Source organism: Streptosporangium saharense (genome assembly GCF_014203715.1).
Classification (GTDB): domain Bacteria; phylum Actinomycetota; class Actinomycetes; order Streptosporangiales; family Streptosporangiaceae; genus Streptosporangium; species Streptosporangium saharense.
Map to the genome: position 1 here is coordinate 1,606,625 of NZ_JACHJP010000001.1, position 57,399 is coordinate 1,664,023.

Annotated in this window: 51 protein-coding genes (2 of these 51 only partly in view); 36 read left to right on the forward strand and 15 right to left on the reverse strand. The window is 70.4% G+C overall.

The annotated features are described in order from the left end of the window. On the forward strand, positions 1–377 hold the 3' portion of the coding sequence (locus tag FHS44_RS07730; RefSeq protein WP_184713147.1) for an FtsX-like permease family protein. The gene continues 1,903 nt to the left of window position 1, outside the view; the window shows 377 of its 2,280 coding nt (coding positions 1,904–2,280); its start codon lies beyond the left edge, outside the window; the stop codon is at positions 375–377. Between the two features lie 51 nt (positions 378–428). On the opposite strand, the gene FHS44_RS07735 is transcribed toward FHS44_RS07730, so the two are convergent. The 4 genes from FHS44_RS07735 to FHS44_RS07750 form a co-directional block, all read right to left on the reverse strand. Continuing rightward, a complete protein-coding gene (locus FHS44_RS07735) occupies positions 429–1,619 on the reverse strand; it encodes a methyltransferase domain-containing protein (protein ID WP_221460374.1) in 1,191 nt (396 codons plus the stop codon). Continuing rightward, entirely contained in the window at positions 1,616–1,891 is a 276-nt protein-coding gene (locus FHS44_RS07740; RefSeq protein ID WP_184713148.1) for a hypothetical protein, read from the reverse strand. The genes FHS44_RS07735 and FHS44_RS07740 overlap by 4 nt, the downstream gene beginning before the upstream one ends. Positions 1,892–1,969: 78 nt before the next feature. Continuing rightward, the gene (gene treS, locus FHS44_RS07745) at positions 1,970–3,655 is read right to left on the reverse strand and encodes a maltose alpha-D-glucosyltransferase (RefSeq protein WP_184713149.1); all 1,686 of its coding nucleotides are present in this window, start codon (positions 3,653–3,655) and stop codon (positions 1,970–1,972) included. 570 nt (positions 3,656–4,225) lie between these two features. Next, a complete protein-coding gene (locus tag FHS44_RS07750) occupies positions 4,226–5,884 on the reverse strand; it encodes an adenine nucleotide alpha hydrolase family protein (RefSeq protein ID WP_184713150.1) in 1,659 nt (552 codons plus the stop codon). 70 nt (positions 5,885–5,954) lie between these two features. Between FHS44_RS07750 and FHS44_RS07755 the strand changes: the two genes are divergently transcribed. The 9 genes from FHS44_RS07755 (at position 5,955) to FHS44_RS07795 (ending at position 15,301) form a co-directional block, all read left to right on the forward strand. Next, positions 5,955–7,922: a glycosyltransferase gene (locus FHS44_RS07755; protein WP_312863560.1), complete on the forward strand. Its 1,968-nt coding sequence runs from the start codon at positions 5,955–5,957 to the stop codon at positions 7,920–7,922. Between the two features lie 112 nt (positions 7,923–8,034). Then, on the forward strand, positions 8,035–8,391 hold the full coding sequence (locus FHS44_RS07760; protein ID WP_184713151.1) for a type II toxin-antitoxin system RelE/ParE family toxin: 357 nt from the start codon (positions 8,035–8,037) through the stop codon (positions 8,389–8,391). Between the two features lie 62 nt (positions 8,392–8,453). Further along, positions 8,454–8,699: a helix-turn-helix domain-containing protein gene (locus FHS44_RS07765; protein WP_246435113.1), complete on the forward strand. Its 246-nt coding sequence runs from the start codon at positions 8,454–8,456 to the stop codon at positions 8,697–8,699. Positions 8,700–8,933: 234 nt separating this feature from the next. Next, the gene (locus FHS44_RS07770; protein WP_184713153.1) at positions 8,934–10,079 is read left to right on the forward strand and encodes a Cmx/CmrA family chloramphenicol efflux MFS transporter; all 1,146 of its coding nucleotides are present in this window, start codon (positions 8,934–8,936) and stop codon (positions 10,077–10,079) included. A gap of 10 nt (positions 10,080–10,089) precedes the next feature. Next, positions 10,090–10,749 carry a DALR anticodon-binding domain-containing protein gene (locus FHS44_RS07775; RefSeq protein ID WP_184713154.1) on the forward strand — a complete coding sequence of 220 codons (660 nt, stop codon included), beginning with the start codon at positions 10,090–10,092 and terminating at the stop codon, positions 10,747–10,749. Between the two features lie 76 nt (positions 10,750–10,825). Beyond that, the gene (locus tag FHS44_RS07780; RefSeq protein WP_184713155.1) at positions 10,826–11,626 is read left to right on the forward strand and encodes a neutral zinc metallopeptidase; all 801 of its coding nucleotides are present in this window, start codon (positions 10,826–10,828) and stop codon (positions 11,624–11,626) included. Positions 11,627–11,766: 140 nt separating this feature from the next. Next, on the forward strand, positions 11,767–13,149 hold the full coding sequence (lysA, locus tag FHS44_RS07785; protein ID WP_184713156.1) for a diaminopimelate decarboxylase: 1,383 nt from the start codon (positions 11,767–11,769) through the stop codon (positions 13,147–13,149). 34 nt (positions 13,150–13,183) lie between these two features. Continuing rightward, positions 13,184–14,476: a homoserine dehydrogenase gene (locus tag FHS44_RS07790; protein WP_184713157.1), complete on the forward strand. Its 1,293-nt coding sequence runs from the start codon at positions 13,184–13,186 to the stop codon at positions 14,474–14,476. A gap of 60 nt (positions 14,477–14,536) precedes the next feature. Then, complete coding sequence (locus FHS44_RS07795) at positions 14,537–15,301, forward strand: polysaccharide deacetylase family protein (protein ID WP_184713158.1); 765 nt, start codon at positions 14,537–14,539, stop codon at positions 15,299–15,301. Positions 15,302–15,311: 10 nt separating this feature from the next. Here the strand turns inward: FHS44_RS07795 and FHS44_RS07800 are convergent, their stop codons facing one another. The 7 genes from FHS44_RS07800 to FHS44_RS07830 all read right to left on the reverse strand — a co-directional run bounded on the left by FHS44_RS07800 (position 15,312) and on the right by FHS44_RS07830 (position 23,715). After that, positions 15,312–16,193, reverse strand: coding sequence for an ABC transporter ATP-binding protein (locus FHS44_RS07800; RefSeq protein WP_184713159.1), 882 nt, complete (start codon positions 16,191–16,193; stop codon positions 15,312–15,314). Positions 16,194–16,224: 31 nt separating this feature from the next. Beyond that, positions 16,225–17,067 carry a DUF4097 family beta strand repeat-containing protein gene (locus FHS44_RS07805; RefSeq protein ID WP_184713160.1) on the reverse strand — a complete coding sequence of 281 codons (843 nt, stop codon included), beginning with the start codon at positions 17,065–17,067 and terminating at the stop codon, positions 16,225–16,227. A gap of 26 nt (positions 17,068–17,093) precedes the next feature. Then, on the reverse strand, positions 17,094–17,600 hold the full coding sequence (locus tag FHS44_RS07810) for a hypothetical protein (RefSeq protein WP_184713161.1): 507 nt from the start codon (positions 17,598–17,600) through the stop codon (positions 17,094–17,096). A gap of 280 nt (positions 17,601–17,880) precedes the next feature. Then, the gene (locus FHS44_RS07815) at positions 17,881–19,596 is read right to left on the reverse strand and encodes a glycosyltransferase family 2 protein (RefSeq protein ID WP_184713162.1); all 1,716 of its coding nucleotides are present in this window, start codon (positions 19,594–19,596) and stop codon (positions 17,881–17,883) included. Next, on the reverse strand, positions 19,593–21,512 hold the full coding sequence (locus FHS44_RS07820; protein ID WP_184713163.1) for a glycosyltransferase family 2 protein: 1,920 nt from the start codon (positions 21,510–21,512) through the stop codon (positions 19,593–19,595). Before FHS44_RS07820 ends, FHS44_RS07815 begins: the two co-directional genes overlap by 4 nt. Then, entirely contained in the window at positions 21,512–23,245 is a 1,734-nt protein-coding gene (locus FHS44_RS07825; protein ID WP_184713164.1) for a glycosyltransferase family 2 protein, read from the reverse strand. The genes FHS44_RS07820 and FHS44_RS07825 overlap by 1 nt, the downstream gene beginning before the upstream one ends. Further along, positions 23,242–23,715: a hypothetical protein gene (locus FHS44_RS07830; RefSeq protein WP_184713165.1), complete on the reverse strand. Its 474-nt coding sequence runs from the start codon at positions 23,713–23,715 to the stop codon at positions 23,242–23,244. Before FHS44_RS07830 ends, FHS44_RS07825 begins: the two co-directional genes overlap by 4 nt. A gap of 215 nt (positions 23,716–23,930) precedes the next feature. Between FHS44_RS07830 and FHS44_RS07835 the strand changes: the two genes are divergently transcribed. Both FHS44_RS07835 and FHS44_RS07840 read left to right on the forward strand, forming a co-directional pair. Further along, a complete protein-coding gene (locus FHS44_RS07835; RefSeq protein WP_312863561.1) occupies positions 23,931–25,079 on the forward strand; it encodes a glycosyltransferase family 2 protein in 1,149 nt (382 codons plus the stop codon). Beyond that, on the forward strand, positions 25,076–26,728 hold the full coding sequence (locus FHS44_RS07840) for a glycosyltransferase family 2 protein (protein WP_184713166.1): 1,653 nt from the start codon (positions 25,076–25,078) through the stop codon (positions 26,726–26,728). Before FHS44_RS07835 ends, FHS44_RS07840 begins: the two co-directional genes overlap by 4 nt. Here FHS44_RS07840 and FHS44_RS07845 read toward each other — a convergent pair. Next, on the reverse strand, positions 26,712–27,509 hold the full coding sequence (locus tag FHS44_RS07845; RefSeq protein WP_184713167.1) for an SAM-dependent methyltransferase: 798 nt from the start codon (positions 27,507–27,509) through the stop codon (positions 26,712–26,714). The genes FHS44_RS07840 and FHS44_RS07845 overlap by 17 nt on opposite strands. 94 nt (positions 27,510–27,603) lie before the next feature. On the opposite strand from FHS44_RS07845, the gene FHS44_RS07850 reads away from it, so the two are divergent. Continuing rightward, positions 27,604–28,983, forward strand: a complete 1,380-nt coding sequence (locus tag FHS44_RS07850) for an MFS transporter (RefSeq protein ID WP_184713168.1) — start codon at positions 27,604–27,606, stop codon at positions 28,981–28,983. Here FHS44_RS07850 and FHS44_RS07855 read toward each other — a convergent pair. Continuing rightward, positions 28,921–30,417, reverse strand: a complete 1,497-nt coding sequence (locus FHS44_RS07855; RefSeq protein ID WP_184713169.1) for a glycosyltransferase family 2 protein — start codon at positions 30,415–30,417, stop codon at positions 28,921–28,923. The two genes, FHS44_RS07850 and FHS44_RS07855, sit on opposite strands and share 63 nt — an antisense overlap. Positions 30,418–30,616: 199 nt before the next feature. Here FHS44_RS07855 and thrC point away from each other — a divergent pair, with 199 nt between their 5' ends. From thrC to FHS44_RS07880, 5 genes are all read left to right on the forward strand, one after another. After that, entirely contained in the window at positions 30,617–31,675 is a 1,059-nt protein-coding gene (gene thrC, locus FHS44_RS07860) for a threonine synthase (RefSeq protein ID WP_184713487.1), read from the forward strand. A 156-nt stretch (positions 31,676–31,831) separates the two neighbouring features. Then, entirely contained in the window at positions 31,832–32,800 is a 969-nt protein-coding gene (gene thrB, locus FHS44_RS07865; RefSeq protein ID WP_184713170.1) for a homoserine kinase, read from the forward strand. A 465-nt stretch (positions 32,801–33,265) separates the two neighbouring features. Then, positions 33,266–35,341, forward strand: a complete 2,076-nt coding sequence (gene rho / locus FHS44_RS07870; protein WP_184713171.1) for a transcription termination factor Rho — start codon at positions 33,266–33,268, stop codon at positions 35,339–35,341. Between the two features lie 125 nt (positions 35,342–35,466). Next, a complete protein-coding gene (locus FHS44_RS07875; protein ID WP_184713172.1) occupies positions 35,467–36,783 on the forward strand; it encodes a sensor histidine kinase in 1,317 nt (438 codons plus the stop codon). An 11-nt stretch (positions 36,784–36,794) separates the two neighbouring features. Continuing rightward, positions 36,795–37,433 carry a response regulator transcription factor gene (locus FHS44_RS07880; RefSeq protein WP_184713488.1) on the forward strand — a complete coding sequence of 213 codons (639 nt, stop codon included), beginning with the start codon at positions 36,795–36,797 and terminating at the stop codon, positions 37,431–37,433. 104 nt (positions 37,434–37,537) lie between these two features. Here FHS44_RS07880 and FHS44_RS07885 read toward each other — a convergent pair whose 3' ends face one another. Next, positions 37,538–38,695 carry a hypothetical protein gene (locus tag FHS44_RS07885; protein ID WP_184713173.1) on the reverse strand — a complete coding sequence of 386 codons (1,158 nt, stop codon included), beginning with the start codon at positions 38,693–38,695 and terminating at the stop codon, positions 37,538–37,540. Positions 38,696–38,972: 277 nt separating this feature from the next. Here FHS44_RS07885 and rpmE point away from each other — a divergent pair, with 277 nt between their 5' ends. The 18 genes from rpmE (at position 38,973) to FHS44_RS07975 (ending at position 56,495) form a co-directional block, all read left to right on the forward strand. After that, positions 38,973–39,191: a 50S ribosomal protein L31 gene (gene rpmE, locus FHS44_RS07890; RefSeq protein WP_184713174.1), complete on the forward strand. Its 219-nt coding sequence runs from the start codon at positions 38,973–38,975 to the stop codon at positions 39,189–39,191. Between the two features lie 109 nt (positions 39,192–39,300). Next, positions 39,301–40,353: a peptide chain release factor 1 gene (gene prfA, locus FHS44_RS07895; protein WP_184713175.1), complete on the forward strand. Its 1,053-nt coding sequence runs from the start codon at positions 39,301–39,303 to the stop codon at positions 40,351–40,353. 9 nt (positions 40,354–40,362) lie between these two features. Further along, positions 40,363–41,217 (forward strand): peptide chain release factor N(5)-glutamine methyltransferase, encoded by an 855-nt coding sequence (gene prmC / locus FHS44_RS07900; protein WP_184713176.1) that lies wholly within the window; start codon positions 40,363–40,365, stop codon positions 41,215–41,217. Between the two features lie 21 nt (positions 41,218–41,238). Beyond that, complete coding sequence (locus tag FHS44_RS07905) at positions 41,239–42,033, forward strand: L-threonylcarbamoyladenylate synthase (RefSeq protein ID WP_184713177.1); 795 nt, start codon at positions 41,239–41,241, stop codon at positions 42,031–42,033. Between the two features lie 107 nt (positions 42,034–42,140). Then, the gene (locus tag FHS44_RS07910) at positions 42,141–44,159 is read left to right on the forward strand and encodes a hypothetical protein (RefSeq protein WP_184713178.1); all 2,019 of its coding nucleotides are present in this window, start codon (positions 42,141–42,143) and stop codon (positions 44,157–44,159) included. A gap of 16 nt (positions 44,160–44,175) precedes the next feature. Continuing rightward, a complete protein-coding gene (locus tag FHS44_RS07915; RefSeq protein ID WP_184713179.1) occupies positions 44,176–44,556 on the forward strand; it encodes a hypothetical protein in 381 nt (126 codons plus the stop codon). Between the two features lie 104 nt (positions 44,557–44,660). Then, positions 44,661–45,926: a serine hydroxymethyltransferase gene (gene glyA, locus FHS44_RS07920; protein WP_184713180.1), complete on the forward strand. Its 1,266-nt coding sequence runs from the start codon at positions 44,661–44,663 to the stop codon at positions 45,924–45,926. A gap of 57 nt (positions 45,927–45,983) precedes the next feature. Then, positions 45,984–47,315, forward strand: coding sequence for a glycosyltransferase family 4 protein (locus tag FHS44_RS07925; protein WP_184713181.1), 1,332 nt, complete (start codon positions 45,984–45,986; stop codon positions 47,313–47,315). 1,043 nt (positions 47,316–48,358) lie between these two features. After that, a complete protein-coding gene (locus FHS44_RS07930) occupies positions 48,359–48,787 on the forward strand; it encodes a Cg1360 family ATP-synthase-associated protein (protein WP_184713182.1) in 429 nt (142 codons plus the stop codon). Between the two features lie 305 nt (positions 48,788–49,092). After that, positions 49,093–49,884: a F0F1 ATP synthase subunit A gene (gene atpB / locus FHS44_RS07935; RefSeq protein WP_184713183.1), complete on the forward strand. Its 792-nt coding sequence runs from the start codon at positions 49,093–49,095 to the stop codon at positions 49,882–49,884. A gap of 67 nt (positions 49,885–49,951) precedes the next feature. Further along, positions 49,952–50,182, forward strand: a complete 231-nt coding sequence (atpE, locus tag FHS44_RS07940) for an ATP synthase F0 subunit C (RefSeq protein ID WP_184713184.1) — start codon at positions 49,952–49,954, stop codon at positions 50,180–50,182. Positions 50,183–50,215: 33 nt separating this feature from the next. After that, the gene (locus FHS44_RS07945) at positions 50,216–50,755 is read left to right on the forward strand and encodes a F0F1 ATP synthase subunit B (protein ID WP_184713185.1); all 540 of its coding nucleotides are present in this window, start codon (positions 50,216–50,218) and stop codon (positions 50,753–50,755) included. After that, positions 50,755–51,564 carry a F0F1 ATP synthase subunit delta gene (locus tag FHS44_RS07950; protein WP_184713186.1) on the forward strand — a complete coding sequence of 270 codons (810 nt, stop codon included), beginning with the start codon at positions 50,755–50,757 and terminating at the stop codon, positions 51,562–51,564. The genes FHS44_RS07945 and FHS44_RS07950 overlap by 1 nt, the downstream gene beginning before the upstream one ends. 23 nt (positions 51,565–51,587) lie before the next feature. Beyond that, on the forward strand, positions 51,588–53,237 hold the full coding sequence (gene atpA / locus FHS44_RS07955) for a F0F1 ATP synthase subunit alpha (protein WP_184713187.1): 1,650 nt from the start codon (positions 51,588–51,590) through the stop codon (positions 53,235–53,237). A gap of 3 nt (positions 53,238–53,240) precedes the next feature. Then, positions 53,241–54,140 carry a F0F1 ATP synthase subunit gamma gene (locus tag FHS44_RS07960; RefSeq protein WP_184713188.1) on the forward strand — a complete coding sequence of 300 codons (900 nt, stop codon included), beginning with the start codon at positions 53,241–53,243 and terminating at the stop codon, positions 54,138–54,140. A gap of 1 nt (position 54,141) precedes the next feature. After that, positions 54,142–55,569 carry a F0F1 ATP synthase subunit beta gene (gene atpD / locus FHS44_RS07965; protein WP_184713189.1) on the forward strand — a complete coding sequence of 476 codons (1,428 nt, stop codon included), beginning with the start codon at positions 54,142–54,144 and terminating at the stop codon, positions 55,567–55,569. A 62-nt stretch (positions 55,570–55,631) separates the two neighbouring features. Beyond that, positions 55,632–56,039 (forward strand): F0F1 ATP synthase subunit epsilon, encoded by a 408-nt coding sequence (locus FHS44_RS07970; RefSeq protein WP_184713190.1) that lies wholly within the window; start codon positions 55,632–55,634, stop codon positions 56,037–56,039. Between the two features lie 42 nt (positions 56,040–56,081). Next, entirely contained in the window at positions 56,082–56,495 is a 414-nt protein-coding gene (locus FHS44_RS07975; RefSeq protein WP_221460376.1) for a DUF2550 domain-containing protein, read from the forward strand. A 322-nt stretch (positions 56,496–56,817) separates the two neighbouring features. Here the strand turns inward: FHS44_RS07975 and FHS44_RS07980 are convergent, their stop codons facing one another. Continuing rightward, positions 56,818–57,399 carry the 3' portion of a M4 family metallopeptidase gene (locus FHS44_RS07980; protein WP_184713191.1) on the reverse strand. The gene runs 1,035 nt beyond the window's last position, so the window shows 582 of its 1,617 coding nt (coding positions 1,036–1,617); the start codon falls outside the window, past its right edge; the stop codon is at positions 56,818–56,820.

Below are 57,399 nucleotides of genomic sequence, written 5' to 3' on the forward strand. Positions count from 1 at the left end.
TCGCCGTGCTCTCGCTGCTCGGTCTGGCCAACCTGCTGACCGCGAGCGCCCTCGGCCTGCGTGACCACGCGCTCGACCTGGCGGTCCTCAAGGCGCTTGGGCTCACCCCGCGCCAGGTCACGCTCATCCTCGTCACCGGCACGGGCCTGCCCGCGGCCCTCGGGGTGCTCGGGGGCGCGCTGGCCGGTGCCCCCCTCGCGGCCGGTCTGATCGAGCTGCAGGGCCGTACCAGCGGCATCGGGGCGGGCATCGGGCGCGCGCCCTCCGCGCTGACCCTGACCCTGGCCGTCCTCGCCGCGATCGGCGCCGCCCTCCTGGTGGCCCTCATCCCCGCGAGGAACGCCGCCAGAGCCCGCGTCCCCGTGACGGCGAGATGACCGCGGCGCGATCGAGCGGGCGGGAACCGGAGTTCCCGTCCGCGAAGAACGTCACCGTACGGCGGAGGCGGCTTCCGGTACGGACGCACCCGGTTCGCCCAGCCAAATCTCCTGGCGGCCGTCGGCCGTGACCGTCAGCCCGAACTCCTCATGACCCGGCCGCCCCCGCTCGGTCCACCAGCGGTGGGCGGCCTCGACCTCGTCCCACAGGTTGCGGGGGCCGCCCTGGTAGACCTGTGAGGCCCAGCGGGTGGTGTCGCCGTAGAAATACACTGCTGCCCACGACCGATCCGCCAGGCCGTACAGCCACATGACCGGAGTTTCGTTCTCGTCGCGGCCGTAGCTGTGCGCGCAGTCAGGCACCAGCAGACCCACGACGAACGGCACCGGCGAGTACAGATCGTCCGACAGGATCGACGCCGCCTTCGTCTCGGTCTCCGATTCGCGTGTGCCAGCAGGCCAGTCGTTGCCCGGGATGTAGTCTCCGGGGTCCCAGGTGGGCCGCTGCGAGCGAATCTGCATGAAGCGAGCCGGGCCGGTGAAGCGTCCGCTCGCGCTGCCGTCGGCGTTGACGACCAGCCGTGCGATGGCGTCCTGGCCGCTGTAGCGGGTGCCCCACGGCATCACCAGCACTCCGCCCGGCGAGGTCTGTTCGATCCATGCCCGCGGCACCTGCCGGACCCCGGCGGTCACGAGAATCCGGTCGTACGGTGCTCGCTCAGGCCAGCCAAGCAGGCCATCGCCGGTGATGACCTCCGGATGCCAACCGGCTGCGGACAGAGCCTTGCGCGCGTTCTCGGCAACCGTCTCGTCGACCTCGACGGAGACGACGTTCGCCTCGCCCAGGCGGGCCGACAGTAGCGCGGCGCACCAGCCGGTTCCCGTGCCGATCTCAAGCACCCGTGCCCCGTCGAACACCGACAGGTCGGCGAACATGGAGAACACCGCACTGGGCATGGAGCTGGAACTGCTCGGCTGGTCCCCGGGCTCGGGACCGGAGTGGCGACCGTCGTCCCACTGGGTGACGATGGATATGTTCCGCGCGGCCCAGCGCTCCCATTCCTGCGGGTCATCGCCCTTGACGACGACCGGATGCTCGCCGTCGACCGCGGGCCACATCACCTCGGGTAGGAACAGCGCCCGGGGAACCGCCTCGTAGGCCCGTACCCAGTCCGGCGCGATGGCGCCGGAGGTCAGCAAAGCATCGCGAAGCTGCTGCCACTCCTGCTCCGCGAGGCTCACTTCGCCGGGGGCTTCGCGTGCTTGCCGGCGTCCGGGTGCCCGTCCGACTGGTATTTGTCTGGCTTCGGCTTTTCGTAAGGCTTAGGGGCTGGCTTCGGCTTGCCCTCGTGATCTCCCACGGCGTTGTCCTTCTCCTGCCGGGCTCCTGAGGTGGAGCGCTCGCGGTAATCGTAATCTCGCTCTGCGCGACCGGAAGGCGACATTTCAATCTCCTCCAGTTGAAGAGAGGAAATCCCGCCGGAGACGGTCCCAGGCATGCGGTCGATCTCCACGTCGGCGTTCAGAGCAGGACGCCGGTGCCCGCCGCCCGGGGATCAGGACGACGGGCACGGGGGTGAGTCACGGGCGCGTTACGGGCGCAGGGAGAACCAGTAGAAGCCGTGGCCCGGCAGGGTCAGCAGGTAGGGGAGTTCGCCGACGACGGGGAACGGCACCCCGCCCCTGGTCTCGACCGGCGTCATGCCCTCGAAACGCCGCAGGTCGAGCTCGACCGGCTGGGGATACTTCGACAGGTTGTTCACGCACAGCATGAGGTCCTCGCCGTCCTCGCGGATGAAGGACAGCACCGCGGGGTTGCTCGACCACAGCTCGTTGTAGACACCGGTGCCGAAGACCGGGTGGTTGCGGCGGATCTCCAGCATCCGCCTGGTGAAGTGCAGCAGCGAGGCGGGGTTGTTCTGCTGCGCCTCGACGTTGACCGCCTGGAAGCCGTAGATCGGGTCCATGACGGCGGGCAGGTAGAGCCGTCCCGGGTCGGCGGTGGAGAAGCCCGCGTTGCGGTCGGGGCTCCACTGCATCGGGGTGCGGACCGCGTCACGGTCCTCAAGCCAGATGTTGTCGCCCATGCCGATCTCGTCGCCGTAGTACATGACGGGGGAGCCGGGCAGCGACAGCAGCAGCGCGGTGAACAGCTCAATCTGGTCCCGGTGGTTCTCCAGGAGCGGGGCCAGCCGACGCCGGATGCCGAGGTAGGCCCGCATGCGCGGGTCCTTGGCGTACTCGGCGTGCATGTAGTCGCGCTCCTCCTCGGTGACCGTCTCCAGGGTGAGCTCGTCGTGGTTGCGCAGGAAGATGCCCCACTGGGCACTGTCCGGCAGCTTCGGCGTCCTGGACATGATCTCGGAGATCGGCTCACGGCTGCCGCGCCGTACCGCCATGAAGATGCGGGGCATGAGCGGGAAATGGAAGGCCATGTGGCATTCGTCACCGCCGACGGAGGGGTCGCCGAAGTACTCCACGACGTCCTCCGGCCAGCCGTTGGCCTCGGCCAGCAGCACCCGGTCGGGGAAGAGCCGGTCGACCTCGGCGCGGACCTTCTTCAGGTACGCGTGGGTCTCCGGCAGCCCGGAGCAGCTGGTGCCCTCACGCTCGAAGAGGTACGGCACGGCGTCGAGCCGGAAGCCGTCGATGCCCAGGTCGAGCCAGAAGCGCAGCACCTCCAGCATGGCCTCCTGAACCGCGGGGTTGTCGTAGTTCAGGTCGGGCTGGTGGTGGAAGAACCGGTGCCAGTAGTACTGCTTGCGAATCGGGTCGTAGGTCCAGTTGGACTCCTCGGCGCCGATGAAGATGATCGGCGCGTCGGGGTAGCCGGTCGGCTCGTCGGACCAGACGTAGAAGTCCCCGTAGGGTCCCTCCGGGTCGTGGCGCGAGGCCTGGAACCACGGGTGCTTGTCGCTGGTGTGGTTCATCACCAGGTCGGTGATGATGCGCAGCCCGCGCTTGTGCGCCTCTTCGATGAGCTGGATGAAGTCTCCGAGGTCCCCGAAGTCCGGAAGGATCTTCATGTAGTCGGAGATGTCATAGCCCCCGTCGCGCAGCGGCGACTCGTAGAGGGGCAGCAACCACAGGCAGTCCACGCCGAGCCACTGGAGGTAGTCCAGTTTCTCGATCAAGCCACGCAGATCACCGGTGCCGTCGCCGTTGGAGTCCTTGAACCCACGGACGAGCACCTCGTAGAAGACCGCTCGCTTGTACCACTGCGGATCGGCCGAGACGAAATCCTCGGGCACGGAATCCGGGCAGGGGGATGCATTCATCGTGTTCTCGCTCACAGTGAGAAAGGGCAGGACGAAGTCACCGGAGTGTCCGGCTCATGATGTTTGATGACTGCGCTGGGAGGAGCCGTCATCCCCACGTGCTCCATGCCCTCGGCGGACCGAATTCGTGGTTCGGTGCCATCCGTTGTGGCGCTTTCTGGGCCGAAGACTACCAGCCGTGTGAGTGCTGCGAAGCCCTCCCAAAGAGGTACCTCTCCCCGGGAGCACACGGAATCCCGTCAACATCGCGTCGCTCACCCGTAATCGTCCGCTCACCGTGGGTTCTCCGGCCGTACGAACACGGTGATCAGGGCCCTGACCTCGACGGACTCCACGGGTTCTGTACGGCCCCGCCGAGAACGCGACATGCCCGTGCGCGCCGGGTTTTCCGGGTGGGAAACCGGTTCCCGCACCCTCTGGCGCCTCGCTCCGGGTGTGGATTCGGACACTCACCGAGAGTCATGTAAAGGTCGGACGATCCCCCCGCCGGGATAAGTCATCAAAAGGCATGAATTTTTACCTTAAAAACACAAGAGACCGTAAAATCTCTATAAATCAGGTTGCGGGGGGTCAGGACCAGGGCGGGGCCAGCTCGGGAAGCCGGGTCTCGTAGTCACCCAGCCACGCTCCGAACAGCACCAGGCTCCGCACCCAGAACCTGTCGTTCCACCCGTTGAACCGCGCCAGGGCGTCCGGCCCCTCGGCCACCACGGCGTGCAGCGGCTCCGACAGCAGCGAGGGCACCAGCTCGGCGACCCGGCCCAGCATGCGGTGGCCGTACTCCCTGGCGGGCGCGGCGGCCGAGCGCAGCGGCACCCGGCGCAGCGGCTGCTTGACCACGTTGGTGGAGGGCAGCGCGGCGACCCTGGGGTTGGCCGCGTGCAGCAGCTCCCGGTAGAAGCGCCCCTGCGCCTTGCGGGCCACGCCGACCGAGAGCGCGGCGTCGAAGAAGGCCGGGTGCATGAACGGCGCCACGAAGGAGACCTCGGGGCCGACCAGGTTGACCGGGGAGCGGGCGATGCCCCGCGCCGTCCTGGTGTGCAGGACGGACAGCGGCAGCTCCGCCCGGTGGCCGTTCAGCATCGAGGTCGCCTGGGTGAACGCCGCCCCGACGGAGGAGGCGATCCAGTCGGCGGCCTCCTCGGCGAGGAAGGGCACCGACGGGGTGCCGAGCGCCAGCGAGCCGAGCAGCGCGGCCTTGCGCTCGGCCTGCGAGGAGGCTTCGAGGGCGGCCCCGCTGACCATGAAGTTCTTCAGCAGCGGCCCCCCGGCGAGTCCGTCCACCAGCGTGCGCCCCGCCCGGTGCACCTCACGGGCGAAGGGGGCGTACCACGCGTGGTGCGGGGTCAGGAACTCAAGACGTCGCGCGACCGCCAGCGCGTCGTCGGGGTAGGCGGCGGCGTCCTGCTCGATCACCCGGTGCGGCACCCCCAGCTCACGGGTGATCGCCTGGGCGAAGGGGATGTCGGTGTCGGTGCCGTCGTCAGGACTGGTCGTCCACGACTCGACGTCCGCGCCCCTGGTCACCGCCACCGAGCACAGCAGCCGCGAGTCGTAGCCGCCGCTGACCGGCACCAGCAGGGGCCGCCCGTCGAACTCCTTGTAGACGTCGTGCAGGATCTCCAGGATCTCCCCGGTCGTGTGCCCGGCGTCCAGCGGCTCCTCCCGCAGCCACCTGGGCAGCTCCCTGCGGGTCGAGATCCGTCCCGTGGCCCGCTCGAAGACCAGCGCCCCCGCCCCCGCCAGCCGTCTGACCTCGGCGTAGGGGGTGTCGTCCCGCAGCGGGAAGGTCAGCTTGATGATCGAGGCCCAGGCGTCCCAGTTGATCTCGTACGGCGTGCGCGCCAGCGACAGCAGCGGTTCGAGCAGCGAGGAGAAGTAGACGGTGTCCCCGCGCAGCAGGTAGTAGACGTCGACAAGCCCGAGCCCGCCCGCGTGCAGGGTGATCCGCTCGCCGTCGTCCATCAGGCCCGGCGTCTCGAACTCCTCGGCGATCGTGATCCACGAGCCCGCCCCGACCGGCCTGCGCTCACCCCAGGCGAAGGCCCACGTCCGCTCGTCCCGCCGGTACGGTGGCAGCGGCGCGGAGCTGAACAGCGCGGCCTCCGGCGTTCGCAGAGCGGGCCTGACCCGTGGTCCCGCGCTCCGCAGCGTCTCAAGGGCGCCCTCGTCGAGGTGACCGATGCCGCCGCAGACGTACGGTCTCACATTGAACGTCGGCCACTGCACCGTGCTGACTCCTCCGTGTCGCGATTGAGCAAAGGGTATCCTTTGCCCGGCTCAGAAAACGGAGGACGGCGTGGCGGACGAGCAATTGGAAAGCACCCGGCTGGCGTTGCGGGAGGCCATGGCCCAGGGGGAGCGGGCCGCTGAGCTGGCCAGGCTGCTCGCCGCGGCGGAGGCCAGGCTGGCCGAGGCCGAGGGCGCGACGGCCGAGCTGCGGGGCCTGCAGGACCGGCTCGACGAGACCGAGGAACGGCTCCAGAAGGTCCAGGCGGCCGAGGAGAAGCTCCGCAGGGACCTGGCCGAGCAGCGCTACCAGGCCGAGGTGGCCAAGTGGAAGCTGTCCTCGGTGCAGGTGGCCCGCTGGTCCAGGCTCGGTGACGCGATCAGGACGGGCAAGAGCAATCCGGTACGGCTGGCCCGCGGGCTGCGCGGGGCCGCCAAGCCCGCCAAGCGCCCCGCGGCGCCCAAGCGCCAGCCGGTTCCGCAGCGGGCGGCGGGCAAGCCGGTCCCCGGCGCGTCCTTCCAGGCGACCACCTCGACCAGGACGATCGGCGGCGCCTCCGTCAAGCTCAAGCCCTTCCGCGTGCCGACGGGCCCCAACACCCGCCCGCACCTGACCGTCGCCGTCGTGGCCGAGCCGCACGCCGAGGCGCTGCTGCGCTACGAGTGGCGCCAGAGCACCGGCTTCACCCCGAAGGACTTCGCCAGGGTGCTGTCGGCCGAGGTGCCGCACCTGCTGCTGGTCGAGTCGGTCACCACCGGCCCGTGGGCCGAGGAGCTCGCCGGGGCAGGGGAGGGTCTGCGCGCCCTGCTGGCCTGGTGCGCCGAGCGGGGCATCCGCACCGTCTTCTGGCACACCGGGGGCGAGGTCGCCGCCTTCTCCGCCGCCGCCTCGCTGTTCGAGCACATCGTCACCGCGCTGCCCAGGAGCGTGGGCGCCTGGGGAACGGCCCTGGCCTCCTGCGAGCCGGAGCCCGGTCGCCGCACCCCCTCGCTCGGGCTGCTGCCCTTCGCCGTGCAGCCCCGCGTGCACAACCCGCTGCCGCTGGCCGGTGACCGCTTCGACCGGGTGCTGACCCTGGACGAGCTGCTCCCGCCGCACCTGTCCTATCCCGACGTGCTCACCTCCTACCGCTGGCCCAGGGCCGTGGACTGCCCGGCGGGCACCGAGCCGTGGCGGATGGCCGAGCTGGCCGCGTGCGGCACGCCGATCGTCGCCTCACGTGCGGCGACCCCCGACCAGCCCGCCGAACCCCTTCCGCTCGGCACCACGCCCGACACCGGCTCCGAGGCCCGCAGGGCGCACGCGGCGCTGCGCCAGGCCTACGCCGCGGGCACCATGAGCCAGAAGATCGACGACCTGCTCGGCGTCGTCGGTCTGCCCAGCGCCCGCCCCACCCTGAACATCTCGGTGATCATGATCGACCGGGGTGATCTCGACCACACCCTCGCCCAGGTCGTGCCGCAGAAGGGCGTCATCCAGCTCGTGCTGCTCTCCGACGCCGAGGACGCCCTGAAACGGGCCCGCGAGGCCATGCCCAGCGGGGTCGAGGTCGTGGTCCGCCCCGGCGACCCCGAGCTGACCACGGGCACCATGCTGAACCGCGCCCTCGACCTGTGCCAGGGCGACCTGGTCGCGGTCATGGACGCCCAGGACCTGTACGGCGAGCACTACCTGGCCGACCTGTCCCGCGCCTTCCTGTTCACCACCGCCGACGTCGTCGGCAAGGCCGCCTACTACGCCCACCTGCGGGACGTCGCCGCCACGGTGCTGCGCCAGCCGTCCGCCGAGTACTCCTACCTGCCCGAGGTCGCGGGCGCCACCCTGCTGGCCCGCCGTGCCGTACTGCGCGGGATCGGGTTCGCCGACGTCTCCGAGGGGTGGGACGAGGTGCTGATGCGGCAGTGCCGTACGGACGGGGTGAAGGTCTTCTCCGCCGACCGCTTCGGCTACGTCCGGATGCGCGACCGCGACCGCTGGCTCCTCGGCTCCGCCCAACTCATCGACTACGGCCCCCCACAACCCCACGCCATGGCCTGAGCCTTCTTCGGCTTTCCGTTCCTCACCTTCGAGGGCGACAGATGCGCAATGCTGTCACTCTTGGTTGCGCATGGATACCCTGGGTGATGAACGGGAAGGGTCTTGAGCGGGTTTGTATGACTTCGAGATCGAACCTGAAGTTCGTGAGTGGCTAGACAGCCTGAGCGACAGCGACTTCAAGCGAGTCGACGAGGCGGTGGGCCTGCTCGCGGAGAAGGGCTCCAAGCTGGGCGGCCCGTGGTCGGATCACCTGGAGGGGGCGGTCTGGGAGTTGCGGGTCAGGCTTCGCGACGTTGCGGCTCGACTCACGTATTGGTGTACTCCGGATAGAACAATCGTGTTGCTCACGGTTTTCCGCAAGACCAGACAGCATGATCAACGTCAGATCGACAGGGCGGTTCGGGCGCAGAGGCTCTGTGAGTGGCACCATCGGGGGCCGGTGGGCGAGATCTATGAGAGGAAAGTGTGATGGCTGGTTATCACACCCGTTGGGTGCGGCCTGAGCCTCAGATCGAAGACCCGGAGCGGATCATGATTCGGGAGGCGCTCGCCTTCGGTAAGGCCCTGTATGACCGGCGCACCGCGCTCGGGTTGAGTGTCGCGGAGCTGGCCGAGCGGGCGGACATGACCGAGGACGACGTCGAGTGCATCGAGGAGGGCGGCACCGCGCCGACGGTCGCCCTGCTCCGGCGGCTCGCCGCCGCGCTGAACGCCGACGTCCGCCTCACCTCGGGACACGATCTGGGCTCCGTGTGGTTCGAGCCGCACGCGGCCTGATCGTCGCACCTTTCGCCGGGTGGAAATCGGTGTGCGCTGTGGTGGCTTTGGTGGGTATCGTGCCGTGCATGTCGAGCCCTGAGGCATCCAGGACGGGGGCTTTCGGTCACCCGTCAGCTCCCTGAACCACCCAAGATCCTGTCCCGCCGTACGGCGTCGCGACAGGAGCGGCCAGGCCGCTGACCGCGGTGACGAGACGTCCCATCCGATCTCTCATCACCCCGGGGTCTCTCGATGCCTCTGTCCGTCTATCTGCTCGCCGTGGCGGTCTTCGCCATGGGAACGTCCGAATTCATGCTCGCCGGGCTGCTGCCGGGAATCGCCGCCGACCTCGGCGTCCCGGTCGCGACGGCGGGACTGCTCACCCCGGCCTTCGCCGTGGGGATGGTGGTGGGTGCCCCGCTCATGGCGGGACTCGCGCGCCGCTGGCCACGACGGTCCGCCCTGCTGGGCTTCCTCGGCCTGTTCCTGGTCACGCACGTCGTCGGCGCCTGTGCGACCGGGTTCGCGGTCCTGTTGGTCACCCGGTTCCTCGCGGCGCTCGCCGACGCCGGGTTCCTGGCGGTCGCGCTGACCGTGGCCGCCGACCTGGTCCCCGCCGACAGGAAGGGCCGGGCCCTGGCCGTCCTGCTGGGCGGCGTCACGATCGCCACCGTGGCCGGGGTCCCGGGAGGCGCCCTGCTGGGGACGCTGCTCGGCTGGCGCGCCACCTTCTGGGTGATCGCGGCCCTGTGCGTGCCCTCGATGCTCGGCGTGGTGCTCGGTGTGATGCTCGGTGTCCCGCCGGGTACGGCACGGCCGGACCTGCGCCGGGAACTCGCCGAGCTGCGGCGTCCCAGGCTGGTCCTGGTCCTGCTGCTGGGGGCGCTGGTCAACGCCGCGACGTTCGGCACCTTCACCTTCCTGGCCCCGATCGTCACCGGCGTCGCCGGACTCGGCCCGCTGTGGGTCCCCGTCGTGCTGGTGCTGTTCGGCCTGGGCTCCTTCGCCGGCGTCACCGTCGCCGGGCGGCTGTCCGACAGCAGGCCCGGCCTGGTCGTCGCGGTCGCCGGGCCGTCGCTGCTGTGCGGCTGGGTCGTTCTCGGTCTCGCCGCCACGGACCCGGTCGCCCTGCTGGTTCTGGCCTTCGTCCAGGGGGCGCTCTCCTTCGGGCTCGGGAGCACACTGATCGCCCGTGTGCTGTACGAGGCCAAGGGAGCGCCGACCATGGCCGGGTCCTACGCGACCGCCGCCCTCAACGCCGGAGCCGTCGCCGGTCCCGCCCTCGCCGCCGCCACGCTCGCCTGGCCCGGCGGCCCTGTCTGGGTCAGCGCCGCCCTGGTCGCGGCCGCCCTTCTCCTGGCCCTGTCCTTCCGCCGGGCTCTCGTGCCGACGACCTAGGCTGCCGGGCATGACGGTTGGCCTGCTCGGTGAGGTCCTCGGGGCGCCGCCCGTGCCCCGGGGGACGTGGGAGAAGGAGGCGCTGTACGTCTCCGCGGCGGGACTGCGGGGGCGGGAGGCGCCCGAGGCGCTGGCGGCGCGGGTGCGGGACCTGCCGGGGATCGCCGAGGTGCGGGTACGGCCCGGCGGATGGCTGGAGATCGTGGTCGCGGTCCCCGGTGAACTGCTGACCGAGATCGAGGCCGTGTCCCACCCCTGTCCCGGGGAGGGCCCGGGGTGGCCGGACTTCCCCAGGACGTGGCGGAACCCGGGGTTCGTGGTGAGGTACGCCTGCGTCAGGGCGGCGGCCGTACAGCGCTGGGCGGGGGAGCTGGGGGTCGGCGGGCCGTTCAGGCCGGAGCTGCTCGACGGGCGGTGGGACAGGGCCGTGCTCAGGGTGCTCGCCGAGCTGTACGGCAGGCGTGGCAGCCGTGATCCGGGCTGGGCCGCCTACGCCGAGCAGCTCGCGTTGGCCTACCACGACGCCTTCGAGCACGCCCCCGCGCTGCCCATGGGGGACGAGGAGCCCTCGGCGTCGCACGCGGCCCGGGTTCGGCTGGCCTGGGCCGTACGGGAAGTGCTGGGTGAGGCACTGTCCGCGATAGGCGAGACAGTTCCCGACAGACTGTGATAAATCCGGTAGTTCAGGAAGACCATAAGGGGGACCGGTGGGCAGCGGATCGCCACGTCGGGGCATCGTCGGGTGGGTGCCGACGGTCCTCCTCGTCCTCGTGATCGTCGCCGGTGCCATCTACATCATCACCAACCTGGAAAAGTCAGACGAACCCATGCGGGCGGCGGCGGCCGTGGCCGCGACCCCCACGGCTCCCAAGACGGCGACGCCGACCCAGCCCGCGTGGCTGAGGGTCTCCCACAAGTCCTACCGGGGGCTCGGTCCCGTGGACGCCCGGTGCGACCTGTCGGACACCTCGAACACCGAGCAGGGGCTGCGGGCCCTGGCGCTCTGCCTCGACCGCATGTGGACGGAGACGCTGGCGAAGGTCGGGGTCACCTACGTCAAACCCGAGGTACGCCTGGTCCGCACCCCTGAGGAGGCTGCCTGCGCGTCGCTCTCCTTCGAGTGGGGCGGGCTCTACTGCTACGGGACGAACGTGGTCAACGTGATGATCGTCGACGGGGAGCCGCCGCCCTGGTTCGTGCTCGCGCACGAGTACGCCCACCACGCGCAGTTCGTCGGCGCGATCACCGACCGGTGGATGACGCGCCCTCTTGACGACGAGATCATGCGCCGCTCCGAACTGCAGGCGAGCTGTCTGGCCGCGGTGACGCTGCGCACCGTGCTGCCGGATGAGCTGGCACTCCAGCGGAGGGTGTTCAAGGCCTACGCCGGACTGAAACCGGAGCCCTCGAAGGCCGAGGAGATGGCGGCATACCTGCGCACGCACGGCTCATGGGCCCATACCATCGCCTGGGTGAATCGGGGGGAACGCAAGGGAACGGTGGCCTCCTGTGACACCTGGGGCGCCCCCGCCAGACAGGTGTCCTGACGGCGGGGCCGTCCGCAAACACAAAATTATCCAGCCAGATCCCCGGAAACCGCGAAAAACACACGGTTTTTCGGATGATCACGTCTCGGTACGTGGGCACGCGTCCCATGGGGATCACCGGGTCCGATAGCCTCGATAGGGTGAGTCGATTCGCCCATCCCGCCGGTGACCGGCACGCCGAAGTGCTGCCCGAGGACCGCCCTCCCCACGTCCCCTCCGACCTGAACACGCTCGACCCCACGATCTGGTCGCGAACGTCCGGCCGCGTCGACGGTTCGGTCACGATCGGAGGCGCGGACGTCAGGGACCTGGTCGCACGGCACGGCAGCCCGCTCTACGTGGTGGACGAGGAGGACTTCCGTTCGCGGTGCCGCGACTACCGGGAGGCGTTCACCGGGGGCGAGGTCCACTACGCGGGCAAGGCGTTCCTGTGCCGCGAGGTCGCCCGCTGGATCATGGACGAGGGCCTCGGTCTCGACGTGTGCAGCGCCGGTGAGCTGGCCGTCGCGCTGAGCGTCGGTTTCCCGCCCGAGCGGATCACGATGCACGGCAACAACAAGTCCCTGGCCGAGCTGGAGAAGGCCGTCGAGGTCGGCGTCGGGCACATCGTGGCCGACTCCTTCGAGGAGATCGCCCGTCTCGGCTTCCTCGCCGACAAGCACGGCAGGCGTCCCCAGGTCATGATCAGGGTGACCGTCGGTGTCGAGGCGCACACCCACGAGTTCATCGCGACCGCGCACGACGACCAGAAGTTCGGCTTCTCGCTGAGCAGCGGGGCCGCCGCCGAGGCGGCCAGGCGCATCCTCGCCCTGCCCCAGCTCGAACTGGTCGGCCTGCACTCCCACATCGGTTCCCAGATCACCGACACCGCCGGGTTCGAGGTGGCCGCGCGCCGCCTGGCCACACTCCTGGTGCAGATCAAGGAGGAGCACGGCGTCGTCCTGCCCGAGCTCGACCTCGGCGGCGGCTACGGCATCCCCTACGTGGACGGCGACGTCGCGCCCGACGTCAAGGAGATCGCCGACAGCCTGCGGGAGATCGTGGCCAAGGTCGCCCGGTCCGCGGGGCTGCCGGTTCCCCGGCTGACCGTCGAGCCCGGCCGCGCCATCGCGGGCCGGGCGGGCGTGACGCTCTATGAGGTCGGCACGATCAAGGACGTCGAGGGGCTGCGGACCTACGTCAGCGTCGACGGCGGCATGAGCGACAACATCCGCACCGCGCTCTACGGCGCGGAGTACACCGCGCGGCTCGCCTCGCGTGAGAGTACGGCCCCGCCGATGCTCTCCCGCCTGGTCGGCAAGCACTGCGAGAGCGGTGACATGGTCGTGCGTGACCTGTGGCTGCCGGGAGACCTGGCCACCGGCGACCTGATCGCCGTCGCGGGTACCGGCGCCTACTGCCGCTCGCTCGCCAACAACTACAACTACCTCCCCAGGCCCGCCGTGGTCGCGGTCAAGGCAGGGGAGTCCCGCGTGATCGTCCGCCGCGAGACCGAGGACGACCTCCTGAGGGGACAAGCGTGAAACGATCCGGAAACGAGATGAGGAGTGCGGCCGTATGGCTCTGAAAGTTGCTCTCCTCGGATGCGGCGTCGTCGGTTCCCAGGTGATCCGGCTGATGCACGAGCAGGCCGACGACCTGGCGGCGCGTGTCGGGACGCCGCTTGAGGTGGCGGGCGTCGCCGTACGGCGCCTTGGTCGCAGGCGGGACACCGACATCGACCCCGCGCTGCTCACCACCGACGCCGAGGCCCTGGTCACCCGGGACGACGTGGACATCGTGATCGAGGTGATCGGCGGCATCGAACCGGCCAGGTCCCTCATCCTGGCCGCGATGAACAGCGGCAAGTCGGTCGTCTCGGCCAACAAGGCGCTCCTCGCGGAGGACGGCGCGACCATCCACGCCGCCGCCAGGGCCAACAACGCCGACCTGTACTACGAGGCGGCCGTGGCGGGCGCGATCCCGCTGATCAGGCCGCTGCGCGAGTCGCTCGCCGGTGACCACGTGCACCGGGTGCTGGGCATCGTCAACGGCACGACCAACTACATCCTCGACAAGATGGACTCCTCCGGCGCCTCCTTCTCCGACGCGCTTGAGGAGGCCCAGGTGCTCGGTTACGCCGAGGCCGACCCCACGGCCGACGTGGAGGGCTTCGACGCCGCGGCCAAGGCCGCCATCCTGGCCGGGATCGCCTTCCACAGCCGGGTGACGGCCGCCGACGTGCACCGCGAGGGCATCACCGAGATCACCGCCGCCGACGTGGCCAGTGCCAAGGCCATGGGTTACGTCATCAAGCTGCTGGCGATCTGCTCCCGCTCCGACGACGGACGCTCCTTCGGGGTCCGGGTGCACCCGGCCATGATCCCCAGGACGCACCCGCTGGCCGGGGTGCGCGAGGCCTACAACGCGGTCTTCGTCGAGGCGCGTTCGGCGGGGCAGTTGATGTTCTACGGCGCGGGCGCCGGTGGGGCTCCCACCGCGAGCGCGGTGCTCGGCGACCTCGTGGCCGTCGCGCGCAACCGCCTCGCCGGGACCCAGGGTCCCGAGGAGTCCACCTACGCCGACCTGGGCGCGCACCCGATGGGTGAGACCGTCACGCGCTACCACGTCTCCTTGGACGTCGCCGACAAGCCGGGTGTTCTCGCCCGGGTCGCCGACATGTTCGCCAAGCAGGACGTCTCCATCCAGACCGTCCGGCAGGAGGGGCACGGCGACGACGCCCAGCTGGTCCTGGTGACCCACCGGGCCAGCGACGCCGCGCTCTCGGCGACCATCGAGGGACTGCGGGAGATGGACATCGTCCGCGACGTGGTGAGTGTCATGCGCGTCGAGGGCGAGGACGCCTCCTGACGAGGCTCGTGAGCGCCCTTCCCACCTGATGGGAAGGGCGCCGTCTCCAGAGAGGCACCCGTGGTGAGGACCGTTCGCCGACTGGGAACGTTGGCCGTCGCGCTCGTCATGCTGGCCGTGACGCCTCCCGCCCACGCAGGGAAGGTCAGGACCGTCGTCTCGCTGACCTTCGACGACGGGGACGCCACCCATGTCGCGGCCGCACGGCTGCTGGAGCGCAGGGGGATGCGGGGGACGTTCTACGTCAACTCCGCGACCGTCGGCCGCAAGGGCAAACTGACCCGTGAACAGGTCGTCGCACTGGCCAGGAAGGGTCACGAGGTCGGTGGCCACACCCTGACCCACGTCCGGCTGGACGAGCTGACCCGGGACGGCCAGCGCAGGCAGATCTGCGACGACCGCAAAAGGCTGGTCTCCTGGGGGCTGCGGCCCGTCACCCTCGCCTATCCGTTCGGCGCGGTGGACGCCCGGGCGAAGGCGGTCGCGCGGGGGTGCGGCTACGACGCCGCCCGCACGGTCGGCGGCCTCAGGCAGTGGGGCTGTCCCGGCTGCCCGGCGACCGAGCCCCGGCGTCCCGAGGACAGGTACGGCATCCGCACCCCGGGATCCGTCCGCGAGGACACCACGCTGCGGCAGCTGAGACAGCGGGTTCTCGACGCCGAGCGGGCCGGTGGCGGGGTGCTGCCCCTGGTCCTCCACCGGGTCTGCGACGACTGCGGACTCTACTCGGTCTCACCGAAGGTCCTGGATGGCTTCCTGGCCTGGCTCGCGGCCCGTAAGGGTCGCGGCACGGTCGTCATGACGCTGCGGGACGCGATCGGCTGACCGTACGGCCTCAGCCCGGGGTGGTGAGGGCGAGGAAGACGTCGTCGGGGTCGGGGGCGTGGACGGAGAGTCCGTCGACGGCGAGTAACTGGTGGTCGATCCGGGCGAGCAGGGCGCGCAGGGAGCCGACGCTGCCGTCGTTCGGGACCCGCAGCGTGAACGCCTCGTCGTCGCCGGGCACGCCTCCCAGCGCGCGGGCTGCCCATTCGAGCTCCTCGGCGTCGGCGAAGCGCAGGTGGGCGTGGCCACCGGGGGTCAGACGCCCCAGCTCCTCGGGGGTTCCCTCGGCGACGATCCTGCCCTGGGACAGCACCGCCACCCGGTCGGCGATCTCACCCGCGTCCCGCAGGTGCCGCGTCGTCAGGAAGACCGTGACGCCCTCGGCCGCGAGATCACGCAGGACCCGCCGTACGGCACGGCGGCCCCGTGGGTCGAGGCCACCGGTCGGCTCGTCGAGGAGGACGACCTCGGGGGCGCCGACCAGGGCCGTCGCGATGCCGAGCCTGCGCCGCATGCCGCCCGAGTAGGCCGCGACCGGCAGCTCCGCCGCCTCGGCCAGACCGAGCCGGTCGAGCAGGCCGGCCGCGTGCCGTACGGCTCGCTCCTGGTCGAGGCCGTGCCGCAGCGCGAGCAGGAGCAGGTTCTCCGCGCCGGTGCGTGAGTCGTCGAGAGGGGAATGGCGGCCCACGCGCTCCCCGGCGAACCGCACCCGGCCCTCGTCGGCGGCGAGCAGCCCGGACAGGATCCGGATCATCGTGGTCTTGCCCGAGCCCTCCGCGCCGAGCAGCGCGAAGACCGTCCCCCGGGGGATCTCCAGGGTGAGGCCGTCCAGGACGGTCCTGTCGCCGAACGACGCGCGCAGCCCGGACGCCGAGATCGCGAAGGTGTGCATGCTGCCCCTCGTTTCGCTTCTTTCAGGGTTCTCACGATCGGTGGATCACGACGTCGCCGTAGTGGGTGCGGGCACGCACCTCGACGGTCTCGTCCGAGGGAGCGGGGCCGTCAACGGCCTCCAGGGTGTTGCGGACGCTGCCGTAGGGCGTGCTCAGGTCGAGCCAGGCGGCGCTTCCCTCCCGGACGCCGATCTTCAGCTTGCCGTAGGAGGTCTCAAGGACGACGGAGCCGCGTACGGCCTCGCCGATGCGGATGTCCCCGGAGACCGTCCTGGCGTCCACGCTCGCCAGGGCGCGGCCCACGGTGATGTCGCCGTAGGCCGTGTTCAGCCGCAGGTCGCCGGTGACCTCGCCGATGGTGATGCCGCCGTTGGCGGTCCTGACCATCGCGGGGCCGTCGATCTCGCCGATCCTGATCTCGCCGTTCGCCGTGGTGACCTCGGTGCGCCCGACGGAGCGGATCACCGTGACGTCCCCGTCGGAGGTGTTCAGCCGCAGCTCACCGGTCTGGCCGAGCCAGATGTCGCCGGAGACCGTACGCAGAGAGGACTCGCCGAGCCGCCCCTCGCAGTGGAGGTCGGCCGTGGCGTTGACGTCGACGCGGGAGCCCTCCGGCAGGTCGATGGCGACCCTGACCGAGCCGTCCCAGCCCAGCAGCGAGCCGATCCTGCTCCTGGGGGCCTTGACCAGGAGCCTGCCCTGGGCGTACTCGACCAGGGTCTGCTCCGCGGCCCGCGTGTCGGTGCCGTCGTGCTCGTCACCGGGCAGGACGTCCACGACCGTGTCGGTGCGCTCGGAGGCGTTGAGCCGGATGTGGCCCGCCCCGATGTCGATGACGACGAAGATCGGTTCCGGGGTGTCGAAGGTGGGCATGGCGCTCTCTTCCTTGAGGTCGTCGGCTACCGAACCCAGCCGGTGTAGCGCCGCTCACCCCGCTGGGTGGCCCGGGGGGCCGAGGGGCGGGCGCCGGATTCGAGGGCGGCGGAGACGGCGCGGACCAGCCAGGCATTGACCGACAGTCCCTCCCGGCCCGCGGCCTCCTCGATGCGTGGCTTGAGGTGCTCGGGGACCCGCAGTGACAGGCGCGTCGTGCCGCCGTCCTCCGTCTCCGGTGGGGCGCTCTTGGGCGCGGGCGCCCCGGTCTCCTCGAACGGCCTGGCCGTGGGGGGAGGCGTCACCACGAAGTCGGGGTCGCGCCTGCGCAGCCGTACCTCGACGGAGCCGGGAGCGAGGTCGCGGCTGATCTCGTCGGCGGCGGTGGACAGCGCTTCGAGCAGGACGAGCCGGACTGTCGACTCAAGGGAGGAGGTGAGCTGCCTGGCGGCGGTGCGCACCTCCTCACCGCCCGCCTCGGCGGCGACCGCGAGCTCACGGCGCAGATGATCGACGTAGGGCGCGAGATCCATGACGCCACTATGACGCCACGATGGCGCCATGGCAAGTCCGGGGTGGTGTCATCGTGATGCCGGGTGAGGAAACGGGGGCGTTGTCAAGAGGAAAGAGGGGGAAACGGAGGGGAAACGAGGTGGGTAAACGCCGGGGGAGACGGGGGGAAATATCCAGAAAAAGCGGGAGAAGCCCAGGGCGCCAAGGGGAAGCTGCAAGGGGAAACCAGGGGAAACTCGGGGAAGGCCGGAAACGAAGGGAAGCCCGGGGAAACGCCGGGGAAGGTGGGGGAAACGCCGGTCAGCGTTGGCCCTCGACGAGGCCCCGCAGGCGACGGGTCGCCCGCCGCAGCAGGGATCGGTCCTGCTCCCTGCGCAACGTCACCGCCTCAAGGCGGCGCTGTTCCGCCTTCTCCTTCCAGCGCGCGGTGTCGCGACTGCCCTTGGCCGCCTGGGCGCGCAGCTCACGCAGTTCGGCCTTGAGCGCGGCGACCTGCTGCCTGGCGCGCTCGGCCTCCCGGCCCCGCTTCTCCGCCTCGGCGCGCCAGCGCACGGCCTCCCTGTTGCGGGCCGTGGCCCAGGCCGGATAGGCGCGCGCGGCGGGCCTGAACCGCCACGACTCGGCGTCCAGCCAGGTCGCGCCGTACAGGTCGGCGATCACGTCGTCTAGGGACTCGCCCTCGGCGGCGACGCGCAGCGCCCTGGCCACGGCCGAGGTCCGCTCAAGACGCGCGGCGATGACGCCCGTCTCGTCCTCGTCGAGCGCGACGAGCAGCAACCCCTCGTCGTCCTGGTCGGCCAGCTCGACCAGCATGGCCAGACTCTCGGCCCCCGGCACCCACCCGGCGGGGCAGGTGAGCCTGAAGGGGGCGGGGAAGGAGGTCGCGGGGACACGCTCGGCCAGGCGCACCCGGCCGTCGCCCGCGTACTGGCCGCGCGCCAGCCGCAAATCGAGCAGCGGGTCGTCCAGCGGCGGGTGCCCGTCCTCGCCGGGCGGACGCGCGTCGAGCAGCGCCCACGGGCCGGTCAGCACCACGCTCACGTCGGACAGGGTGCTCGCCAGCGCGCCGTCCACGCTCGCCCTGACGTCCTCGAAGGAGGCGTCCGCCGCGTCCACGACCACCTCGACGTACGGCACCCGCCACTGGCGGCCGGGGTCGGAGCGCAGGTTGCGCCGGTACGGCACGCGGTCGGCCATGAACGGCTCGTTGTGCCGTCTGACCTCGGCCGGTCTGCGCATCGCCGTCGTGGTGCCCAGGTGCCAGCACACCGCGTCGGCGTCGGGGACGAAGACCGCGCCGGTCTGGGTGAGCCGGTAGCCCAGCTCGGTGTCCTCCCCGAGCACCAGGGAGGTGTCCATCCCGCCCGCCTCCTTCAGCAGGGCGGCGGGCAGCGAGACCGTCGCCCCCACGTGGACCCGGTGCAGCAGGGGGCTCGGCGCGTCGCGGAAGCCCCGGTGGGCGGCGACGAGTTCGTCGATCCAGCCGTGCCCGTGCTCGGGGTCCTCTGCGAAGAGGGCGTGGGCACCGTCCTCCACCACGGCCCTCCTGACCTGGGCCGGAGTGGGAAGGGGCCCGGCCGCGGCGGTGAAGCGCAGCCGTCCCAGCACCACCAGGTAGTCGGCCAGGTGGTGCCAGCGCATGTGCGTCTCGACGTGCTCCCGGTAGGGGACGATGTCGGCGTCCATCCTGTGGACCACCTCACCGTCGGCCGCGGCCGTACCCGTCTCCAGGGCGCCCGCGATGCCCCGCCTGCCCTGCGGGGAGCGGACGATCCTGGTGCGTTCCGGGGCGAGCTCGGGGACGCGCAGCGGAGGGACGCTCCCGTCGTCCACGACGACCACCTCCATGAGGTGGGCCGGGTAGGTCTGCGCGGCGAGGGCGGCCAGCGTGAGGTCGAGCCTGTCCTGACCTCCCCTGGCCGGGATCACCACGCTCACCGCCATGCGCGGCGACCACGCGCCGGGCGCGGGCGGCTCCAGCACGCCGTAGTCGTTGCCGGGGATCCGCGCGCTCATCCCGCCTCCACGGGCAGCTCCATCAGCGCGCTCGGCCGGAAGCCGCGCCACTGGCGTTTGTTGCGCCGCAGGAACGTGCCGATCGGCTCACGCCAGGTGTGACCGGCCGCGTTGCCGCGCCGCAGGACGTATCCCAGCCCCTGCGTGCGGTAGATCTGCCCACCCGCGGCCTGTACGGCGTGCTGGAACTGGGCGTCGATCGTGCCCGGCAGCGGGCGGAAGCCCCCTACCGCGTGGAAGGCCGAACGTTCGGCGAGGATGGTCCCTCCCGCGATGAAGTTGGTGATCTGCTCGGTGATCTGCTCCCGGTGCACCGTCACCCCGATCGAGGCGAGGTAGACGAACTCGGGCACCATGCCGACCACCTGCGCCCCCGAGTAGGAGTGGGCGAGCAGCAGGTCGGAGACGAAGTCGGGGCCGTACCAGTCGTCGTCGTCCATCTTCAGCAGGAACGCCCCCGACGCCCTGGAAGCGGCCTCGTTGAGGACCGCGCCGAACACGCTCGCCCGGTCCGCCTCGAACACGGTGAGCGGCCGGTCGTAGGAGGCCAGCGCCTCGGCCACGTCCGGATGCCCGGAGGGGATGCCGTGCAGGGCGAGGACCACCTCGAACTCGACGCCGCGCTGCCTGGACAGCTGCTCGACCGCGAAGCGCACCATCTCCGGGCGCCGGGTCGCCAGCAGCACCGAGACCGAGGGGGCCGGTGCCACGGGGGCCACGGGGACGCCGAGCTGCTCCCAGCGGGCCCGCACGCCGTGGACGCGCAACGCCTGCCTGCGCAGCCGTACGCTGTGCTCCTCGCGGGTCAGGTCGTCGGCGAGCGTGGTCTCGTCGGCGGCGGTGAGCAACTCGGCGAGGCCGGGGCCGAGCGCGCCCGCCCAGGACGGTACGGCCTCGCAGACCAGCGGGACGCCCGCGGCGGCGAGCCCGGTGACGACCCGCAGTGCGGCGAGCGGCCCGCTGTGGCCCCGTCGCCAGTCCACGCGCACCCCTCTGACCTGCCTGATCCTGGTGACGTCCACATCGGTGACGCAGCCGGAGGCGCCCAGGACCGTGAGCGTGCGTCCCTCGCAGGTGATCGCCCAGCGGCCCGACTCGACGGACAGGTCGGCCATGCCGAGAGAGGGCACGGTGACGAAGCCCATCGGGTTGACCGAGCGGTCGTCGACGGGCGGGATGGTCCTGGGCTCGGACAGGTCTCCCAGGCCGCTGCGCAGGATGCCCGCCCCTCCTGGACGGCCGAGCCGCTCCCAGCTCATCAGCTCGGCGGCCGGGCGGTCGACCGGGGTCCCCGCGCCCTCCCACGGCGGCGGCTCCTCGCCGGTGACGCGCAGGACGAGATCGGCTCCCGGGGCGCCGAACCGTTCGGGGACCGGGCCCGTCATGGGGGTGGGGGCGGCGTTGGGGTCGCCGGGACGCCAGTGCGCCGCCCCCGGCCCCGCCAGACCGGCGACCGGTGCCGCGACCGCGTCCAGCGCGTGCCCGCCGAACGCCCTGGCCGTCGCGGCGAGCGTACGGCCCGCGGGCGTGGGCTTGGAGAATCGCGCCTCGACCGCCCAGGCGGCCTTCGCGGGCCGGTGCACCCGCAGCTCGGTCAGCGACCGCCAGCGGTGCGCGGGCGTGGGGGAGATCACCGGAGCGGTGTACCAGTACGGGGTCTCCTCGACGGCGACCGTGACCCGCGACGCCAGGGGCAGCAGGGACTGCAGCGCCGCCGCCCTGCGGACGTCGGTCGGCGTCCTGGCGACGACGAGGACCTCCGTCACGCTCTCCTGCGCCCCCGGCAGGCCGCCGAGGTCACCGTCGAGATCCGTCATCCGGTACGGCGCGACCTCTTCGGGGGTGTCGAACCCGGCGCAGCAGACCAGCAGGCCACGGGCGTCCCGGCCGCCGAGCAGGTCGGTCAGGAACGACATCAGCCCGCCCTCCTGTGCCGCACGGTCGCGATGATCTCGCCGATCGGGCCGCGCCGCCGTTCGGCGTCGGCGCGTTCGGCCCGCTCGCGCAGCTCCCGCGCCTCCCGGCGCAGGCTCTCCACCTCGTCCTCAAGGCGCTCGGCCTCGCGCCGCCACCTGGCCGCCTCCGCCCGCCACCTGGCGGTGTCCCCGGCCACGGGCTGGATCCGCTCCGCGGGGGCGAAGCCGTACTCCTCGCCGCCGACCCAGAGGGAGCCGAACATCTCGTGCACGAGGTCGTCCGGGTCACCGCCGGGGACCAGAGCCGCCCTGGCGAAGGCCGCGACGCGTTCGAGCCTCGCAGCCGTGATCCCGCTCTCCCGCTCGTCGAGCACCACGCTCAGCAGGCCGTACTCCTCGCCCTCGGCGTGTTTGACCAGCCTGTCGAGGGTGTCGGCGCCGAGCGCCCACCCGGCGGGGCAGATGAGGCGAAAGGGGGAAGGGGCCGCGTCGGGGACCGTCTCCGCGAAGGAGACACGGGGCTCGTTGGCGTACAGGTTGCGCACCAGACGAAGGTCGAGCAGCGGCTCGTCGAGGGAGGAACGCCGTCCTTCCGGCAGGGCGGACCACGGGCCGGTCACGGTGACGGCGACGTCGGCGAGGGTGCCCGCGAGCGCGGCGTCCACGCTCGCCCTGACCTCCTCGTAGGTGGCCCCAGCCGCGTCCACGACGACGCGCACGTACGGCACCAGCCAGGTCCTGCGCGGGTGGGTGCGCAGCCAGCGCAGGTCGGGGATGAGGTCGGGCAGCACCGACCAGTTGTGCCGGTGCACCTCCTTCTCCCTGGTCATGACCGTGGAGGGGCCCAGGTGCCAGCACACCGCGTCGGCGTCGGGGACGAAGACCGCCCCCGCCTGGGCCAGCCGGAAGCCCAGGTCGGTGTCCTCGCCCATGTTCAGCGCCGTGTTCACCCCGCCCGCGGCGCGCAGCAGCGTCAGCGGGACCGAGGTCGAGGCGCCCGAGTGGAGCTGGTAGGCCCGCGAGCCCGCCTCCCGCAGCCGGTTGGTCTCGGCCAGCCGGTCGGCCCGCCAGGCGTGCGGTACCGAGGCGGGGAAGAGGCCGTCGGCCCGGCCGTGCCGTACGGCGGTGAGGACCTCCTGGGCGCCGGGCGCCTGCCCGGAGGGCTCCGGGGTGAAGCGGACGTCGCCGAGCACGACCACGTACGGCGCCAGGTGGTGCCAGCGCATGTGCGCCTCCACGTGCTCCCGGTCCAGGATCACGTCGGCGTCCACCCAGTGCAGGACGTCGCCGGTCGCCTCGGCGGCACCGGTCTGGCGCGCCCAGCCACGGCCCCAGCGGCCCTCGGGGACCCGGACGATCCTGGTGTGGGCCGGGGCGGTCTCCGGCAGGCGAAGCGGCGGGTCGCTGCCGTCGTCGGCGACGATGACCTCGGTCAGGTCCCCGGGATAGGTCTGCGCGGCCAGGGAGGCGAGCGTGCGGTCCAGGGACTCCTGGCAGTCGTAGGCGGCGATCACCACGCTCACCCCGAGCCGGGGTTCCCAGCGGCCGAGCTCGGGCGGGGTCAGCGAGCCGTAGTCGTTGTGCCTGATCCGGACGGTCTCCCGGGTGTCATGGGCGGGGGGAACGGCGACCTGTCCCGTGCCGTCCTCCCCGCCCGTCCTGAGCGCGCCGCCCTCTCCGTCCACGGGGGTCGTGCCGGAGCCCGCCCCCCGGCGCTCTCGGGACTCACTCACGCCGCGCCCTCTGGCCCGGCCCTCCAGGGCCTGGCCTCGGCCGCGGCGAGCTTCGGCAGCAGTTCGCTGACCATCTCCTCCATCTCCCTGCGGCGGGGGACGGCGGCGAGCCGGTCCTCACCGAGGGAGACCAGGATCGCCCTCAGGTCCTCCTCGTGTCTGCCGCTCTCCTCCCTGAGCAGGGAGACGATCTCGTCGAGCCGCCCGTCCAGCCGTTCGACGGCGGCCCTGACCCTGGCCAGCTCCGCCTCCTGGCGCTTGACCCGGTTGTCGACGCGCAGGGCCTTGCCGTCGGTCCTGCGCAGGGTGACGAGGATCAGCGCCTGGGCGGCCAGGACGGCCGCCGCCGCGGCGAGCGTGAGGGCGACCGTGACGGAGACGGCGCCCAGGGCCGTGAGCAGGGCCAGCGCGACCACGGCCAGCGGGCCGGTGATCGCCGTCAGTAGCGTCAATTTTCGGGGCGTGGACATCCGCGCTTACCTTCCGTGCCGCTCTGTCGTTCGTTGCCTGTCTGTCGGGGGGAGTGTTTGAGGCTATCTACTCCACATGAGTGGATATAGCGAGAAACGAGAAACCTCAAGGTTTTTGTGACCTGGGTGAATGCTGTGAGTGACCGTCAGTGAGTGCCCGTGTCAACCTCGGGACGGCCTAGGAAGTGATCTCCGGGCCTCGATATCCTTCACCGGTGCCCTCCCCGCCACCGCTCTCCTCCCCTGTCCTTTCTGTAACCTCCGCCCTTTCCGCGACCCCGGCAGGCTTCCTGCGGGCGGCGGAGGAGGGGATGGCCGAGCTGGCGTGGTCCGGCTCGGAATGGCTGGCGGGAGAGCCGGTCGGGGGGCGTCCCGAGGCCGGACGGGTCGCCGCGCTCAGGCCGCTGCTCGGCCTTGAGGTCGTCTGGCCGGAGCGGGAGGTCCCCGTGGACGCGCTCCTCGCGCTCGCCGCCGCCGGAGTCCCGCTGCGCGCCGCCGTCTCACCCGCCTGGACCGATCCCGGCCTCGCCCGCCTGCTGGCGGCCTGGACCCCGGAGGAGCCCGCGGAGAACCCGCCGCCGCACTCGGTGACCGCCCTGCGCAGGGAGGAGCACAGCGTACGGCTGCGCCGCCACGGCCTGCCCCAACTGGGCGTTCGCCCCTTGGGCACCCCGGCCGTCAGCGTCGTGATGTCCACCATGCGCCCCCACCTGCTCGGCGGGGCACTCGCCCAGATCGCCGCCCAGCGCCGGGTCGAGGTCGAGGTCCTGCTCGGCCTGCACGGCGTCCCCGCCGACCACCCCGAGGTACGGCACGCCATCGCGGCCAGCGGCCTGCCGGTCACGGTGGTCGAGGCGCCCGCGGCCACGCCCTTCGGCGAGGTGCTCAACCTGGCGGCGACAAGGGCCTCCGGCGAGTACGTCGCCAAGTGGGACGACGACGACTGGTACGGCCCCGAGCACCTGGCCGACCTCCTGCTGGCCAGGGCCTACACGGGTGCCGACATCGTGGGCACCGCCGCCGAGTTCTTCTACCTCGAACCGCTGAACGTCACGGTCCGCCGTACCGACTACACCGGAGAGATCTGGTCCGACCACGTGGCGGGCGGCACCATCCTGACCGGCAGAGACGTGTTCACCGGCACCGGGGGCTTCCCCGCCCTGCCGCGCGGGGTGGACGCGGCCTTCCTGAAGGCCGCGCACGCCGAGGGCGCGCGGATCTACCGCACCCACGGCCTCGGCTACGTGCTGCGACGCTCGGTGAGCGCCGAGCACACCTGGCGGCTGCCGCTTGCCCACTTCCTGCGCGTCGCGACGAACCAGTGGTGTGGCTTCCGGCCGAGCCTGCTCCTGGAGGCCTCGTGATCGCGCGGGTCGCGGGCAACGACTACCGCACCCTCACCCCGCCCGAGCTGGGGGAGTGGACGCCGTCGCTGCGGGTCAGCGTGGTCGTCCCGGCCTACGGCGGTCAGGAGAAACTCGACCTGGCGCTCGCCGGGCTCGCGCGCCAGACCTACCCCGAGGACCTGACCGAGGTCATCGTGGTCGACAACGGCAGTGACCCGCCGTTGCGCCTGCCCGAGCTGCGGCCCAGGGGCACCCGGCTGGTCCCCTGCCCGGTCCCCGGCAGGGCGCACGCCCGCAACGCCGGGCTGCGGGCCGCGACCGGCGACGTCGTTCACTGGCTCGACGCCGACGTGGTGCTGGACCGGCAGGCCGTCGAGGCGCACATGCGCTGGCACCACGCCGCGCCGTACCTCGTGGTGACCGGGCGGCTGCGCTTCACGCCCGCGCCGCTGCCCACGGCGGCGCGGGTGGCCGGGGCGCAGGACCTGGCCGAGCTGTTCGAGCCCGCGGAGCCGCACGCCTGGCTGGTCGATCTCGTCGAGCGCACCTCGGGCCTGACCGACGGCCGCAGCCGGGCCTTCAGCCTGCACGTCGGCGGCGCGACCTCGGTCAACGCCGCGCTGCTGGCCGAGGCGGGCCCCATGGACACCGACCTGGTCCTCGGTCAGGACACCGAGATGGGTTACCGGCTGGCCCAGGCGGGCGCGGTCTTCGTGCCGGAGCCGCTGGCCCGCGCCTTCCACCTGGGACCGACCATGCGGATGCGCGACAAGGCGCCGATCGACCGGGTCAGTCACGCCTTCGTGGCCGATCGGATCCCGGCCTACCGCTGGCTGCGCTCCCACCCGGCGCGGCAGTGGAAGGTGCCCTACCTGGAGGTGGTCGTCGAGAGTGACGGCGACCCCGGCTACGACGAGGTCAGGGCGAGCGTGGACGCCGTGCTCGCGGGCACCGTGCCCGACGTCGCGGTCACCGTCGCCGGTCCCTGGGAGCGCGCGGGCGCCGAGGGACGTGCCCCGCTGCGCGACCCCGACCTCGACCTGACGCTGATCCTCGGTCACTACGCGCACGAGGGCCGGGTGCGGTTCGCGCCGTCGCCAGATGGTCGGGCGGAGCCGTCCTGGGGGGCCGTGCCGTACCGGCTGCGGCTGCCGGCGGGGTGGACACCGGGGGAGGACACCCTCGCGCGCCTGCTCGACCTGGCGACGGAGGGCGGATACGGCCTGGTCAGCGTGCTGCTGGCGGAAGACTCAGGGCGGGACATCACCGTGGCCAGGCTGGAGCGCGCCGCCGCCTTCGCCCGCGCGGCCATCGTGGTCGCCGACGGCGAGCCGCTCGACGACGCGGTCCAGGACACCTTCGGCACGTTCTGGGTGGACGGCGAGACCTACGGCTTCCTGCGGGAGGCCAGGACGCCGACCGGGCGCAGGGGCGCCTACCGGGCCAGGGCCGAGGCGCAGGCCGAGATCGCCCGCCTCACCAAAGAGGTCGAGCGACTGCGCGGCCAGGTGACCCGGTGGCGCGAGGAGTCGGGCCGCTGGCGCAGGAGCGCCGTCGAGCTGCGGCGCGAGGTCGGCGCCCTGCGCAAGGAGCTGGCCGCCGCGAGGAAGGTCGTCCAGTACGGCCTGCTGTCCTCGGTGAAGCGGGCGATCACCCGTCGCCGTTGACCACCCCGACGCCGCCGAGGAAGTAGGACCCGATCCCCTTGTACGGCACGGCGTCCCTGGGGTCGGGGCGCCACTCGGGCAGGTTGACGATGCCGGGCTCGACCACGTCGAAGCCGTCGAACAGCCGGATGATCTCCGAGCCGGTCCTGGCCACGAAGGGCGAGGAGGCCCGGTCGTAGACCTTGGTGACGCCGTCGGCCGCCGCGGGCCTGGCGTCGATGGCGACGTGTGACATGACCAGGTGACTGCCGGGGACCATGGCCTCGCGGAACGTCGCGAGGATCCCCGAGGGGTCGTCCTCGTCGGGCACGAAGTGCATGATCGCCAGCAGCAGGACGCCGATCGGCCTGTCGAAGTCGAGCGCGGCGCGGACGTCCGGGTGCTCCAGGATCTCGCGGGGGCGGCGCACGTCCCCCTCGACGATGGTCACGTTCTCGTTCTTGCCGAGGATCGCCCTGCCGTGGACCAGCACGGTCGGGTCGTTGTCGACGTAGACCACCTTGGCGCCGGGGGCGACCTGGTGGACGTTGTTCTGGGTGGGGAGCCCGGCGCCGACGTCGAGGAACTGGTCGATGCCGGTCCTGGCGACGAAGTCGACGGTGCGGCGCAGGAAGGCGCGGTTGGACCTGGCGCTGTATCTGATCTCGGGGACGACCGTCAGGGCCCGCTCCGCCGCCTCCCGGTCAGCGGGAAAGTTGTCCTTGCCGCCCAGATAGTAGTCGTACATGCGTGCAACGTTAGGTATCTGGGTGTTGATGCCTTTTGGTGCCTGATCGGTCACGTGCTGCTCCCCGGTGGAAATATTTCCGGAATTGTCGTGATCATATCGACTGGTAACGCTGGAGAAGCGATCAGATGGCTGGCAAGATCGCCACATGGCCGCCTTCCCCTCGCGCCGCTTCCTGGGGCTCCATCTGTCCGACGGCATCCGCCCAGGCAACCTGGTGGCGTCCATGGTCATGGCGTTCGCCGCGACCATGATCATCACCTTCCTGCCCGCCGCCCAGCCGATCCTGCTGGCCGGAGTGCTCGACGGCCACGGCGCCGACCAGGGCAGGGTGGTCGCCCTGCTGGCCGCCGCCGCCGAGATCGCGATGATCCTCACCCTCCCGTGGTACGGCGCGCTGGCCGACCGCTTCGGCAGGCGTCCCGTCGTGGTGACCGGGTTCGCGCTGTGCGGCCTGTCCAGCCTGCTGTTCCCCTACGCGGGCAACGTGACCGTCCTCGTCGTGCTCAGGGTCGTCTTCGCCCTCGGCGTCGCGGCCCTCAACGGGATGCTCGCCACGGTCGCCATCGACTACGTCCGCGACCGCTCACGCAGCAAGTCCTACGGGCTGATCGGCCTGTTCAGCGGGCTGGGCGCCATGGTCGCCGTCCTCGGCCTCGTCCGCCTGCCCTCGATCCTCGAAAGGAACCTCGGCGGGGACTCGGGAGGCACCGAGGCCGCGGTCAGCGCGACCCGCTACTCGTTCCTGATCGTCGCCCTGATCACCCTGGCCGTCGCCGCGCTGATGTGGTTCACCCTCTCCAGGCTCAGGGTCGACGCGGCCTCCGCGCGCGTCCCGCTGGCCCGCCTGGTCAGGGAGGGACTCACCCTCGCTCGCGACCCCGGGGTCGCCCTGTCGTACGCGGCGTCGTTCGTGGCCCGCGCCGACCTGTCCATCGTCGCGGCGTTCCTGCCGCTGTGGGTCGTCGTCCACGCCGTCCGCGAGGGCGACATGACCACCGCGCAGGCCCTGGCCAGGGGTGGGATCGTGGTCGGCGTCGCGCAGACGGTCGCCACCTTCACGGCCCCGCTGTTCGGCTGGCTCGGCGACCGGCTGCGCCGCCAGGACGCCGTCCTGGTCGCCCAGGCCCTGGCCGCCGCCGCCTACCTGTCCACGCTGCTGGTCAGCGACCCCCTCGGCTCCGGCATCATGGTCGTGGCCGCGCTCATCGGCCTCGGCGAGATCGCCGCCATCGTCACCGCCGGTCCGCTGCTGGCCCAGCAGGTTCCCCCGGCCGTGCGGGCCTCCGCCTACGGCGTGCAGACGCTCTGCGGCGCCATCGGCATCCTCGTGATCTCCACGGTCGGCGGGCTGTTCTTCGACTCCTGGCCCGCGGCGCCCTTCGCCGTCGCGGGCGTGGCGGGCCTGCTCGTCGTCGCCTTCGGCCTGGCCGTACGGCGTCGCGTCGTCCCCCTCCCGCAGGAGCTAGGCGCGCAACTGCCTGAGGGCAGCCCCGAGTTTGGAGCGCAGGGACCGGGTCGCCCGTGAGGCGGAGGGCTGACTCGCACAGGGCTTGGGCGCCTGGGGGCGGGGCACGGGCCAGAACTCCGCCTTCGTGCCGTGCCGTACGCCATGGGTGGCCTTGATCGAGGTGACGACGTCGTCGGCGCCGAGCAGCCTGGCCCTGCCCAGCGCCTCGGCCCGCTCCAGCGTCGCCGAGCCCTCCTCGCCGAGATCGACCACGAGCATGCCGGAGCGGTCCTCCTGGACCGCGGCGATCATCCGCTCAAGCGTCTGACGGCCGAGCGGGACGGAGACCGGCCCCGTGTAGCGGAACGGCGTCGGCCCCGGCGTCGCGGAGACCTCGTCGGCCAGCCTGATCCGCTCGTCGTGGGCGAAGTGCTCACGCATCAGCCGCAGCTCGAACGACGGATCGCCGAGCACCGCGTGCCTCCCCGGCGACAGGCGCGACCACGGCGCGACCAGGGTGACCCGGACGTCGGAGACCGACCCTTCGAGCGCCGCGCTCACCGCCGCGCGCACCCGCTCCTCGCCGGCGTCCACGTGCAGGACCACCTCCACGTACGGCACCAGCCACCGCCTGCCCCCGTCCTTGCGCAGGTCACGGCGGAGCGGGACCCGGTGGGCCAGGTAGGGGGCGACGGCCCTGACGGCCCGGTCCCGGTCGAGGCGCTGCGCGGGAAGCCCCAGGTGGGCGGCCCTGGCGGCCATGTCGGGCACGAAGACCACCCCGTGGGTGGCGAGGCGGTAGGCGAACTCGGTGTCCTCGCCCCGCAGCACGCCGGGATCGACCCCGCCCACGGCGTGGAAGGTCTCCCGCCGCATCGAGACCGTGGGTCCCGTGCACACGTGGTAGGGGTTGCGGCTGCTGCGCAGCCCGTTGGTGCGGGAGATCGTCTGCTCCGTCGAACTGGCCAGCGCGTTCGACAGGTCGAGGACCTCCCCGAGGGAGCCCGCCCGCGCGTGCTCGTACAGCCCCTCGGGGGAGAGGTCGCCCGGCGGCTCCTCGACGAACCTCTTGCCACCGATGGTGACCAGGTAGTCGCTCAGGTGGTGCCAGCGGGCCAGCGCCTCGATGTGCTCGGGCCAGACGACCATGTCGGCGTCGAGCCGCTGGATGATCCGCCCCTCCGCCACGGCGGCCCCGGTGTTGAGCGCGTGCGCGATGCCCCAGCCGTCGGGGGCCGAGGAGACGATCCTGGCGCCCTCGGGGGCGATCTCCGGCAGCCGCAGCGGCGGGTCGCTGCCGTCGTCCACCACGATCACCTCCATGAGGTGACCGGGATAGGTCTGCGCGGCCAGGGAGGCGAGGGTGAGGTCGAGCGCGTGCTGCCCGCCGTACGCGGGGACGATCACGCTGACCGACAGGGAGGGATCCCAGTCACCAAGCGGCGGCGGATCGAGAGGGGAGTAGTCGTTGTGCCGGATCGGGGGCCGTTCGGTCGCCACTCCGCCCGCCATGTTCCGCCGCTCCTTGTCTGCGTTCCCGCTTCTCAGGACCCGATGACAGTACCCACGCTTCCTGAGCGTTTCCTGGGGAGACGCTTGAGGTGTCCAGTTGGTGGACGGCCGATCCCCGCGCAGATCCCATTACCCGTAGACTTGCTGCCTAACACCGCAGGTAGAACGCGCGTGCCTGTAACGCGCGGGAGGAGCAATGATGAGCAGGGCGTGGCGTGGCCTCATCGAGGAGTACCGTGACCGACTTCCGGTGACCACGGCGACGCCCGTTGTCACGCTCCTTGAGGGGGGCACACCCCTTGTCCCGGCGCACCGGGTCTCGGCGCTGACGGGCTGTGAGGTCTACCTCAAGGTCGAGGGGGCCAACCCCACCGGCAGCTTCAAGGACCGTGGCATGACCATGGCCATCAGCAAGGCCGTGGAGGAGGGCGCCAAGGCCGTCATCTGCGCCTCGACGGGCAACACCAGCGCCTCGGCCGCCGCCTACGCCGTCCGCGCGGGCCTGACCTGCGCCGTGCTCGTGCCCCGCGGCAAGATCGCGATGGGCAAGCTGGCGCAGGCGCTCGTGCACGGGGCCAGGCTGATCCAGGTCGAGGGTTCCTTCGACGACTGTCTCGACATGACCAGGAAGCTGTCGGAGAACTACCCGATCGCCCTGGTCAACTCGGTCAACCCGTTCCGCCTCCAGGGGCAGAAGACCGCCGCCTTCGAGATCGTGGACGCCCTCGGCGACGCCCCGGACATCCACTGCATCCCCGTGGGCAACGCGGGCAACATCTCCGCGTACTGGATGGGCTACACCGAGTACGCCAAGGACGGCGTCTCGACCAGGAGCCCGCGCATGTTCGGCTTCCAGGCCAGCGGCTCCGCGCCGATCGTCAACGGCGCCCCGGTGACCCACCCGCACACGATCGCCACCGCGATCCGCATCGGCAACCCCGCCTCCTGGCAGCTCGCCGAGGCGGCCCGCGACGACTCGGGCGGCGTCATCCAGGCCGTGACCGACCGTCAGATCGCCGCCGCCTACAAGCTGCTGGCCCAGGAGGAGGGCGTCTTCGTCGAGCTGGCCTCCGCCGCCAGCGTCGCGGGCCTGCTGCAGGCCCACGGTCAGGGCCTCGTCGACCCCGGCCAGCGGATCGTCTGCACGGTCACCGGCAACGGCCTCAAGGACCCCGACTGGGCGATCTCCGGCGCGCCGACGCCGCTGACGATCCCGGTGGACGCCCACGCCGCGGCCACGGCACTGGAACTCGCCTGAGCCTCCCGCCCCCGGGGCACCTCCCCGACCCGCGCGCCGCGGCGGCCCCGCCGTCGCGGCTCTTCGCGCGCACCCAAGAAGCATCACGCACAGGCAGATAGGAGGAGGGGCCTTCACGCCCATGGCCACGCCAGGGGCCCGCGCCCCAGATTCTCGATGACCGAAAGCACCAAGGTCACCGTCCGGGTCCCGGCGACCTCGGCCAACCTCGGCCCCGGGTTCGACACCCTGGGGCTGGCCCTCGGCCTCTACGACGAGGTCGAGGCGAGCCTGTTCACCCCGGACGACCCCGATGCCACGGCGGTGGAGATCGCCGTCTCGGGGGAGGGCGCGGGCGAGCTCGACCAGGACGAGGGGCACCTCATCGTCAGGACGATGCGCACGACCTTCGAGCGGATGGGCCTGCCGCAGCCACGCGGCATCCGGCTGAACTGTCTCAACCGCATCCCGCACGCCCGGGGCCTCGGCTCCTCCTCGGCGGCGATCTGCGCGGGCGTCCTGGCCGCCAGGGCACTGGCGGGCACGCCGTACCTCGGCGACCTCAGTGACTTCGGTGGCCTCGGCGACCTCAGCGACGAGGGCGTCTTCGCGCTGGCCACCGAGATCGAGGGGCACCCCGACAACGTGGCCCCCTGCCTGGCGGGCGGCCTGACCATCGCGTGGACCGACCGGTCGAACGCCCCCCATATGCTGAAACTGGTTCCGCACGCCGACATCCGGCCCGTGGCCATCGTTCCCCGGCAACGCCTCTCGACCGAGGTCGCCCGGGGGCTCCTGCCCGAGAGCGTGCCGCACGCGGACGCGTCCGCGAACGCGGGACGGGCCGCTCTCCTCGTGGCGGCGCTGACCGCCAGGCCCGAGCGTGAGCTGCTGCTCGCCGCGACCGAGGACCGGCTGCACCAGGACTACCGCGCGCCTGCGATGCCGCGCACGGCGGATCTGGTACAACGTCTGCGCGGAATCGGGGTCCCCGCCGTCGTCTCGGGAGCGGGTCCCACCGTTCTTGCGTTTTCCACGGTGGATACGCAGGATTTGATCGCACCGGAAGTGGGTACGGATTGGCTCATCCAGCCACTGGATGTCGAAACCCGCGGTGCCCGTGTTGTCTCTCCCGAGACACGCTGATGCCTCTTCGACCTTCAGGGAATAGCTGTGTGCGCTGGTGATGTTAGGCTGGTAGCCGCACCAGGTGCCCCCTTGTTGGGTGCGTGCTTGTCAGCCACACATCGCTGTCTCATTTCCCACTCCGTGGGGCGTGAGGGCCGCAGTGGCCTCCCCGAATCCGTCGCCTCCGAATGCTCCACATTCGGTTGGGGCAACGAGAGGCGGCGTTTGAGGGGACATGCGCGTTCGAACTACCTCGACATCTGGTTGCCGGTAGCAATCCGGGGGGTGTCCTCCAAGCCCCACCGTCGGCGAATCTCGATGGTGACGGCATGGATGTGCCCTTCCCCGACAGAGGCGACGGTCCCCAAGGGCCGTCGAGGATCGCGACGTGCAACCCGACCCGGTCTGTCCCACCGGGTCGATCGCACCACCGGGACGATTGGCTGATCATGGCCACGCCCGACCCCTGGGAAGGACCCATTAGTGAGCGACACCACCGAACTCCTCTCCGAAGCCACCGGCGCATCGCCGGAGGCCGGCGACACCCCCACCCGCGCCGCGGCCAAGCCGCGCCGTCGCTCCGGCACCGGCCTGTCCGCCATGGTGCTGCCTGAGCTGCAGGCCATGGCGTCCGGCCTCGGCATCAGCGGGACCGGGCGGATGCGCAAGAGCCAACTCATCGCGGCGATCCAGGAGAAGCAGGGCGTAGCCACAGAGAGCGCCCCGGCTCCCGTCGCGGCCAAGGAGGCCCCCGCGGCTCCCGCTCCCACCGCCGCCCCGGCCCCCGTGGCCGAGCCGGTCGCCGAGCGCCCGGCCCGCAGCCGGAGGGAACGTTCCCGCAGCGCCGCCGCCCCGGTGGCCGCGGAGCCGGTCGCCGAGCAGGCGCAGCCCGCCCCCGTGGCCCAGCAGGCGCCCGCTCCGGCCGCCGTCGCCGCCGAGCCCGTCGCCGCGGCTCCCGTCGTGGAGCAGCAGGCGGAGCCGGTGCAGGCGGAGACGCGTCCCGAGCGGGGCGAGAGCCGCCGTGAGCGCGGCGACCGCCGCCGCAACGGCGACCGCGGTGAGCGCGGTGAGCGCAGCGAGCGCGGCAACGACAGGCGCGAGCGTGGCGAGAGCCGTTCCGACCAGCGCGCCGCCGACGCGGGCCAGAACCGCGGGGAGCGCTCGAACGACCGGAGCAACGACCGCGGCAATGATCGCGGTAACGACCGGAGCAATGACCGCGGCAACGACCGTGGCGAGCGTTCGAACGACCGCGGGGACCGCAACGACAGGAACCAGCAGAACCGCGGCCCGCAGGACCGCAACGACCAGCACGGCATCGGCGACGACGACGACCGCCGTGGGCGCCGTGGCCGGTTCAGGGAGCGCAACCGCCGTGGGCGTGACCGTTTCGACAGCAACGAGCCCGTGGTCGGCGACGACGACGTCCTGATCCCGATCGCCGGCATCCTGGACATCCTCGACAACTACGCCTTCGTGCGGACCAGCGGCTACCTGCCGGGCGCCAACGACGTCTACGTCTCGCTCGCCCAGATCCGCCGCAACGGCCTGCGCAAGGGTGACGTGATCACCGGCGCCGTGCGCCAGCCCCGCGACGGTGAGCGCCGCGAGAAGTTCAACGCCCTCGTCCGCCTCGACACCGTCAACGGCATGGACCCGGAGCAGGCGCGGCAGCGGCCCGACTTCAACAAGCTCATCCCGCTGTACCCGCAGGAGCGGCTGCGCCTTGAGACCGAGCCGAACATCCTGACCACCAGGATCATCGACCTGGTCGCGCCGATCGGCAAGGGCCAGCGTGGTCTGATCGTCTCCCCGCCCAAGGCGGGCAAGACCATGGTGCTCCAGGCCATCGCCAACGCGATCACCAGGAACAACCCCGAGTGCCACCTGATGGTCGTCCTGGTGGACGAGCGTCCGGAAGAGGTCACCGACATGCAGCGGTCGGTGAAGGGCGAGGTCATCCACTCGACCTTCGACCGTCCCGCCGAGGACCACACCACGGTCGCCGAACTCGCCATCGAGCGGGCCAAGCGCCTGGTCGAGCTGGGCCACGACGTCGTCGTGCTCCTCGACTCCATCACCCGCCTCGGCCGCGCCTACAACCTGGCGGCCCCGGCCTCGGGACGCATCCTGTCCGGTGGCGTCGACTCGACCGCGCTCTACCCGCCGAAGCGCTTCTTCGGTGCCGCCCGCAACATCGAGAACGGCGGCTCGCTGACGATCCTCGCCACCGCGCTGGTCGAGACCGGCTCCAAGATGGACGAGGTCATCTTCGAGGAGTTCAAGGGCACAGGAAACCTGGAGCTCAAGCTCAACCGCCAGCTCGCGGACAAGCGGATCTTCCCCGCGGTTGACGTGGACGCCTCCGGCACCCGCAAGGAGGAGATCCTCCTGGGCAAGGACGAGCTCCAGATCATCTGGAAGCTGCGGCGTGTGCTGCACGCGCTGGACATGCAGCAGGCTCTTGAGCTTCTCCTGGAGAAGATGAAGGAGACCAAGTCCAACGCGGAGTTCCTGCTCCAGGTCAGGACGACGACCGTCAGCTCCGACCGCGACTGACCCACCCGTCTCGTACGGCACAGCGCCCCGGCCCCACGGCCGGGGCGTTCGCCGTTCGCGGCCCTTGTGGGATTCGCTTCCTCCGGGATATCCATACTTCGGGGGTAGGGCATGGGGAGGCTCGCATGACGGCCGGGACTGCGCCCGTGGCGCGGACACCGCTGCGGCTGCGTGTCCCGCTGGGCCCCAACGGGCCGCTGGGCATGCTCGTCGATCCGATGACCTGGCGTGCCGTGCCGTACCTTCTGGGGGGCGTCTTCCACGGCATGGTCTGTCTCGCCGTGCTGGGCTCGGTGATCCCGTTCGCGCTGACGCTGGCGGTCCTGTGGGTCGGGGCGCCGCTGCTCGCGCTGACCATGGTGGCCTCCCGTGGCGCGGCGATGCTCGAACGCCGTCTCGTCAGGCTGGCCTTCGGCGTCAAAATCCCCGACCCCTACCGGCCCGGGGTGCGCGGCAACCCGCTGCTGCGCTGCGGGGGAGCGCTCGCCGACCCCGCGACCTGGAAGGACCTGCTGTATCTGGCGCTGTTGCCGGTCGTCGGCCTGGTGGAGTTCGTCGTCTCCGCGATCCTGTGGGCCGTCACCCTCGCCCTGCTGGTCACGCCGCCGCTGGTGCTGTCCGGGTGGGCCGGGGTGCAGATCGTCGGTGACCTGACGGTCGACGGCCCGGTCGGAGCGCTGATGTGCGTCCCCCTGGGGCTCGGGGCGTTCGTCGTGACGCTGTACGCGACGCGGGGGATGGCGCGGCTGCACGGGCTGCTGGCCGTGGCGCTGCTCGGCTCGAAGGAGCCCCCTGCCAAGTCCTCGGTCGCCGGGGCGGCCCGCCTGAGCGCCAGCAGGGCACGCGGAGCCGACGCTGCCGAGGCCGAACGGCGCAGGATCGAGCGTGACCTGCACGACGGCGCCCAGCAGCGGCTGCTGTCCGTCGCCATGGACCTCGGCCGCGCCCAGACCAAGCTGGACAGCGATCCCGAGACCGCGAGGCGGCTGCTCGCCCAGGCCCACGAGGGCGCCAAGGCCGCCATCGCCGAGCTGCGCGACCTCGCGCGGGGCATCCACCCGGCGATCCTCACCGACCGGGGTCTCGACGCGGCCCTGTCCGCGCTGGCGGCCAGGGCGCCCGTGCGGGTCGCCGTTTCGGTGGAGATCGCCGAGCGGCCTCCCGCGGCCGTCGAGAGCACCGCCTACTTCGTGGTGGCCGAGGCGCTGACCAACATGGTCAAGCACTCGGGGGCGACCGAGGCCTCGGTCAGGGTCGGTCTGCGCGACGGGAAGGTGGTCGTCGAGGTCCGCGACAACGGTTCCGGTGGCGCGCTCGCCCGTCCCGGGGGAGGGCTGGCGGGCCTGGCCGACCGGGCGGCGACCGTCGACGGCGTCCTCGGGGTGGACAGCCCACCCGGGGGCCCGACCGTGATCCGTGCCGAACTCCCCTGCGCGTGGTGAACACTTGGACCATGCGCGTGGTGATCGCCGAGGACTCCGTGTTGCTCCGTGAGGGCCTGGCCAGGCTCCTCGACGACGGCGGTATCGAGACCGTCGCGGCGGTCGGTGACGGCCCCTCGCTGGTGGCCGCGGTCGCCGAGCACGATCCCGACCTGGCGATCGTGGACGTGCGGATGCCGCCGACCCACCGGGACGAGGGGCTGCGCGCCGCCCTGGAGGCCCGGACGCTGCGGCCCGGCCTGCCGGTCCTGGTGCTCTCGCAGTACGTCGAGGAGCGCTACGCGGCGGACCTGGCCGGTGGGGGAGCGGCGCCGTTCGGCTATCTGCTCAAGGAGCGGGTCGCGGACGTGACCGACTTCCTCGACGCCGTGCGCCGGGTCGCGGCGGGGGCGACGGTCCTCGACCCCGAGGTGATCGACCGGCTCCTCGACCGCGTGGGCGGCCCGCTCGGCTCCCTGAGCGGCAGGGAGCACGCGGTGCTGGCCCTGATGGCGCAGGGCCGCTCGAACTCGGCGATAGCCGTACGGCTGGCCGTCACCGAGGGGGCCGTGGAGAAGCACATCTCCAGCATCTTCGCCAAACTCGGCCTCGGCCACGCCCCCGACGACCACCGCAGGGTGCTCGCCGTACTGGCCTATCTGGGGTTGTGAACGGCGAGAACGCCCGGCGGGAGCAGAGCCGCCGGGCGTTCTCGATCAATCTGTCCTCTGTACGGCTTGCGCCCGGGGTTGGGGACGCGAGCCGTGCAGGGGACTCAGCGGACGTCCACGAACTCCGAGGCGGAGGTGGACCCGGAGGTGGTGCTGGTGCCGGGGGCCACGGCGTGCCAGTAGGCGTCCACCTTGGGCCTGACGACCTTGCTGTACTTGCCCTTGCTGTTGGCCTTGGTGACGGCGAAGAAGACCCACTTCGTGGAGCCCTTCTTGCGGTAGTACAGCTCGACGTTCTTGCGGGCGTAGGCCGAGCTGCCCCGGTAGACGGCGCCGTAGAGGCGGACCGTCTTGCCCTTGCGGACCTTGTTCGCGTTGACGTCGAAGGAGATCTTGGACTTGACCTTCTTCTTCTTGGCCTTCTTGAGCTGGACGCTGAAGGTGTCGGCCCGCTCGTACTTGATGCTCTCGTTGCCCCGCGTGATGGTCACGTCGAGGGTCCAGGCACCGGTGGTGAAGTCGCTGTCGAACCAGGTGTCCTGGTACCACGAGTTGGCGCTGTTGCCCTTGTCGAGGTTGAGGTCGACCGAGTCGTTGCCGTCGTTGCCGTCGTTGCTGTAGAGGCGGGCGGAGACCGAGGTGGCGCCGCCGGCCACGGTGGCCTTGACGGCGACCTTGGTGTCATCGTTCGTGGTGACGACGACCGGGTCGGTCACCGCGGCGCCGACGAGCTTGAGCTGTGGGTTGACCGCGATCTCCTCGACACACGGCTGCGCGGTGCCGCGGACGGGGTTGAGCTTGAGCAGCCACTTGCCGTCCTTGTCGTCCTTGGTGACGGTGAACTTGCCCGTCACCTTGGCCTCACCGAGGGCCGCCGACTGCTCGTTGTCCGTGGTGATGGCGGGAGGCACGGGAAGGTCGAGGTCGACCTTCGTGCCCGTGGTGGCCCCCGGCTTGACGATCTCCCCGCCGAGGGCGGTGATGTCCGGTACGGCCTTGCCGTCCGGTCCCTTCGCCCACTTCCCGTCGGCCTTCTTGAAGGGGTTCTTGAGGGTGGCCGTGACGGTCACCTCGTTGTTGTCCTTGAGGGGGACGAACGCGTCGGTCCACTCCACCTTGGAGAACTCGGCGGATCCGGCGCACCGGGCGTCGGCGCGGGCGCTGGTCAGAGCCGACTGGGAGGCGAGAGCTGTGGTCGTACCGCTGGCGAAGACGGCTGCCCCCGTTGCGGTCGCGAGGAGCAACCGCATTCCGTTCCTCATCTTTGGTCCCCTTACTCGGGTGAAAATAGTGGTAAAAGTTACGGTTTGGGCACCGGAGCCTAGTGGTACGAATGGGGGCCGTCCACACAAACCCGATCATGGGCACCGGGGAATGTCCCGTGGCCTGGGATGGTTGGAGCATCTGGCACACTGGTAGCCGAACCGCAGCGGTTCCGGTTCCCGCCCGCGCGCACCACGGTGTGCTATCGCGCGTACGCCTCGACAGGCGAAGACAGTGGCGACCCGGCGACCGCGCATTGGAGAGGAACCAAAGGACATGAAGCCCGATATTCACCCGGACTACGTCACCACCGAGGTGACCTGCACCTGTGGTAACACCTTCACCACCCGCAGCACCGCGAAGAACGGCGTGATCCACGCCGACGTGTGCTCCGCCTGCCACCCGTTCTACACGGGCAAGCAGAAGATCCTGGACACCGGCGGCCGGGTGGCGCGCTTCGAGCGGCGCTTCGGCAAGAAGACCACGGGCCAGTAGCTCCCATCCCGACGCCGGCCCGGAAGGCTCCTCGTCCACGAGGAGTGCCCCGGGTCGGCGTTCGTGGTGATGAGGCAGGTTTCGTCAGGTACTTCTAGGAGGACGCACGGTGAATCTCGACGAGCTGCTCAGTGAGTACGCCGAGCTGGAACTCAAGCTCGCCGATCCCACCGTGCACGCCAACCCCACGCAGGCGCGCACGTTCGGCAGGCGCTACGCCGAGCTGACGCCCATCGTCAACACCTACCGCGAGCTCCAGGGGGTCACCAACGACCTGGAGACCGCCAGGGAGCTGGCGTCCGAGGACGAGGCGTTCGCCGAGGAGGCCAAGGAGCTTGAGGCCCGCGTCCCCGAGCTTGAGGAGAAGCTCAGGCACCTGCTGGTCCCGCGTGATCCCAACGATGACAAGGACATCATCATGGAGATCAAGGCGGGCGAGGGCGGTGAGGAGTCGGCGCTGTTCGCCGGTGACCTCCTGCGGATGTACCTCAGGTACGCCGAGCGTGTCGGCTGGAAGACCGAGTTGATCGACGCCACCCACTCCGACCTGGGCGGATACAAGGACGTCACCGTGGCGGTCAAGGCCAGGGGCGACGACGGCGTGTGGTCGAAGCTGAAGTTCGAGGGCGGCGTGCACCGCGTCCAGCGGGTGCCGGTGACCGAGTCGCAGGGGCGCATCCACACCAGCGCCGCGGGCGTGCTCGTCTACCCGGAGGCCGAGGAGGTGGACGTGCAGGTCGATCCCAACGACCTCAGGATCGACGTCTACCGTTCGAGCGGCCCCGGCGGCCAGAGCGTCAACACCACCGACTCCGCAGTGCGGATCACGCACATCCCGACCGGCGTGGTCGCCTCCTGCCAGAACGAGAAGAGCCAGCTCCAGAACAAGGAGTCGGCCATGCGCATCCTGCGCGCCCGGCTCCAGGCCATCGCGGAGGAGGAGGCGAACGCCGCCGCCATGGCCGAGCGCAAGTCCCAGATCCGCACGGTTGACCGCTCAGAGCGCATCCGCACCTACAACTTCCCCGAGAACCGCATCTCCGACCACCGCGTGGGCTTCAAGGCCTACAACCTCGACCAGGTTCTGGACGGGGATCTCTCGGCTGTGATTCAGTCCCTGCTCGACGCCGAGATGGCGGAGAAGCTCGCAGACCACTCATAGAACGCGCCCATGACCTTTCTGCTGGACGAGATCGCCCTCGCCACCGCCCGGCTCGCCGAGGCAGGTGTGCCCTCGCCGCGCACGGACGCCGAGGAGATCGCCGCGTTTGTCCACGGGGTACGGCGCAGCGAGCTGCACAACGTGACCGACGCGGAGTTCGACGCGCTGTTCTGGGAGGGCATCGCCCGCCGCGAGGCCCGCGAACCGCTCCAGCACATCACCGGCCGCGCCTACTTCCGCTACCTGTCCCTTGAGGTCGGGCCCGGGGTGTTCGTCCCGCGTCCCGAGACCGAGGTCGTCGCGGGGTGGGCGATCGAGCGGCTGCGGGAGATGGACGTCGCCTCCCCGGTGGTCGTCGATCTCGGCACCGGCTCCGGCGCCATCGCGCTGTCCATCGCCCAGGAGATCGCGCTGGCCACCGTGCACGCCGTCGAGGTCGATCCCGGCGCCTACCGCTGGGCCAAGCGCAACATCCTGGAGCACGGTCAGGACCGGGTCCACCTGCACCCCGAGGACCTGGCCGACGCGCTGCCCGAGCTCAACGGGCAGGTCGACCTGGTCATCTCCAACCCGCCCTACATCCCGCCCGGCGCGATCCCCAGGGATCCCGAGGTGCGCGACTACGATCCACGGCGCGCGCTGTACGGCTCGGGCAGCGACGGCCTCGACGAGGTCAGGGCCGTCGAGCGGACCGCGAGGCGGCTGCTGCGCCCCGGAGGGTTCGTCGCCGTCGAGCACGCCGACCAACAGGGGACGGCGGTCTATCTGCTCTTCCCCGAGGACAACGGCTGGCGAGATGTGCGTAGCCGCCAGGACCTGACCCGCAGGGACCGCTTCGTCACCGCCCGTTTCGGCCAAGAATAGGCAAGAATAGGATGGTATGCCGTGAGTCGACGTTATGACTGCTCAGACCCCGACCAGCGGGCCATGGGGCTGGCGGACGTGGTGATAGCCATCCCGAAGTACGAGCTCGTGGTCTTCCCGACCGACACCGTCTACGGGGTCGGGGTTGACGCCTTCATCCCACCGGCCGTGACGAAGCTGCTTGAGGCGAAGGGTCGCGGGCGCGACATGCCCCCGCCCGTGCTGGTGGGAACCGTCCGCGCGGCCACGGCCCTGGTCGACACCCTCGGTCCGTACGGCCAGGACCTCATCGACGCCTTCTGGCCCGGCCCGCTCACGCTGATCTGCCGCGCCAACCGGTCGCTGTCCTGGGACCTGGGCGACACCAAGGGCACCGTGGCCATCAGGATGCCCCAGCACCCCCTCGCCCTCGAACTGCTCAAGCAGACCGGCCCGCTCGCGGTCTCCAGCGCCAACCGCTCCGGGGCCCCCGCGGCGACCACGGCCGCGGAGGCCGAGGAGCAGCTCGGCGACTCCGTCGGGGTCTACCTCGACGGCGGCCCGACCGAGGGCAACATCCCCTCCACGATCCTCGACCTGACCACGGCAGTGCCCAGGCTGCTGCGCAGGGGCGCCATCCCGGTGGGACGGCTGCGCGGCGTGGTCGGCTACGTGGCCACGGACGGGGAGCCCGAGCCGGACGCGGACGCGGCGGAGGCGGAACAGAAGGCGGAGACCAAGCCCGAGCCGGGGACCGCCACCGGGACCGCTTCAGGGGCCGCTTCTGGGACCGAGGTGAAGCCGGAGGCCGGTGCGAAGCCGGAATCCCGCGACTGAACGGTGGATCCGCACCCCATATCGTGATCCATACTGTCTGATTATCATCGTGACGCCGGGCTGCCCCGCCGGTACCTTGAGGTGGCCGACACTTCCGGGAGACGTCCATGGGCAAGTTAGACGGAATGGACCCCAAGCTGGTCCGTGATCTGCTGTCCGAGGTGCGACAGGCGGCGGAGCGCATGCGGACCACGGAGGGCCGGGTCGCTCGCATGATCAGCTCGGCGGGGCTGTCCGCGCAGTCCACGCACCGTCCCTCCCAGGTCGCCGACGCGTGTGACGTCATGGTCCGCGACGTCTCGGGGAGGGTCGAGCTCCTGGAGAAGCGGGTCAAGCAGGAGGGCGGAGCCTCCGCCGGACAGCCGGTGTCGAGCGGCGACAAGGCCGGGGACCACAGGGCGGAGACGTCCGGGGTCGCGGACGCCAAGGGCGAGGCCTCCAAGGACGGTTCGAAGGACGCGGGTGCCAAGGAGCACGAGAAGCCCGGCACCCCCAAGGCGGAGGACCTCAAGCCCGCCGTACGGCCTGACGACGCTCCCAAGGACGACCAAAAGCCGGAGACCAAGTCCGACGCGGACGCCAAGCCGGACGCCGGTTCCAAGGGGGACGAGCGCTCCCCGAGGGACGGGCAGCCGTCGCAGACCCGCCCGGACCCCGACACCAAGCCCGACGCGGGTTCGAAGGGCGACGAGCGCTCCCCGAGGGATGGCGACCGCCCGGACTCCGCTACCAAGCCGGACGCGGACTCCAAGGGCGAGCACTCCTCCTCGGACGCGAAGCCGGACGCGGGTTCGAAGGGTGACGAGCGTTCGCCGAGGGATGGCGACCGTCCGGATTCCAGTGCCAAGCCGGACACGGGCTCCAAGGGCGGGGATTCCTCTTCGGACGCGAAGCCGGACGCGGGTTCGAAGGGCGATGAGCGTTCTCCGAGGGAGGATTCCTCTTCGGATGGCGGTTCCAAGGGCGGGGATTCCTCCTCGGAGGCCAAGCCGGACGCGGGTTCGAAGGGCGATGAGCGTTCTCCGAGGGAGGACTCCTCCTACGGGTCTTCTTCGGATGGCGGTTCGAAGGGTGGGGACTCCTCGGACGCGAAGCCGGACGCCGGTTCCAAGGGTGACGAGCGTTCGCCCAGGGACGACGGGAAGGTCGACATCCTCGACACCCCGCAGAAGGACCATCCCGACGACGTTGACCAGGCAGGGGCGGACAAGCCGAAGGTCGTGGAGGTGGACGGGGAGAAGGTGCTGCAGATCCCCCTCGACTCGCCGACCGCGGAGCAGGTCAACACGCTGCTCGACCACATCGAGGACGTCCCGCTGCTCGACGCCGCCGACGGGAACCCGGATCCGGGCGGTACGGCGCAGCCCTCGGGCGACACGGGCTCCGGCCCCCAGGGGGGCGACGCCAACCCCGGTCTTCACAGTGGTCCCGACGGCGCGGACTCCCACCAGGCGGGTAAGGCGGATCCGTACGAGGCGTCGCCGTCGGCGAAACCGGCCCTGCCGATTCCCGACACCGTCGAGCAGGCCCTCGACCCCGCCCCGCAGAACATGGGCGGCCAGACGAGCACCCAGGCCGTCGGCGCCTTCTACGACGGCGGTTCGACGAACCAGACGACTCAGGCGGCTCAGACGGGCACCCAGGCCACGAACGCCCACGCGACCTCCGCGAACACCCACGCGGCCGGGACCCACGCGACGGGCACCCACGCCTCCGACAGCGGGGGCGGTCAGACGTCCGGGACGCACTCGACGAACTCCCACGCCACAGGGACCCACGCGGCCGGGACCGACAGCACGGGTGGCCAGACGTCCGGGAGCGACACCAAGGGCACCCACCCCACCTCCTCGGGCGGCGACCACAAGACTGTGATCAACACCGCGCCCGCCCATCACCCGGTGGCCCATACCGCGGACCCGAAGGACGGGGTGCTCGCGCAGTGGGCCAAGGAGGCCGACACCGCCGGAGACACCGGGAAGGCCGACGGGTTCTACGGTGACGACTGGGAGGAAGAAGAGGGGACGTGGAGGCCCGCGAACGACGGGCAGGGGGGTTCGCAGGGCGCCGTCCTGCGGGAGGACCCGTCACGGCCGTCCACGCCGTCCGGTCCGGGTGTGGTGAAGTGAACGTGAGGAGCCTGTGATGTTCGTGGACCCGCCCGCCCCGCAGCCGTTGCAGCCGGGGGAGACCCCGCCCGTCTCGGGGAGTCCGGGCCTGCCCACGCCCGACATGGCCGTCTCCTGGGAGTTCAACCCCGACTACCAGCGGCTGGTCATGATGTGGCGGCAGGTGCTGCCCGAGCTGGACGCGCTGACGTCGAGCCTGGAGAAGGCCTACCAGATGGCCAGGAGCAAGGACGTCTGGGACGCCCCGGTCTCCGGGCGGTATGTGGAGGAGATGGCCGAGTGGCGCACGCGGCTCGGCCTCTACCGGCAGGCGATCCTGACCTCCATCAGCGACCAGGCGGCCGACACGCCCAGGTGGATACCCGTCAACGCGGGCGCGCCGCACGCCTTCTCCTGAGGCGCACCCGGGCCTGAACCCTCGGGAAAACGCTCCCCTGGCGTGGGGCGAAGGCGGCGGACAGGCATACAGTGGGGTGAGTCGTCATCCCCGGGATGTGAGCCATGGGTGCTGAGCCTTACTACGGGCCCGACTTCGGCCTCCTGCAGAGACAAGATCCCGAGATAGCGCAGGTCCTGCTCGACGAGCTCGACCGGGCCCGCGACGGCGTGCAGCTCATCGCCAGCGAGAACTTCGCCTCACCCGCCGTGCTCGCCGCGCTCGGATCGACGCTGACCAACAAGTACGCCGAGGGATATCCCGGCAGGCGTTACTACGCGGGCTGCGAGGCCGTCGACCGAGCCGAGCAACTCGCCATCGACCGGGCCAGACGCCTGTTCGACGCGGACCACGTCAACGTGCAGCCCCACTCGGGCACCTCGGCCAACCTGGCGGCCTACGCGGCGCTGCTCCAGCCGGGTGACACGGTGCTGGCCATGGAGCTGTCCCACGGCGGGCACCTCACCCACGGTTCCAGGGTCAACTTCTCAGGCCGCTGGTTCGACGTCGTCGCGTACGGCGTGCGCAGGGACACCGAGCTGATCGACTACGACGAGGTCAGGGAGCTGGCGCTGCGCCACCAGCCCAAGATGATCATCTGCGGTGCCACGGCCTATCCCCGGCAGATCGACTTCGCGGCCTTCAGGGGGATCGCGGACGAGGTCGGCGCCTGGCTGCTGGCCGACATCGCGCACACCGTCGGGCTGATGGCGGGAGGCGCCACACCGTCCGCCGTGCCGTACGCGGACGTGGTGACCTTCACCACGCACAAGGCGCTGCGGGGGCCGAGGGGCGGCGGGATCATGTGCACCGCGGAGCTGGCGGGCAGGATCGACCGGGCGGTCTTCCCGTTCAGCCAGGGTGGCCCGCTCATGCACGCGATCGCGGCCAAGGCCGTCGCCTTCGGCGAGGCGCTCAGGCCCGAGTTCGCCGAGTACACCCGGCAGGTGGTCGCCAACGCCAGGGCGCTGGCCGACGGGCTGTCCGCCGAGGGCATGCGGCCGGTGTCCGGGGGCACCGACAGCCATCTGGCCCTGGTCGACCTGCGGGACGCGGGGGTCACCGGCGCCCTCGCCGAGCAGCGGTGCGCCGCGGCGGGCATCACGCTCAACCGCAACGCGATCCCCTACGACCCCGAGCCCCCCACGGTCACCTCGGGGATCCGGGTTGGCACCCCCTGCGTCACCACCCAGGGCATGGGGACCGAGGAGATGAAGGAGGTCGCCTCGATGGTGGCACGGGTCGTCAAGGACCCGTCCGCCGTGGCGGAGACCAGGGAGCGGGCGAGGGAGCTGGCGCACGCCCATCAGATATATGACAGGGAACTATGAGGTGTTCTGTCATGGTTTTCGGTCACAGACGGCCCCACTATCAGAGAAACTAGGTCCGTGCGCGAATACCTACTCATGGCACTGGTCGCGGCGGCGGCCACGTACCTGCTGGTCCCGCTGGTCCGCGTGTTCGCCATCCGCATCGGCGCGATGCCGGAGGTCCGTGATCGTGACGTGCACACCATCCCCACCCCCAGACTCGGCGGCCTGGCCATGTACGGCGGGCTCGTCGCCGGCCTCCTGATCGCGAGCAGCCTGCCGTACGCGGGGGGCAAGCTGGGGGAGGACGGTTTCGCGGACGGCAACACCGCGATCGCGCTGATCGCGGCGGGCGGCCTGATCACGCTCACCGGCTTCCTCGACGACTGGTGGGGGATGAGCGCGCTGGTCAAGCTGGCCGGGCAGATCGGCGCCGCGGGCATCCTGGTGTCCTTCGGCGTCACCCTGCCGTGGCTCCCGCTGCCCAACGCCCTGGGCGGGCAGATCATCCTCGATCCGACGACCATCGGCCCGTTGATCACCATCCTGGTCGTGGTCGTCACGATCAACGCGGTGAACTTCGTCGACGGGCTCGACGGACTCGCCGCCGGGATCGTCGGCATCGCCGCGATGGCCACCTGGGTCTACTCCGTCGTCCTGTCCAGCTATTTCGGTAACACCAGCATCAACGTCACGGCGGTCATCACCTCGGTGCTGATCGGGGTCTGCCTGGGTTTCCTGCCGCACAACTTCCACCCGGCGAAGATCTTCATGGGCGACACCGGGGCGATGCTGATCGGGCTGGTCCTGTCCTCCACGATGATCACCATCACGCAGCTCGACTCGACAACCATCAACCGCTTCCCGGTCGTCCTGCCGCTGCTGGTGCCCGTCGCCATCCTGGTGCTGCCGCTGCTGGACCTGATCATGGCGGTGATCCGGCGCACCTCGAACGGCCTTTCGCCCTTCGCGCCCGACCGTGGCCACCTGCACCACCGGCTGCTGGACATCGGCCACTCGCACCGGCGCACGGTGCTGATCATGTACGCCTGGACGTTCCTGTTCGCCTTCACCGTCGTGGCGATGGCCGTCGAGGGCCTCCCGCTGGTGCTGTTCCTGCTGACCTTCCTGCTGGCGGTCGTGGTGCTCGTGGTGATGGCGTTGCCGCGCTGGCGCGCGCGCAGGAAGGCGGGGGGCGGTCGTCACGTGCGTGCGGAGGCACAGCCGCCTCCCCCGCCACAGCCGTACGGCCAGCCCCCGCAGTATCCAGGCACCCCTGGCGCCCCCATGACGGCCCTGGGCGCCCCGGTGGCCTATCCTCCGGCCCAGGCGGCCGGTGCGGGCGACGACACGGCCGTGCTGTCGGCGATCCCCGGCCCCGGTTTCTCCAACCCCGAGATGCTCCCCTGAGGCCGCTGTCGGCCTCCCGCCGTGTGTGATCGGTCACTGTACGGCGGGCGCCGGTGCCTCCCCGTGTCCCTTCCCGGGCGCTGGGGGGCCGTCGCGGGCCCGTCGCGGGTGGAGGCGGCGAGGGCCGTCGCGCAGGTGGGGCGGCGGTATATCGGACAGGGATTCCCGGTGGGGCAAAACGGAGTGGGCCTCGGGATCCGGCCGCTTTCCCGGTGAATGCCGGGTCGCCGCCCGTCTTTCGACGCCGTGATCTGACCGTCCCTTCCCTGAGAAGGAACATGGGATTGTCGTCCTATGCCATGCAAAGTCTGAATTGTTACTGGAGTGATCTCCGCGCATAGCTGCTGGAGGGTATGAAAGCCGCAATTCGGATGCGTTCTTCGGCGGTGCCGTACGGCCCGGGAGTGGTCTTCTCTCCGGGGGCGCGGGACGCCCCCCGCGGCGGGTGACGCCCGGTGCCGGAGGAGGGGCGGAATGTGGGCGGGGGGCGGGTACGGCGAAGCCGCTGATCAGAGGCGGGCGGCGCCGTACGACACGGGGAAATCCGGGGTAAGGTCATGACTCCGCATAATGAACCCCCGGTCCTTTACTCCGGCGCTGGGAGACCGTGTTCGATCCCGGTCAGACAGAGTTCGTATTCGTGTGATGTGGTGCATGAGAGGCGTTAAAGGAAAACGGTTCTTTTTCCCCAGCCAATGGCGCGGAGAAATTGATCGCGAACTTTTGGGAGTGGAAAAGTGTATGCTCGTTCACCGGGATCGGCGGCCCGTATCCACCGGTCCGCGGGGTCGGGTGAACCGTCGGGGGCATCGACGTCACGGCGCGACCGAATGTGGCTTTCCTGATGGGAGGCGCGCCGAGGTGTTCCCGAGGGTGGCGGGCCACACCGCGTTCGGCTGCCGGTCACTTCTTGATCGTTTACTTGAAACGGCAGGTAAAGGCGGCCTTCGAGAGCTTGTGATAGCTTTCACTAGCGGGAAGGCGTCATGAACGCATCCTGCGCCGTAGCAATTGCTCGCTTGATAACCGTACCTGGAGCACCGATGCAGGCCAACGATCTCCAAGTCCTCAAAGCCGCCGCGATCCCCACGGCGCTACTGGGGCTGGTCGCCGTTGTCGTCTCCGCGGTCCTCTCGGGCGGCAAGGGGGCGCTGGGAGCGGGCATCGGCGTCCTGGTGGTCGGCGCCTTCTTCACGATCGGCCTGCTGGCCGTCGCCTACGCGGCCCGGATCTCGCCCACCATGATGATGGCCGCGGCGATGGGCATCTTCTTCACCAAGATTCTCGCGCTGGTGGTGCTGCTGACCGTCTTCGAGGACACCACCGTGTGGAGCCCCATGGCCTTCGCCCTGACGGTCATCGCGTGCACGATCTGCTGGACGGCCGGCGAGGCGCGCGGCTTCCTGAAGCTCCGGATGCTCTACGTCGACCCCGACGCCACGGTGCCCGGCCAGTTCGGGAGCAAGCGATGACAGGTCGCGATCCTCACGGGCCGTCCCCTAAGCTCGTCATGGCAGACGAGGCAGGACCGGTCACGGTCGGCCCTCCCGGGAGAGAGAACCCTGGAGGCTGGCCTGATATGACTAGTCAGAGCCGCGCCTGCTATTGTCGCGTGCGCGATAAACGTCGCGATAGACGAAGGTAGAGGATCGTCCTTCGGAGCCATCGAGCCCTGGTCGCCTCGCCATCTTCACCCTCCTCGTCCGGCCGGCCTGCACACGGCGCGGTAGCTGGATGACACCCTCTTGACCAATCATCACGACGAAGGGAACGCCGAGTGAGCGCCGCGCTGACGCCTCTCGCCTCCGAGGAGTTCCATGCTCCGGGGCTCGGCATATTCGACTGGCCGCCGCTCGTCGAAGGTCAGGCCTGGTTCAACAAGCCGGCTCTCCTCGCCTTCACCGGCGGGTTGCTGGTCATCGCCTTCGCCTTCGCCGCCTTCTCCCGGCCCAAGCTGGTGCCCAGGGGCGTGCAGAACGTCGGTGAGCTCGCCTACGAGTTCGTTCGCGAGCAGATCGCCAGGCCGAACCTCGGCAAGGACAGCGACCGGTGGATGCCGTTGCTGTTCACCATGTTCCTCTTCGTGTGGATCATGAACCTGTTCGGCTCCATCATCTTCATCCAGTTCCCGGTGATGTCGCGCATCGGCTACCCCGCGGTCCTCGCGATCGGGGTGTGGGTGCTGGTGATGTACCTGGGCATCAAGAACCAGGGCCCCATCAAGTTCTTCACGAACGTGATGTTCCCGCCCGGCCTGCCGACCTGGATCTACTTCCTGGTCGCGCCGATCGAGCTCATCTCCACGTTCTTCCTGCGCCACATCACGCACGCGATCCGGTTGTTCGCCACCATGATGGCCGGTCACCTGATCATCGCCCTGTTCTCCGAGGTCGGCTGGCACTTCCTGTTCGTCCAGCTGACCCCGCTCGGCGCTCCGGTCGGCGTGTTGGGGGTCGTCATGACGATCCTGCTGACGGCCTTCGAGCTGTTCATCCAGGCGCTGCAGGCCTACGTGTTCGCGTTGCTGACCGCCATGTTCATCAACGACGCCCTGCACGCCGCGCACTAAGACTTCCCTCTCACCGCCAGAGAACCCAGTGGACCCTCCACTGGTCGATAGAAAAGGAAACCAACCCATGAGTGGTCTGCTCGCCGACGTGACCGGCAACCTCGGTTCCATCGGCTACGGCCTCGCAGCGATCGGCCCTGGCGTCGGCATCGGCATCATCTTCGGTCAGGGCGTGCAGGCCATCGCCCGCCAGCCCGAGGCCTACGGCCTGATCCGCCAGAACATGATCCTGGGCTTCGTGTTCGCCGAGGCGCTCGCGCTGATCGGTATCGCGCTCGCGTTCGTCTTCCGGGCCTGACATATCACCCCGCTCTGACGGAAGGCAGCACCCATGTATGTCCTAGCGGCAGAGGAAGCAAGCAATCCGCTTGTGCCCAACGTGGCCGAGATGGTCGTCGGCGGGTTCGCATTCCTGGTTGTCCTCTTCATCGTCGGGCGTCTCCTGGTTCCCCGTATCCAGAAGACCCTGGCCGAGCGTGTCGACGCGATCGAGGGTGGCCTGAAGCGAGCCGCTGACGCGCAGGAAGAGGCGCAGCGGGCCCTCAAGCAGTACCGCGACCAGCTCGCCGAGGCTCGTCACGAGGCGTCGCGCCTGCGTGAGGAGGCCCGGGAGCAGGGCGCGCAGATCAAGGCGGAGCTCCGCGAGGAGGCGCAGGCCGAGGCCCGTCGTCTCATCGAGGCCGCGCACGCCCAGATCGAGGCCGACCGCCAGCAGGCGTTCGCCCAGCTCCGCACGGAGATCGGCCGCCTGTCGGTCGACCTCGCCGGTCGCATCGTCGGTGAGTCCCTTGAGGACGAGGCGCGTCAGCGTCGCACCGTCGACCGGTTCCTTGAGGAGCTTGAGGCCGGCAACAGCGCGGCGGTTCGCTGATGCGAGGTCTGAGCAGGGCTTCGCTGGCCGAGGTCGAAGAGCGCTTCAACGCCGTCGCGGGAAGCGCCGACCTCGGCTCGCTGGCCGACGAGCTTTTCGCGGTCGCCGACCTGTTCGACCGTGAGCACGGGCTCCGCCGTTACCTGTCCGACCCGGCCCGTCCGGCGTCCCAGAAGGCCCAGGCCGTACGGGTGCTGCTGGAGGGCAAGGTCAGCGGTGCCGCACTGGAGACGGTCGTCCAGGCCGTCTCCGTCAGGTGGTCCGGCTCGGGAGACTTGGCGGACGCCCTTGAGCGGCTCGGCGTCGTCGCCGCCTCGGCCGAGGCCGAGGCGCAGAGCAAGCTCGACGACGTCGAGGACGAGCTGTTCAGGTTCGGGCGCATCGTCGCCTCAAACCTGGACCTGCAGCGCGTCCTGACCGACCCCGCCGTCGCCGGGCAGGCCAAGCAGGAGCTGCTCGGCTCCCTGCTCGACGGCAAGGTCGCCCCCACCACCCTCCGTCTGGTCACGCAGCTTGTGCTGCATCCGCGAGGACGTAGCCTGGACAGAGGGCTGGACGAGTTCGGCAGCCTGGTCGCCGCCCAGAGGCAGCGCCTCGTCGCGGTGGTGCGCAGCGCGGTCGATCTTTCCGAGGAGCAGAGGCGGCGTCTCGCCACGTGGCTGCGCACCTCGTACGGCCGCGACGTTCACCTGAACGTCGAGGTGGACCCGCGAGTGCTCGGAGGGTTCTCGGTGCGGATCGGGGACGACCTCATCGACACCACGATCGCGGGACGAATCGAAGAAGTCCGCCGCCGGTTGGCCGGCTAGGCGAATAGGGAGACTGAAGAGAGATGGCGGAGCTTACGATCCGGCCGGACGAGATCCGGGACGCGCTTGAGCGCTTCGTCCAGGCGTACGAGCCGGAAGGCGCCGCGCGCGAGGAGATCGGGACCGTCGTCGACTGCGGCGACGGTATCGCCCATGTCTCCGGCCTTCCCTCGGCGATGGCGAACGAGCTGCTTGAGTTCGAGGACGGTACGCGTGGCCTGGCACTGAACCTGGACGTCCGGGAGATCGGTGTCGTTGTCCTGGGCGACTTCAGCAAGATCGAGGAGGGCCAGTCGGTCCGCAGGACGGGCGAGGTCCTGTCCGTGCCGGTCGGCGACGCCTTCCTCGGCCGAGTGGTCGACCCGCTGGGTGTTCCGCTGGACGGCAAGGGCGCCATCGAGTCCGAGGGCCTGCGCGCCCTCGAACTCCAGGCCCCGTCCGTCGTTCAGCGCCAGCCGGTCAAGGAGCCGCTGCAGACCGGCCTCAAGGCGGTTGACGCCATGACGCCGATCGGCCGCGGTCAGCGCCAGCTGATCATCGGTGACCGTGGCACCGGCAAGACCGCCATCGCCGTGGACACCATCCTCAACCAGCGGGAGAACTGGCTCTCCGGCGACCCCGAGAAGCAGGTTCGCTGCGTCTACGTCGCCGTCGGCCAGAAGGGCTCCACGATCGCGCAGGTCAAGGGCCGCCTTGAGGAGGCGGGCGCGATGGAGTACACCACCATCGTCGCCGCCCCGGCCTCCGACCCCGCCGGTTACAAGTACCTCGCCCCCTACACCGGTTCGGCCATCGGCCAGCACTGGATGTACCAGGGCAAGCACGTCCTCATCGTCTTCGACGACCTGACCAAGCAGGCCGACGCCTACCGCGCCGTCTCCCTGCTGCTGCGCCGCCCGCCGGGCCGTGAGGCCTTCCCCGGCGACGTCTTCTACTTGCACTCCCGTCTGCTGGAGCGCTGCGCGAAGCTGTCGAAGGAGATGGGCTCGGGCTCGATGACCGGTCTGCCGATCATCGAGACCAAGGGCAACGACGTCTCGGCGTTCATCCCGACCAACGTCATCTCCATCACCGACGGTCAGTGCTTCCTTGAGACCGACCTGTTCAACTCGGGTGTGCGTCCGGCCATCAACGTCGGTGTCTCCGTCTCCCGAGTCGGTGGCTCCGCGCAGATCAAGGCGATGCGCAAGGTCGCGGGCACGCTGCGTCTGTCGCTGTCGCAGTTCCGTGACCTGGAGGCCTTCGCCTCCTTCGCCTCCGACCTGGACGCGGCCTCCCGCGCCCAGCTGGAGCGCGGTCAGCGCCTGGTCGAGCTGCTCAAGCAGCCGCAGTACGCCCCCTTCCCCATCGAGAAGCAGGTCGTCTCGGTCTGGGCGGGCACCACGGGCGAGCTGGACGACGTCCCGGTCGAGGACATCCGCCGCTTCGAGACGGAGTTCCTCGACTACGTCTCCAGGGAGAAGAAGGGTGTCTTCGACAGCATCCGCGAGACGAAGGACCTGTCCGACGACACGGTGACGGCCCTCAAGGACGGCATCACCGAGTTCAAGAAGTCCTTCGAGACCTCGTCGGGTGAGCTGCTGGTCAACGAGGAGCCGGTCGCCGCGCTGTCGGCGGACGAGGTCGGCCAGGAGAAGATCACCAAGCACGTCCGCTCGGCCGAGAAGAAGTAGCCGATGGGTGCCCAGCTAAGACTGCTGCGGCGGCGGATCAAGTCGGTCAGGTCCACGGCGAAGATCACGCGCGCCCAGGAGCTCATCGCCTCGTCGCGCATCGTCAAGGCGCAGCAGCGGATGCAGGCGGCCGTGCCGTACGAGCGCGAGATCACCCGCGCCGTCACGGGGGTCGTCAGCAACACCAGCAGCGTCGACCACCCGCTGACGGTTTCGAAGGAGCAGCCCACCAGGGCGGCCGTGCTCGTCGTCACCAGCGACCGCGGGTTCTGTGGCGGCTTCAACGCCAACATCCTGCGTGAGGCCGAGGCCCTCGGCACGCTGCTGAAGGGCAAGGGCATCACGCCGGTTCCCTTCGTGGTCGGCCGTAAGGGCATCGCCTGGCACACCTTCCGCGGCCGCGAGATGGGCGGACAGTGGGACGGCTTCTCCGACAGTCCGTCCTACGTCCACGCCAAGCAGATCGCGGACACGCTGATCGAGGCGTTCTCGGCGCAGGACGGGGTGGACGAGATCCACATCGTCTCTACCGGGTTCGTCTCGATGCTCACGCAGGAGGTCGCGGTCAAGCGCATCCTCCCGCTTGAGATCGAGGAGACCACCGCGAAGCCGGAGACGCCGCTGCCGTACTTCGAGTTCGAGCCCACCGCGGGCGCCGTGCTCGACACGCTGCTGCCGCGCTACGTGGAGTCGCGCATCTTCAGCGCGCTGCTCCAGTCGGCCGCCTCCGAGCACGCCTCGCGTCGCCGGGCCATGAAGTCGGCGACCGACAACGCCAACGAGCTGATCCGCGTGTTCACCATGCAGATGAACCAGGCTCGCCAGGCCGAGATCACCCAGGAAATCAGCGAGATCGTCGGTGGCGCCAACGCGCTGGCTGACGCCGCAGCGGGGAAAGAGTGAAATGACTGCACAGACTGTTGAGACCGGCGTGGGCCGCGTCGCGCGGGTCACCGGTCCCGTCGTCGACGTGGAGTTCCCCGTCGAGGCGATGCCCGAGATCTACAACGCGCTGAAGGTCGACGTCACCCTCGCGGGTGAGACCAAGACCCTGACCCTGGAGGTCGCCCAGCACCTGGGTGACAACCTGGTCCGCGCCATCTCCATGCAGCCCACCGACGGCGTGACCCGTGGCGCGCCGGTGACCGACACCGGCGCCGCCATCTCCGTGCCGGTCGGCGACGTCGTCAAGGGCCACGTGTGGAGCACCCTGGGCGAGTCCCTGGACGTGCCGACCGCGTCGCTGAAGATCGAGGAGCGCTGGGGCATCCACCGTCCCTCGCCCTCCTTCGACTCCCTTGAGTCGCGCACCGAGATGCTGCCCACCGGCATCAAGGTCATCGACCTGCTCACCCCGTACGTCAAGGGTGGAAAGATCGGTCTGTTCGGTGGCGCCGGTGTCGGCAAGACCGTTCTGATCCAGGAGATGATCCGCCGTGTCGCGCTGAAGTTCTCGGGCACCTCGGTGTTCGCGGGCGTCGGCGAGCGCACCCGTGAGGGCAACGACCTCTGGCTGGAGATGGAGGAGGCGAACGTCCTCAAGGACACCGCCCTCGTCTTCGGTCAGATGGACGAGCCCCCGGGCACCCGTCTGCGCGTCGCGCTCTCCGCCCTGACCATGGCGGAGTACTTCCGTGACGTGCAGAAGCAGGACGTGCTTCTGTTCATCGACAACATCTTCCGGTTCACCCAGGCCGGTTCCGAGGTCTCCACCCTGCTCGGCCGTATGCCGTCCGCGGTGGGTTACCAGCCGACCCTGGCCGACGAGATGGGTGTTCTCCAGGAGCGCATCACCTCGACCCGTGGTCACTCGATCACCTCGATGCAGGCGATCTACGTCCCCGCGGACGACATCACCGACCCGGCCCCGCACAACGCGTTCGCGCACCTTGACGCGCAGACCGTTCTGTCCCGGCCGATCTCGGAGAAGGGCATCTACCCCGCGGTGGACCCGCTCGACTCCACCTCGCGGATCCTCGACCCGCTGATCATCGGCGAGGAGCACTACCGCGTGGCCCAGGAGACCAAGCGGATCCTGCAGAAGTACAAGGAACTGCAGGACATCATCGCGATCCTGGGTATCGACGAGCTCTCCGAAGAGGACAAGGTCACCGTCAACCGGGCCCGCCGTATCGAGCGCTTCCTGTCGCACCCGATGTACGCCGCCGAGGCGTTCACCGGTCAGCCGGGTGAGTTCGTGCCGCTGGACGAGACGATCGCCTCGTTCAAGGGTCTGTGCGCCGGTGAGTACGACCACCTGCCCGAGCAGGCGTTCTTCATGGTCGGTGGCATCGAGCAGGCCATCGCCAAGGCCAAGGAACTCGCCCGCTAGTCGCCATCGGCACCGGTACGGCTTGGCCGTACCGGTGCCTGGTTCGAAAGGAACTCAGGAAAGTGGCGAAGCTGCGAGTAGGCGTCGTCTCGCCGGAGCGTGAGATCTGGTCCGGCGAAGCCGACATGGTGATTGCCAAGACCATCGACGGCGAGATCGGTATCATGCCTAAGCACGCGCCCGTGCTCGGCGTCCTCGTTGAGGGCGGCGTGCTGACGGTCAAGCGCGGCGGTGGCGAGCCTGACCTCGTCGCCGCGGTCCACGGAGGCTTCCTCTCGGTGGCGGACAACGAGGTGTCGATCCTGGCCGAGCTGGCCGAACTCGGCTCCGAGGTGGATGTCGCCGCCGCCAAGGACGCCCTCCAGCGGGCTCAGGCCTCCGTCGAGGCCAACCAGGAGGACGCCGACGCCGCGATCGAAGCCAAGCGCGCCAGGGCAAGGCTGCGCGCGGCTGGCGAAGAAGTCGGATAAATTCTGCTTCTGAGCGCGGTACCGGTTGTTGGGGGCGGATACATGGTGGTGCTGGACGTACTCATCGTCGTGGCGCTGCTGGCCGCCCTCCTCGCCTCCCGCGTGTTGATCCTGACCCGATCTCGGGGCTCGGTGCTGTGTTGCCTGCGCCCGATGTCGGGGGAGCGAGGCTGGCGGGTCGGTGTGGCCCGCTATGCCGTCGGTCAGCTCAACTGGATTCCGCTCATAGGTCTGCTTCCAAGGCCGCGCCACGTGATCGTGAGGCGCGGCCTTGTCGTTTCCGGGCGCCGCAGGATCGGGCCGGACGAGTTCTACGGCTTCATCGAGGGCGTGACGGCGCTGGAGTGCCGCAACGAGCGTGAGGCGTTCGAGCTGGCGATGGGATACCGGGCGCTGACCGGCTTCGTCGCCTGGCTGGAGTCCGCCCCGCCCAGCGCCCACCTCGACGTGGCCTGATCCTCGGATCGAGTACGGCCCTGCCCCGCGGTGTCGGGGACATGTCAGGATATGTCCCCGACATGTCGGAGGACATGTCGAGGACATGGAGAATGGCCCGGACCTGGTGTGGTCCGGGCCATCCGGCGTTCTCAGGGGAGAACGCGGCCCCCGGGACGTCCCGTGAGTGACGGTGCGGGTTGGTCACTCATGGTGCCGTCGAATCGCCGGGGTCCAGTTACCGCCACCGAGCCGGTGAGGGTGCCGGGGGTTTGCCCGGTGACGGGGCTTGACGGGCCTCGCGTGCGTGGACGGGATCGCCGTCACACACGTCCGGCGTCTCTTACGGGCAGGTGGGCTCGCCACTCTGCGCGCCGACGCTGATCGCGGTCCAGGCGGCCTTGACCGCGTTGAACTCGACACAGCCCGAGTACAGGGACTTGGCGGCCTTCAGGGTCGCCACCCGTGCCTTGCCGTGCGTCCAGGGGATGGTCTTGAGGTTGAGGCCGCCCTGGAAGATCCGCCCGGCCTTCTGGATGCCGATGCCGGTCAGGCTGGACGGGCCGGAGCAGACGGGGCTGGCAGGCTTGCCGCCGCCGGGGTTGGTGCCCTCGGCGAGCAGGTAGAACCAGTGGTTCTGCGGGCCTGCGGCCTTGTGCACCTCGGTGCTGGGGATGGAGGAGCTGTAGCAGTTCGGGTCACCGTTGGTGCTCGGCTTGTACATGTAGCGGATGGGGCCGCTGCCGACCAGGTCGACCTCCTCGCCGACGGTGTAGTCCGGCGGGTCGTAGGCGTTGTTGGCGTAGGCCTCGGTGAGGGCTCCGAAGATGTCGCCGGTGGACTCGTTCAGACCGCCGGCCTCGTTGCCGCTGCCGGAGCCGCCGGAGCCGGAGAACTGGAAGATGGCGTGGCCGTACTCGTGGGC

What these genes read in the sequence shown, in the direction of transcription:
- atpD (WP_184713189.1), top strand. Translation starts at nt 54,142, where the DNA reads ATGACTGCACAGACTGTTGAGACCGGCGTGGGCCGCGTCGCGCGGGTC.
- atpA (WP_184713187.1), top strand. Translation starts at nt 51,588, where the DNA reads ATGGCGGAGCTTACGATCCGGCCGGACGAGATCCGGGACGCGCTTGAG.
- FHS44_RS07830 (WP_184713165.1), bottom strand. Translation starts at nt 23,715, where the DNA reads ATGTCCACGCCCCGAAAATTGACGCTACTGACGGCGATCACCGGCCCG.
- FHS44_RS07880 (WP_184713488.1), top strand. Translation starts at nt 36,795, where the DNA reads ATGCGCGTGGTGATCGCCGAGGACTCCGTGTTGCTCCGTGAGGGCCTG.
- FHS44_RS07875 (WP_184713172.1), top strand. Translation starts at nt 35,467, where the DNA reads ATGACGGCCGGGACTGCGCCCGTGGCGCGGACACCGCTGCGGCTGCGT.
- FHS44_RS07950 (WP_184713186.1), top strand. Translation starts at nt 50,755, where the DNA reads ATGCGAGGTCTGAGCAGGGCTTCGCTGGCCGAGGTCGAAGAGCGCTTC.
- FHS44_RS07915 (WP_184713179.1), top strand. Translation starts at nt 44,176, where the DNA reads ATGTTCGTGGACCCGCCCGCCCCGCAGCCGTTGCAGCCGGGGGAGACC.
- FHS44_RS07960 (WP_184713188.1), top strand. Translation starts at nt 53,241, where the DNA reads ATGGGTGCCCAGCTAAGACTGCTGCGGCGGCGGATCAAGTCGGTCAGG.
- FHS44_RS07770 (WP_184713153.1), top strand. Translation starts at nt 8,934, where the DNA reads ATGCCTCTGTCCGTCTATCTGCTCGCCGTGGCGGTCTTCGCCATGGGA.
- FHS44_RS07885 (WP_184713173.1), bottom strand. Translation starts at nt 38,695, where the DNA reads ATGAGGAACGGAATGCGGTTGCTCCTCGCGACCGCAACGGGGGCAGCC.
- rpmE (WP_184713174.1), top strand. Translation starts at nt 38,973, where the DNA reads ATGAAGCCCGATATTCACCCGGACTACGTCACCACCGAGGTGACCTGC.
- FHS44_RS07810 (WP_184713161.1), bottom strand. Translation starts at nt 17,600, where the DNA reads ATGGATCTCGCGCCCTACGTCGATCATCTGCGCCGTGAGCTCGCGGTC.
- treS (WP_184713149.1), bottom strand. Translation starts at nt 3,655, where the DNA reads ATGAATGCATCCCCCTGCCCGGATTCCGTGCCCGAGGATTTCGTCTCG.
- FHS44_RS07910 (WP_184713178.1), top strand. Translation starts at nt 42,141, where the DNA reads ATGGGCAAGTTAGACGGAATGGACCCCAAGCTGGTCCGTGATCTGCTG.
- FHS44_RS07815 (WP_184713162.1), bottom strand. Translation starts at nt 19,596, where the DNA reads ATGAGCGCGCGGATCCCCGGCAACGACTACGGCGTGCTGGAGCCGCCC.
- FHS44_RS07855 (WP_184713169.1), bottom strand. Translation starts at nt 30,417, where the DNA reads ATGGCGGGCGGAGTGGCGACCGAACGGCCCCCGATCCGGCACAACGAC.
- thrC (WP_184713487.1), top strand. Translation starts at nt 30,617, where the DNA reads ATGAGCAGGGCGTGGCGTGGCCTCATCGAGGAGTACCGTGACCGACTT.
- prmC (WP_184713176.1), top strand. Translation starts at nt 40,363, where the DNA reads ATGACCTTTCTGCTGGACGAGATCGCCCTCGCCACCGCCCGGCTCGCC.
- FHS44_RS07790 (WP_184713157.1), top strand. Translation starts at nt 13,184, where the DNA reads ATGGCTCTGAAAGTTGCTCTCCTCGGATGCGGCGTCGTCGGTTCCCAG.
- FHS44_RS07850 (WP_184713168.1), top strand. Translation starts at nt 27,604, where the DNA reads ATGGCCGCCTTCCCCTCGCGCCGCTTCCTGGGGCTCCATCTGTCCGAC.
- FHS44_RS07775 (WP_184713154.1), top strand. Translation starts at nt 10,090, where the DNA reads ATGACGGTTGGCCTGCTCGGTGAGGTCCTCGGGGCGCCGCCCGTGCCC.
- FHS44_RS07975 (WP_221460376.1), top strand. Translation starts at nt 56,082, where the DNA reads ATGGTGGTGCTGGACGTACTCATCGTCGTGGCGCTGCTGGCCGCCCTC.
- FHS44_RS07765 (WP_246435113.1), top strand. Translation starts at nt 8,454, where the DNA reads ATGATTCGGGAGGCGCTCGCCTTCGGTAAGGCCCTGTATGACCGGCGC.
- FHS44_RS07945 (WP_184713185.1), top strand. Translation starts at nt 50,216, where the DNA reads ATGTATGTCCTAGCGGCAGAGGAAGCAAGCAATCCGCTTGTGCCCAAC.
- FHS44_RS07800 (WP_184713159.1), bottom strand. Translation starts at nt 16,193, where the DNA reads ATGCACACCTTCGCGATCTCGGCGTCCGGGCTGCGCGCGTCGTTCGGC.
- atpE (WP_184713184.1), top strand. Translation starts at nt 49,952, where the DNA reads ATGAGTGGTCTGCTCGCCGACGTGACCGGCAACCTCGGTTCCATCGGC.
- FHS44_RS07805 (WP_184713160.1), bottom strand. Translation starts at nt 17,067, where the DNA reads ATGCCCACCTTCGACACCCCGGAACCGATCTTCGTCGTCATCGACATC.
- glyA (WP_184713180.1), top strand. Translation starts at nt 44,661, where the DNA reads ATGGGTGCTGAGCCTTACTACGGGCCCGACTTCGGCCTCCTGCAGAGA.
- FHS44_RS07820 (WP_184713163.1), bottom strand. Translation starts at nt 21,512, where the DNA reads ATGTCGTTCCTGACCGACCTGCTCGGCGGCCGGGACGCCCGTGGCCTG.
- FHS44_RS07930 (WP_184713182.1), top strand. Translation starts at nt 48,359, where the DNA reads ATGCAGGCCAACGATCTCCAAGTCCTCAAAGCCGCCGCGATCCCCACG.
- thrB (WP_184713170.1), top strand. Translation starts at nt 31,832, where the DNA reads ATGACCGAAAGCACCAAGGTCACCGTCCGGGTCCCGGCGACCTCGGCC.